Source organism: Methylocella sp. (genome assembly GCF_041905455.1).
In the GTDB taxonomy this organism is placed as follows: domain Bacteria; phylum Pseudomonadota; class Alphaproteobacteria; order Rhizobiales; family Beijerinckiaceae; genus Methylocapsa.
This window is the reverse complement of the sequence record NZ_JAYRLA010000010.1, coordinates 1-55,917: the sequence shown is the minus strand read 5'-3', so window position 1 is coordinate 55,917 and position 55,917 is coordinate 1. Positions and strand designations below refer to the sequence as shown.

The window sequence follows — 55,917 nt, the reverse complement described above, 5'->3', positions numbered from 1 at the left end:
GGGATTGGAGCCCGACGAAGGTCGGGTGATGGAGGGAAGGACGGCCGAGCGCGTAAGGGCGGCCCCGAGCCCTCGGGCATGGGCGGCCTGCTCGCCTCTGGTCTGTGCGGCGCGTTCGAGCAGGCGTTTTGCGAGCTGCGGGTCGAGCAATGCCTGCTTCACAACATCGTCGACGCGCTGAAGTCCTGCATGCCGGAACGAAGCCACGACGCTCGCCGCGATGGCGGGCGCGCCGAAGGCATGACCAAGCATCGTCGCCGCGATCATTCCGCCGGGGGCGTCCTTGGCCGCAAGCAGCGTCTCGAGGATCGAGGGCCTACCGCGGCTGACGGCGAGCAAGTCCTGGCTGGTGTTCGACTGGTTCGGAATGCGCACGGCGTTGAGCGAGCGGCTCGCCCTGCGCATGTCGCTCGCGACCGCGGTCATGCTTTCCAGCTCGGCGTCGTTGAAGACGTGGCGCATCGCCTGTCGGTTCTGCTTCAGGAAGGCGCTGAACTTGTCGGCCGAGAGCTGGTCGCGCCCGCTCGTCGCCGCCTCGCCGGTCAGACTCGCCTTCGAGACGATGATGTCGGCGACGGCCTTGCGCAGGCCTTGGCGCGCCTCGACCTTGCCGGCGGTCAGCTCGGCAAGGTGGCGCATCTGCTTCGCCGCGTCCTGACGCGTGAACACGCCGCCGATGACGCGCTGAACGTCCGCCGGATCGTCGATCCCAAGCAGCTTGCCGACCGCGCCGAAGCTGAACGCGTCGGCCGCCTGACGCTGGCGCACGGCGACGTCGCCGATCGCCTCGGCGGCCTTCTGCGCGTCGGCGAACTTCGCGTCGAGGCCCGGCAGCGCGCGCAGGGCGTCCTGATGCTTGTCGCGCCATGTTGCGACCTTCGCCGGATCGAGCACGCCGTCAACGCGCTCCGCCGCGCGACGCAAGCTCATGGCGGCGTAGTCGGCGAGCCCGGCCGTCGCAGTCTCGTCGCCGACCGCGCGCCTGTAGGCGCTCGCGCTCTCGAAGCCCTTCGGCCCCGACTGGAAGATCTTGCCCGGAACCACGGCGTCGGGCGTGCTGAACGGGCCGGACTGGCCGGAACGGCGCGTGATGTCGCGCAGCGCGCCGAAGGTCTGCGCGCGGTCCTTCGTCGCCGCCGACGCCGCCTGAAGGCGCGAAGCAGCTTCGGGGTCGAAATGCGGCGCATCAGCCGCGCCGGTGATGTCGTCCTCGATCGCCCCGCGCAGCCGCGCCAGACGGGCGTAGCTCGGCGTCTGGCCGCTGGTCGAAAGCTCGTCGCGCATCGCCGTCGAGACGCGCGAGCGCAGCGCCGTCAGCTCGCGGAAGGGCGTCTGCTCACCATAAGACCGCGCAACATCGAAGATCGCAGCTTCCTCACCCTGCATCGGCTTGGCCGACTTCGGCATGTCGCCGACGATCTTCGCGGCCGCGCCCGTCGTCGAGGCGGCGGGAAGGGTGAGCGTCCCATTGGGGTCGACGGCCGACCAAAGCTGGCGCTCGTTGTCGCGCGCGGCGCGCTCGGCGGCGAGGGCTTCGGCGCGCATGGCCTGCCCGGCGGCTTCGGGCGGGAGGTCGCCGCCCAGGGTGCGCGTCGCCTCCGCCGCCTTGCCTGTCGCCGCGTCGAGGGCGCGCGTGGCCTCCGCATCCATGTCGGCGCGGGACTGGCGCAGATGCGCAGGAACGGCCTCCGGCGAGCCCTCGGGGGCGATGGCTTCGAGGGCGTCGAGGCGGGCGGCGTTTTGATCAGCGCGCCTTTGCTGGAACGACACCGGGTCTTTCGTCGCCGCCGCGCGCTCAAGCGAGCCGAGCTCCATATTGCCGGAAGCCTGAAAGGCTGTCGGCTCCGAACCGGGAACAAGAGTTTCGGCGTATCGAAGATCGTCGGCGACGCCCTTCGCGGCTTGCTCGCCGCCAACAGCCCGTTCGAGCTTCCGCGCGGCGGCGTCGTAGATCAGCCCGCCCTCGACGGCGGAACCCGTCTCTCCGGCGCGACGCGCCTTCCTGCGCGCGATGTAGCCGCCGGCCTCCTCCGCCGCCTTGCCGACTGCGGAGGTCGCGACGCCCGCGGCGAGGCCGCCGGCCAACCCTCCGACCGCGCCCGCGATCGCCTGCCCGCCCGGACCATAGCCGCTCTCCTGCGCCGCGTCGCCCGCCAGAGAGCCGCCGCCGCCGGACGCCGCGCCGATCGTCACATCAGCCGCGGCCTGGCCCAACGTCGCCGGCTGGCCGATGATCGAGCCGAACGCTTCCATCGCCGCCGGCGTCAAAGCCCCGGCTTTGGCCAGCGCGCCGAGCATGGCCTGCGGCGCGACGGTTGCCCCGACGCCGGCGCCTGCTGCGCGCGCGGCGCGCTCCATCGGGCCATTCGAGACGACATCCGCGCCGGTCCGGACGCCGAAGAAGCGCGCCAGATTAGCGAGGTTCTCGCTGCCGCCGTAAGGATGCTGGATGATGTCGCGATCGAAGCCGAGCGCGCGAGCGCCTTTGTTGGCGGCCCACGTCACCGCGTCGACGGGCGCGCCGAGCGTAGCCGCGAGCCCCTCGTTCACACCGGCGGCGACGTTCGCGGCGACGCCAGAGGGCTTCTGCGGAGCGAGATCGGCAAAGAGCGCGTCGGCCTCATGGTCGCTCATGGGGCGATAGGACTCATCCTGCGCAGCCTGCGCTGGCAACTGATCCGAACCGCCCCCCATTGGCTGCTCCGCCTCGGGAGCGCGGCGCGCCGGAGCGAGATCGGCAAAGAGCGCGTCGGCTTCCTCGTCGCTCGTGGGGCGATCGTCGGTCATTGCTGAAGCTCCTTCGGATCGAAGCCCATGCCGCGCAGGCGCTCGGCGACGACATCGGGATTTGCGCCGCCCGCAATCGACCGCCGCGCAGCGGCCAGCACGCTCGCGCGCTGCGCCGCACCCGTGGGAGCCCTGAAACCTCCGACGCCAGAAGCAGCTTTCGGAGCGGCAGGCGCCAGCGCGCTTCCGCCTGCCTCGTCGGGATTTTCCCAACCCCTTGGCGGCCGGTACGACGGCCCGGCCTCGCGCATCAGCCCCTTGATCGCCGCCACGCGGTTGGCGCGCTTCTGCAAGATCGTGTCGGAATTGTCGCCCGGCTGCGGCAGGAACTGTTGCCTGTAGTTCGCAAACTCGCTATCGGAGATCGCCGCGCCGGATTCGCGCCGGAGAAGCGCGTTGATGAAGCCGCGCGCCGCCTGATTGAACTTCTGACGCTCGGGCGACGCGATGATGTTCCCAACAGCGTCGGGAGCCACATCGTTGATCAAGCCGCCGGAGCCGCCCGAGACGCCGCGGTTCACGCCCTCTGTCTCGCGCAGGATGTTTTCGGCCTCAGCCGCGCGATCGCCGAAGCTCGCCGCCTTGCCCTGCGTCTCATTGAACGAGCCGCTGGCATATGGGTTGCCGGAGCCCTGCTCCTCGCGCTTCAGCGCCATCTCGGCGCGCTTTTTGGCGACGTCGAGCGCCAGCGCGCGGCGATCATTCGCGTCGGCCGCGGTGGCTTCCTGCTCGGCCTGAATGCGCTGAAGCCCGAACTTCACGACCTGATCGGGCGCGAGCGTATTGACGGCGTTGTTAAGGAAATCGTTCATCGTCACGCCAGTCTTGGCGTAGTGTTCTCCGGTCGCGTCGTTCTTGAATACGATGTCTACCGAAGCTGGCTTGCCGTCCTGATCACTGTTGATTTTGACGACACGCGACGAGTACCCGTTTTGCAGATAGTTCGGATCGTTATAGGCCGAGCTGAAATCGTCTACAGCGCCGGCGAGGTCGCCTTGATGCCATTTTGCGACGCCAGACGAGAAATGCTTCACGCCGTCCTGAACCTGCTTTTCCTGAAGCCACCTCGAATAAATTTCGGCGAACTGACGATCGCCCGCGTCAGCGGCCGCCTTTACGACGCGATCGACATGCGGCCCAGTGATGAAGCTGTAGATCGAGCCCGCATGTTTCTCGGCCTCCTCGCGCGCCTGTTCCTTCGTGTCATAGTATTTTGAGCCGACGCGATAACCGTCCGGCAATGGCGCGCCGTCTTGCGTCGGACCCAGCGTCGGCGCCGGGAAGATCGAGCGGCCGATCGTCTTCTCACGCTCGGCGCTGCCTGCGTTGTAGGCAGCGTCCTGCGCCTGCCGAAGGGCGTCTTCCCGCCCCCATTGCCCTTGCTGGCGAGCACGCTCGTTCGCGAGCCATCCCGCGTTGGCGCGCTCGTTTGCGAGCCGCGTCGCGCGATCCTCATCGGCCTGCGACCACGCCTTCTCCTGTTGCGCGCGCGCTTTCTCATTCCACGCTTTGTTTGCAGCCCGATCCTCGTCGGCCTGCCGCTGCTCGACTTCCTGCCGAGCGCGCGCCTTCTCCTGCCACGCCGCGTCGTCGAAATCCTGCCGCAGCTTCGCGCCATTGGCGAAGCCGGTCAGAAACGAGCCGATGCCAATCCCGAGCCCTGCGGCCATTACGAATTCCTCCATTTCTTGGCGTCGCTCGGCCAAAGCCGCTTGAGCGTCGGAATGATGCAGTCGGCCTCGCTAGCAGGCGGGTCGCCGGCCTCCGACCAAGGATCGTCATTGCTGTTCAGAATTTTGCGAAGCTCGCGCCACGTCTCGCCATCGCCAACAGGCCCCGGCGCAGGGCGTGGCCCGCGTTCCATCTCGACTTCGCGCCGAAGGCGGCGAATGGTTTCGCGCTCGACACGCTCCGAAATCAGGCCGAGCGCGCGGGCTTCGGCCGTGCTGTCACGCTGAAGGAAATCCAGCATGGCGCGCCGCTCAATGTTGCGAATGAGGCGCTTTTGCTCCTTCGCCGTGAGGGTCGCCTGCATCGCTTCGTGAAGGCCGAAGGCGATCAACTCGACGCGCACCGCGATCATCGGCCCCTTCAAGGCGAGGCGACGCAGAGACGAGTATTTCACGTCATAAAATCGTGAAATAGCCGATAGATTGGCAAGCTCGCCGGCGGCGAGCACGGTCGCCTGCGACGGCAAGAAGCTGAAATCGACGGGCAAGCGCATCGCCTCGCGCTCGTCGGCGATGTGTTGACGGGCGATAGCCAAGGGCGTGTGGATTTTGCGCGGACCGAGTTGGGCGAACATCGCCTCGAAGCCGCTTCGCCGCCCTTCGAGGATGCTCGCCATCCGAGCATTGAAGGCGTCTAGAATGGTCAGCGCCGCCGCGCGCACGGCAATTGTCATGCTGGCGAATTGCGCGTCGAGTTGGGCGATGATCTCCGCGCGCGGGTCGCGGGCGTCGGGATCGATGTTGAGGCGATGCTTGACGACTTCCAAGGCCGCCTGAAGCTTGGGATTGTCGGCGATCGCCGATGTCAGCGCGGCGTTCATTACTCGCCACCACGAGCGAGGCGGGCGATTTCGGCCGCGGAGACGTAGGTCCGGCCGTTGATTTTCGTCAGCCTGAGGCGGCCCTCCAGTGCGTCGCGATAGAGCGACGCAAGGCTTCGCCCACCAAGAAGGTAGCGCGCTTCCTTGAGCGGATAGAGCGCACGATTGGGAACCGCGGCGGGTGATTGCTCGTGACTCGACAAGATCATGGGACGGCTCGCTTGATCGACTACGATGCGATCAAGCTAGCGCCACGTTTTGGGACACTGGCTGGCAGTGTCCCGATTATTTTTGCCGGGCGAGCAACTTTTTATTGGCATCGAATGACGGGCCGAAGCCGCGATTGAACGCAATTCTCGCCGCCTGGCCCTTACTACGTCCCTCGGCGATTAGCCGGCGCATCTCGGCGACGGTCTCGCTCGTCCGATGCTTCATCATCCTCGCGCGGGCCTTCCCGCCTTCCGACGCCGCCGCGAGACTCTTGCGCCCGCGAACAGCGTCAAACTCGACCGGCTTCCCAAGCGCCGCCTGCATATGACGGCCCGCCGTGAAAACTTCTACGGCGACGGCGGCGATTGTTTCCGCCAACCAGTCGCGGTCGTCGTCGCTGTCCATCTCGCGCCCTGCCCATGCAACAAGAAGGTTGAACCTTTCGAGCGCGCCAACGGCTTTCTCGGCGTGCCATTCCTCTGACAACTCTTTCAATTTCCTGCGCCGAGGCCGCGCGGCAAACGGCGTCTCGGCGTCTATCCGGGCGTGAAGGAGCGCGTCGGCCTCGGCGCGCAAGTCGTCCCATCTCGCGTTCGCCGGTGGTGGGTCGCCCTCTACGGCCGCCTCAAGCTCGCCAAGGGCGACGATTTTCGCCGCGCCCTGCCATTCCTTTTCGCCGTCGCCTAGCTCCCGAGGAAGCGCATGGCGCTCCACGCGCTCAACGCCATCCTCGACGACGACTTTCGGCACGTCGCGGCGCAGCGCATCGAGCAGATCGCGCTGATCCCCGACCGGAAGGTGCCGCCATAGCCCTTCGAGCGCTTCCCATCTGCGGGACGTGAAAAGCGCGCGCCAATCGCCGGCCGATGCGCCGTCTTGAATGCGCCCGGTCATTTTCCGCCTCCGCAGAGTGTGGCCCATGCGTCCATGAGGGCGCGCCGCTTCTCGATCGCGTCGCCACGGCGATAGGCTTGCTCGGCCGCGTCGCCGACGACATGGGCCAGCGCCGCCTCGGCGAGCTCGCGCGCAAAGTCGGTTTCCTCACCGCACCAGTCGCGGAACGTCGAGCGGAAGCCGTGCGGCGTGGCGTCGCCAACCTTCAGGCTTTGCATGGCGTCGCGGATCGCCGTGGCGCCAAGCGGCTGGCCCGACCGCCGGCCCGGAAAGACGAAATCGCCGCTTCGGACCTTCGCCATCGCCTCAAGGATCGCCAGCGCCGGTGCAGACAACGGGACGCGATGCTCGCGCCCGGCCTTCATGCGGGCGGCGGGGATCGTCCAGACCTTGGCCTTTAGGTCGATCTCGTTCCACATCGCGCCCAGCACTTCACCGGAGCGGGCCGCCGTCAGGACCGCGAACTCAAGCGCCCGGGCGCCGAAGCCATCCGCCTGCCGCAGGCGGGTGAGGAAGGCCGGAAGCTGCGCATAGGGCAGCGCCGCATGATGGCCGCGCGAGAGCTTGGCGCGCCTCGGCAAGAGCGCCTGAAGGTGACCGCGCCAGCGCGCAGGATTGGCAGCGCCGGTGGAGATATGCCCGCGCGCCCGCGCTGCGTCGATCACGGCCTCTATCCGTCCCCGCAGGCGCGAAGCCGTCTCGGGCTTCGTCGTCCAGACCGGCTGCAGGACGGAAAGAACCGCCCCTGTGTCGATCTCGTCGACGTGCTTCGACCATATCGTGGCGCAGTAGGTTTCGAGCGTCGACGTCCATTGCGCCCGATGCTTGGCATTGCGCCACTCGCCCGACTTGGACGCGATAAGGTCCGCAGCCGCCTCGCCGAACGTCGGCTTTTTGGCCAGCGCCAGACGGTCATCGTCGCGCGCGGCGATCGGGTCGCGGCCTTCGCGGACGAGACGCTCGGCCTCGTCGCGCGCCTTGCGGGCGTCGGCGAGCGAGACGGCCGGAAAGGCTCCAAGGCCCATCTCGCGCCGCCTGCCGCGCCACTGGAAGAAGAAGGACCATCTCCGGCGCGACCCCTCAACGGCGAGATAGAGCCCTCCACCATCCGAATGTCGGCCCGGCTCGGAGAGCGCCGCCACTTGCCGCGCCGACAGTTTGTTCCTCGCCCTCGTCATCGCCAGCCCCATGTGCCCCCACTTCAGGCCCCACTTCAGGATTGCGATTATATGAGACGGTCTGATTCTTGGCTAGACGGTATGCTGGAGAAAACTCCATAAAATCATGGGTGTCCACATAGGCTATGCGTTTCCATGAAATGACGTGAAAAACCACAATGGCGGATGAGCCGTCCGCCGGGGTGGTCGTGAGCGGCTTACCTCGACTGTCCCTGCCCCGTCAGCCGGCCGGACGTCGTAAGCTGCTCCGCCGCTTCCTGCGACGACGGCGCGGGCGCGGCGCTGGCGGGAAGCAAATCCCCTTGAATATAAAGGCGAGAGCCGCCCTTGCCGGAGTAAATAAAGGAAAGCGCTCCTGACGCGACAAGAATTCCGGGAGCGAAACTGGCCGTCTGGCTTTCGGCCACGTGAAGTCCTTCAAAATTGAATTTTACATTCGATTTTACATCATATAAATATGCATAACTGTTGTTTCCTTCCGTATCGCTATAGTAGCTCCACGATATAGACCTGATCAACAAGGTCTTGCCGTTCGGAACTGTGTATATCGGGTGAAATCCGCTCGCGTTTGTGGAGAAATCAGCAATATTGACGATGTTGCCTGGATCGTTCGTATAGCCCGCGACCGGATCGACGACGAACAGCCTTCGGGCGCCGTCGACGTGGGACTGTTTGCCCGTTCCCGGGTCGACGATGGCGACGGGCTGGAACGTCACGGCGGCCCCGAGCGCGCCCGGGACCAGGATCGCCGCCAGCGCGACAGCCGTAAGCTGCCGGCCGGAAAATTTATCCAGAAGCTCGCGAAACATGGTTCTTCTCGCCGGTTGAATTCTGTTTCGGGCGGACGCCACAGCCGCGAGAACGGGCTTTGCGCCGCTCGCGCAGATCATCGCATGATTTCGCGTCAGGCGGGAGACGCGACGGCGCAGCTCGCACTGGCTCCAGCGCTCATATCGCAATCGACATGTGAGATTTTTTGAGTTCAAACCGCCGTGAAGCAGGCGACCAAAGGGCGCGCCGAGTTGTTTTCCGCAAGGCCGCGCCGTCGCCGCGGGATCACGCGCCGACGATCGTCAAATTCGGCGCCGCCCGGCGGCCTCGGGCGGCGACGCGCCCTCCCCGCCTAGAACAACGTCTCGCGGCCCATCAACCCCAGCACGAGGAACACGAGGAAGACGACGAGCACGATGTAGAACAGGATGCGCGCGATGTCCGCCGTCGCCGCGGACACGCCGGAGAAGCCGAAGAAGCCGGCTATGATCGAAATCACCAGAAATATAAGCGCCCACCTCAGCATCGCGCCCTCCCTCGGCTCGCCGCCGGCGGCGGCTCTACGAATTTTCGCGCGGGAAACGGCGCGGCCGCGCTCTTCGTTCCAGATACGGATTCGTCCGCGTGACGACGCGACGATTTCGCCGCGCGCGGCGTTAAGGGCTTATTAGGATTGATCGACGTCGAGGCTAGCCTTTCGCCCGCATTGGCTTAAGTCACCTCGCAAAGAGCTCGCAAAGAGAGAGTGCGCCCGTCTTTACTCTATAAAAATTATCAACTATTCTGGCCATAAATTCGCAGCGCGACGGTCAGGTTGGAAACGCCCTCGTCTGCGTAATTTTGTTGCAAAATTGGCGTAAAATCGCCTTCTTCAAAGCAATCCGCCCGAACCAACGGATCGAGATCATGGCGCCTTCAACGCACAGCGAGCCCAGAGGAAGCGACAGTTGGAGCGACGAAGGCTGGGGCCAATCCTGGCGCGACGCGTCAGGCAGCGGGCTGCCGGCCGTCGTCACCGTCTCGTCTCGCGTCAGGATCGAGGAGCGGCGCGCGCGCGCCGGGGCCGGGGCGGAAGGCGCGACGCCTCGCGACGCCGCGACGCTCGTCCGCGGCGCGGCCAAGTTCTAGAGCGCTCGCACGTCGCGGACGGAGCGATCAGGCGCGCGACGGATTTTCTGCGGCGCCGTTTCAACCGGAGATATGTATGGCGGAAGGTTTGAAGCCGGAGACTCTGGCGTTGCATGCGGGCTGGCGCGCCGACCCCGCGACCGGCGCGGTGGCGGTGCCGATCTATCAGACCACCTCCTACCAGTTCCATGACACGCGGCACGCCGCCGACCTCTTCGCCCTCAACGAGCTTGGCAACATCTACACCCGCATCGGCAATCCGACGACCGACGTGCTGGAGCAGCGCGTCGCCGCGTTCGAAGGCGGCGTCGCCGCGCTCGCCCTGGCCTCGGGCCAGGCCGCCTCGGCCTTCGCCGTGCAGAACGTCGCCCGCGTGGGCGACAACATCGTCAGCGGCACAGACCTTTACGGCGGCACCTGGAATCTCTTCGCCAACACGCTGAAGGATCAGGGGCTCGAGGTCCGCTTCGTCGATCCGAGCGACCCCGCCGCCTTCCGCGCCGCAAGCGACGAGCGCACGCGCGCCTATTACATTGAGACGCTGCCCAACCCGAAGCTGATCGTGCCGCCGATCGCCGAGATCGCGGCGGCGGGACGCGAGATCGGCGTTCCGCTCATCGTCGACAACACCTCCGCTCCCCTGCTCTGCCGCCCGCTGAAGCACGGCGCGGCGATCATCGTCTATTCGGCCACGAAATATCTCGGCGGCCATGGCAATTCGATCGGCGGCCTGATCGTCGACGGCGGCGATTTCGACTGGGAGGCGCACGCCGCGCGCCAGCCGGCGCTGAACACGCCCGACCCGAGCTATCATGGCGCGGTGTGGACGCAGGCGGCGAAGCCGATCGGCCCCGTAGCCTACATCATCAAGGCGCGCACCACGCTGCTGCGCGACGTCGGCGCGGCGATCTCGCCTTTCAACGCCTTCCTGCTGCTGCAAGGGATCGAGACGGTCGCGCTGCGGATCGAGCGCCATTCGCGCAGCGCCGAAGCCGTCGCCGGCTGGCTTTCGCGGCGCTCCGGCGTCAGGGCGGTCATCCATCCATCGCTGCAGTCGGGCGCCGCTCGCCAGCGCGCCGACCGCTATCTCGCGGGCGGCTACGGCGGCCTCGTCGGCTTCGAGCTGGCGAATGTTGAAGAGGGGCGCGCCTTCATCGACGCGCTGAAGCTGTTCTATCACGTCGCCAACATCGGTGACGCGCGAAGCCTCGCGATCCATCCGGCGACGACGACCCATTCGCAGCTTTCCGCGCAGGACCAGTTCCTGAGCGGCGTCACGCCGGGCTACGTTCGGCTATCCATCGGGCTGGAGCATGTCGACGACATTCTGGCCGACCTCGATCAGGCGCTTGTCGCCGCGACCGGCCTCGCGGCGCGAACGGGCGACGCAGCATGAGCTTCACAATTATTGACAAATTTCCTAGGCTTTATAGATTGCGCCGATGGCCACGCGTTTCGCGCGGCGGCTGGCCTGACGCGCGCACGCAGCCTGAGCGGCCGACGGTCCGCGTCACGTCAGGCTTCCTCACCCAGAAGATCATGACGCCGGCGGTCCGCAAGGACAGGCCGGCGCGCAACAACGGCATGGAGTAAAGATCATGGCGCAGAGCGCTGCCCGGCAGGCCGACGCCCCCGAGCACATCCCGGGACGCGGCCGCATCTATAACTCGATCACGGAGACGATCGGCGACACGCCGCTCGTGCGCCTCGCCAAGCTCGAGAACGAGAAGGGGCTCAAGGCGAAGATCCTCGCCAAGCTCGAGTTTTTCAATCCGCTCGCCAGCGTCAAGGACCGCATCGGCGAGCACATGATCTCGACGCTCGAGGCCGAGGGCAAGATCAGGCGCGGCGAGACCACCCTGATCGAGCCGACCTCCGGCAACACCGGCATCGCCCTCGCCTTCACGGCGGCGGCGCGCGGCTACAAGCTCATCCTCGTCATGCCGGAGTCGATGTCGATCGAGCGGCGCAAGATGCTCGCCCTGCTCGGCGCCGAGCTGGTGCTGACGCCCGCGGCGCAAGGCATGAAGGGCGCGATCGCCAAGGCGGAGGAGCTCGCCGAGGCGACCCCCGACTCCTGGATTCCGCGCCAGTTCGACAACCCCGCCAACGTCGAGATCCACAAGAAGACGACGGCCGAGGAGATCTGGAACGACACGAACGGCGAGATCGACTATTTCGTCTCGGGCGTCGGCACCGGCGGAACGATCACCGGCGTCGGCGAGGTGCTGAAGCCGCGCCGGCCTGGCCTCACGGTCGTGGCGGTCGAGCCCGAGGATTCGCCCGTGCTCTCCGGCGGACAGCCAGGGCCTCACAAAATCCAGGGCATCGGCGCCGGATTCGTGCCGTCGATCCTCAACACGTCAGTGATCGACGAAGTCGTCACGACGGGCAACCAGACGGCGTTCGACACCGCCCGGCTCGTCGCCCGCCTCGAGGGCGTGCCCGTCGGCATCTCGTCCGGCGCGGCGCTCGCCGCGGCGATCGAAATCGGCCAGCGCCCGGAAGCCGAGGGCAAGACGATCGTGGTCGTCATCCCCTCCTTCGCCGAGCGCTACCTGTCGACCGCGCTGTTCGAAGGGCTCTGAAAACCGGCGGCGTCCGCCGCGGGCTCTCCGCGGCGGGGCTCCGGAACTGCGCGCCTGCGTGACGAGTTGGTCGCGCGGGCACCGCGAACGCGCGGCGCAGCCAAACGCAGGATTCCGGAATGCGCAGTCTCGTTCTTTTCGCCGCCGCGCTCGTCTCGCTCAAACTGATTTCCAATCTGATCTATAATTGGCGGTTCATGGCCCAGCCCGAAGCTACGCGTAAATTGACCAGGCGATGGCTGTGATTTTTTTGTCGCACCTAAGCAAAAACGCTTAGATTGGATGCGTTGCACAGCAGGCGCGGCCGTTTGTGCAAGCTACGCGCGTATATCGGATGGCGACGCCGATCTAGCGAAGCATTCGCCTAATAAACTGAACGAAAAAGAATTTTCGCCAAAAAGGCGTGGGCCCCCGAGCCTGCGCCTTTCGCGTGCGTGCTTCGTCGGCGCTGCAAAACAGCGCCCCTGTGCGCGAGGCGCGGCTTTGAATGCGCTTTTCTTGCCGCGACGCAGCATCGAATGCGGGTTGCTATGACGGATAAAGCAGTTCTATTGTGATGAAGTATGAAGTTTAACACTTCAGCAATGGTCTGGCGTCGCCGCGAAACGGAGGGTCCGCCCGTCCGGCGAGCGTTGAAATGACGTAAAAAGAGGCTTTCGAATCCGCGTAGGCTGAAGCAAGTTGCCGCTGAAGCAAGCGTCTTGCGATTGGCGATCAACGATAAAAAGACTCGCCGGGAGACATCGAGATGATCAACCTGCTTTTGGTCGGACTATTACTGGGGATGGCGCTCGGCCGGTTCTTCCGCGTCTACGTCCTTATTCCAGGCTGCGCGCTGGCCGTTGTGCTCGCGCTGTCCGGCCCGACCGTCTTCTCCACGTCGCTCCTTCAGGCGGCCGCAGAACTGGCCGTCGTTCTGGCTTCCGTGCAGGTCGGTTACGTGGCTTCGCTGGTCATGGGGCGCGGACCGGCGCTGCTGCCGAGCCGTCGCCTGAAAGCGCGGCATATTTGATCTTTAAAGACCCGTCAGCGCAAGAGCGGACGCCTGCGAACAAGAAAACTTGATTCGCGCGCCATGCGGTCGACGTCCGCGCGGGGCTTTCTCACTGGCCGACTTCCTCCTCGACACGAGCGCCGGTCCGACTATGATCGCGCGCCGAAACGCTCGTTAGAGTTACGGGAGGAAAAATGAAGCGCTTGATCCTGACGGCCCTCGCCGCCGGCGTCCTCTACGCCGGGCCGGCGAGCGCCGACCCGACCGGGGAGTGGCGGGTCGCCGACGGAAGCGCGACCGTGCGCATCAGGAAATGCGGAGCGGCCCTGTGCGGCTCGGTCGCCTCGACGCGCGGCGCGCCCGGCAAGGACGAGCGCAATCCCGATCCGAGCAAGCGCAACCGGTCGGTGCTCGGGATCGAGGTCCTCATCAACCTGCGCCCGAACGGCGAGAACGCCTGGACCGGCACGACCTACAACGCCGAGGACGGCCTGTTCTACAACGCCACCCTGACGCAATCCAACGAACGTAGCATCGTCATCAAGGGCTGCGGGCCGAACGGCGGCATTTGCGGCTCCGAGACCTGGACCCGCGTCAGGTAGCAAGACCTGGACCCGCGTCGAGCAGGCGGGGCGCGCCGCTTGCGGAAAAGTCAGCTTCGCCATTGCCTCTCCGGCCGTCGTGCGGTTAAGAGGATGCCGCCGTCCGGCCGGTGAGAGTTGAATTGATGAAGATTCTTGCGGGGAACTCCAACCGTCCCCTAACGGAGGCGATCGCCGCCTATCTCGGCCTGCCGATGACGAAATGTCAGGTGCGCCGTTTCGCCGACATGGAGATCTTCGTCGAAATCCAGGAGAACGTGCGCGGCCAGGACGCGTTTATCGTCCAGTCGACGTCCTATCCGGCGAACGACCATCTGATGGAGATGCTGATCATGACCGACGCGCTGCGGCGCGCGTCGGCGCGGCGCATCACCGCGGTCATTCCCTATTTCGGCTATGCGCGGCAGGACCGCAAGCCGGGCCCGCGCACCCCGATCTCGGCCAAGCTCGTCGCCAATCTCATCACGAGGGCCGGCGCCGACCGTGTGCTGACGGTCGACCTTCACGCCGGACAGATCCAGGGCTTCTTCGACATACCGACCGACAATCTGTTCGCGGCGCCGGTCCTCGTGCGCGACATCCGCGAGCGGCTGCGCGGCGACGACGTCATGGTCGTGTCGCCCGACGTCGGCGGCGTCGTGCGCGCCAGAGCGCTGGCCAAGCGCATCGACGCGCCGCTCGCAATCGTCGACAAGCGGCGCGAGCGCGCCGGCGAATCGGAAGTGATGAACATCATCGGCGAGGTCGGCGGCAAGACCTGCATCCTGATCGACGACATCGTCGATTCCGGCGGCACCTTGTGCAACGCCGCCGACGCGCTGCTCGCGCAAGGCGCGCGCGAGGTCTACGCCTACATCACGCATGGCGTGCTGTCGGGCGGCGCCGCGGCCCGCATCACCGCTTCGAGCCTCAAGGAGCTGGTGCTGACCGACACCATCCAGACGACGGAGGCGATCCGCGTCTCGAAGAACATCCGCGTCGTGTCGATCGCGCCGCTGATCGGCGAGGCCATCGCCCGCATCGCCAAGGAAGAAAGCGTCTCGAGCCTGTTCCTCGACTGACGACCTTCCGCCAGCCGAAGGGCGGCTTTTCCCAAAATTTCTTCGCGCGGGCGTCGCGCAAAAGACGTGAGCCTCGCGCAAGTGTGCGTCGGCATACGGACGTCGCGCGCGGATCCTTCCACGTTCGTCGGAATTGTCATTACGCGCGAAGGATGGCGGACGGCCCTTCGCGCGGCTTGATCGAAAGCAAGCCATTTTGTCGCAGGTCATGTAAGATGCCGGAGACATTTGAAAGATCGCCTTGGAAAGGCGCGAAACATGCTTGGTGCGCAGCGCCGGTAAGGCTGTTTAAAAGTATATAAATTTTGTGTACTATTGGTCGTTCAGCGCGTGAGGACGCTGTTTCAAAATGCGCAACGCCTATGTCATCCAGATCGGCGGACGCACCGCAGGAATCGTCGCCCGCGACGGCGCCGACCGATCGTATAATTTCTTCGCCGCCTCGCACGCCTTCAACGCGATGGAAGGCCTGCATTTCGACGATCCGGCGGCGGCCGAAAGAATGGCCCGCCACCTCGCCCGCCACGGCGGCCTGCCGCGGCGGACCACAGCCGAGCCGCCGGCGGCTCCCCGGCGCGACGCTGCGGCGGCCGCCGTCTGACGCGCCGGCCTGCCGTCACGCCGCCGCCTGCGTCTTGCGCGCCAGTCGCGGCCGGCCCGACGCGCGCGGCGCCGCAGCTCGGGCGAGCCGCGCGAAAGTCAGGAGGCCGCCGACCGCCAGCACGAACCAGGCCGGGCGGACCATGTAGGAGAAGTCGAGATTGGAGGCCAGCGCCCGGTCGAAGGGCGCGCCGGCCGACCATGCGAACCAGCCTGCCTCGAAAAGCGCCGTCGTGGCGGCGCAGGCCGCGCCGACGAGCGCGATCATCCCGGCCGAAAGATCGCCGAAGGCGCCGGCGGCGAGCCGGAACGCGAGCAGCAGGGCGAAAATCCCGGACATCATGATCGCTTGGCTGACGTCGAGCTTCGATTGCATGAAGAAATGGACGCAGCCGAGAACGGCGATGGCGTACACGGCGCGATGCAGCCTTCTCCAGCGCGCGGAGCCGAGCCGCGCGATCATCGCGTCGGTCGAGGTGACGGCGAGCGCGCTCAGCATGAGGAAGGCGCAGACGCCGATCGCCAGATAGACGCGCCGGACGATCTCGTCGCCAACGCGCCAGAGGTCGAAATGCTGGCTCGCGACATAGAAGGCGACATGGGCGAGGCCATAGGCGAAAGCCCAGACTCCGAAGATGCGCCGCGTCGAGACGAGGTTGGGGCGGCGGAGCGCGAGGCGCAGCGGCGTGACGGCGAGCGTCAGCGCGACGAGCCGCAGCGTGGCGAGCCCCGCCTCATGCGTCGCCGCCGACAGCGGCCGCGGCCCGAGGCCGGGCCCGGCGACGAGCGCGACGAACCAGAGCGTCGGCGCCGCCGCCAGCGCGAAGGCGCCGGTCTTGAGCGGAGAGAACCGACCGGCGCGGTCGGCGAACGGGCGCAGAAAGGGCGACATGCGTCTGGCGTTGTCCTTAACTTCTCGCGGTCTATTCGTTTCAGCCGGCCTTTGGGTTTCGCCGGGGCTGTCGCCGAGGTCGTCACATTGTGTTGACGGGCGCTCCTGCGCCCTTTCGCATGGAGCCTTGCTTGCGCCACGCTCGCTTGCTACCGAGCGATCCGCCCCGGTTCCGCTTCCCTGCGCATCGCGCCCTGGGGCACGGCGCCAAGGATGAACGAGGCCAGGTGCCGATCCCGCCGTCGATTTCGCCTGTTCGGCGCGCTCTCGCCGCCCTCGCGCCCTGCGTCGCGCTCGTCGGCTGCGCCGTCGGCCCCGATTATGTGAAGCCCCCCGCGCCGACGCCCGTCGCCTATAAGGAGATGAAGGGGTGGAAGCGGGCGACGCCGCTCGACGACATGCCGCGCGGGGAATGGTGGCGCCCGTTCAAGGATCAAACCCTCTCCGGGCTGATCTCGCAAGTCGCGGTCTCGAACCAGAACGTCGCCGCCTCGGACGCCGCCTATCGCTCGGCCAAGGCGCTGGTGCGCGAGGCGCAGTCGAGCCTCTATCCGACCGTGTCCGTCGCCTACACGGGAACCGGCGCGCATAACGGGTCGCGCACGAGCGGCTTCTCGACCGGAACCGCGACGACGCTTTACACTTTCGACGCCGGGCCGCAGGCCGCCTTCACGCCGGACATCTGGGGCAAGGTGCGCCGCGCGGTGGAGAGCGACGTCGCCGGGGCTCAGCTTTCGGCCGCCGACGTCGCCGAAGCGACGCTTTCGGCGCAGGCGCTCCTCGCCGTCGCCTATTACAACCTGCGCGCGTCCGACGCGCTGAAAGATCTCTACGACCGCACGGCGCGCGACTACCAGCGCACGCTGGAGATCACCGAGCGCCAGTACGCCGCCGGCGTCGTGTCCAAGGCCGACGTCGCCACGGCGCGCACGCAGCTCCTCAACACGCAGGCGCAGGCGATCAACGTGGGGGTCAGCCGGGCGCAATACGAGCACGCCATCGCGGTCCTGATCGGCCGCCCGCCCGCCGAGCTCGACGTCAAGCGCGCCGCCTTCGCCGTGACGCCGCCGGGCGTTCCCGTCGCCCTGCCCTCGACGCTCCTCGAACGGCGGCCGGACATCGCCGCCGCCGAACGCGCGATGCAGCAGCAGAACGCGCTCATCGGCGTCGCCATCGCCGCCTATTATCCCGACATCAGCCTTTCCGCCGCCTATGGCTTCGCCGGGCGCGGGCCGCTCGCCGTCAGCGCCGCCAACGAGCTGTGGAGCGTCGCCTTCAGCGCGGCGCAGACCGTGTTCGACGGAGGGCTGCGCAGCGCGACGGTCGACGCCGCGCGCGCGACCTACGACCAGGCCGTGGCCACTTACCGCCAGACGGTGCTCTCCGCCTTCCAGGGCGTCGAGGACCAGCTCGCGGCGATCCGCATCCTGGCGCAGCAGCAGAAGGTGCAGGACGAGGCGGTGAAGGCGGCGCAGGAGCAGGTCGACGTGCTGCTCAACCAGTACACGGCGGGCACCGTCGCCTTCACCGCCGTCGTCGTCGCGCAGGCGCAGCTCCTGTCCAACCAGATTTCGTCGCTGACCGTGCGCCAGAACCGCTTTCTCGCCACGGTTCAGCTGATCGAGGCGCTCGGCGGCGGATGGAGCGCAGACGATCTCCCGAGCGCGCAGGCGCTCGAGGCCGCCGGCGGCCTCGTCCCGCGCCTGTGACGCCGCGGTACGAAGAATTGATTCGGTCGGAACGACGCCTATGTTTCACTGGCGCGGCCGCGCAACCCCTGGATACGCCTGATGGATGACCGCTCGCGACCCGCCGCTCAGGAGACGACCGACACGGTCTACATGCGCGCTGAAGACGCCGAACACGGCCTGAAGGAGGCCGAGCGCACGCGCGAGGCGCCGGGCGCGCCGCCCGCTGCGCCCGGCCCGACCGAGCCGAAGAAGTCGCCGCTGAAGCGGGCGATCCTGATTTTGCTGGCCGGCGTCATCGCCTTCGGCGCCTATCGCTTCATCACGCGCGAGCGCTCCGCCTCCGAGCAGCCGCCCGAGCGCATATCCGTCTCGCAGCCGGTCGGCGCGGCGACCGTCGGGCGCGGCGACGTCAGGGTGATCGTGAACGGGCTGGGCGCCGTCAATCCGCTCGCCACGGCGACGGTCAAGACGCAGGTCAACGGTCAGCTGACCGAGGTCGCCTTCAAGGAAGGCCAGATCGTCAAGAAAGGCGATTTCCTCGCGCAGGTCGATCCGCGCCCCTTCGAGATCGCCAAGGCCCAGTATGAAGGCCAGCTCGCGCGCGACCAGGGCCTGCTCGACCAGGCGCGCAACAACATGCAGCGCTTCCAGAGCCTCCTGAAGCAGGATTCGATCGCGCGCCAGACCGCCGAAGACCAAGTCTACCTCGTCAAGCAGTACGAGGGCGCGCTGAAGGCCGACCAGGCGCTGATCGACGCGCAGGCGCTGAATCTCGTCTACGCCCACATCGTCTCGCCGATCGACGGGCGGATCGGGCTGCGCCTCGTCGACGTCGGCAATTACGTTCAGACGAGCGATTCCTCCGGCATCGCCGTGGTGACCCAGCTCGATCCCATCTCGGTGATCTTCACCGTGGCCGAAGACGAGCTGCCGGCGATCCTCGAGAAGCGCGCCGCCGGCGCGCAGATGGAGGTGTCGCTGTTCGACCGCGCCAATGTGCGAAGGCTCGCCGTGGGCAAGCTCGACACGCTCGACAACCAGATCGACGCGACGACGGGCACGCTCAAGCTGCGCGCGATCTTCGACAATCCCGACGGGCGGCTCTACCCGAACCAGTTCGTCAACGCGCAGCTCCTCGTCGACCTTCTGAAAGACGCGGTCACCGTCCCGACCACGGCGATCCAGCGCGGCGCGCCCGGCGCCTATGTCTATCTCATCGGGGCCGACGGCAAGGTCTCCATCCGCAAGGTGAAGCTCGGGCCGCAGGACTCCGGCCGCTTCGCGGTGCTGGAGGGCCTTTCGCCCGGCGACAGGGTCGTCGTCGACGGCGTCGACCGCCTGCGCGACGGAGCCGAGATCTCCATCGCCGCGCTCGACGGCAAACCGGTCGACGCGCCGAGGCCCGCGGGCGCCGCCGCGGGCCAGCATCGCCGGCGCGCGGCCTCGCCGCCGCCATGAGCCGGATCATGAGCCCGCCGACGCGGAGAACGCTCCCTTGAATCCGTCGCGGCTTTTCATCCTGCGCCCGGTGGCGACGACGCTGCTGATGGCGGCGATCCTCATCGCCGGCGCGGTCGCCTACCGCTTCCTGCCGGTCGCGGCGCTGCCGGAGGTCGACTATCCGACCATCGAGGTGCGCACCTTCCTGCCCGGCGCGAGCCCCGAGGTGATGACCTCTTCGGTGACCGCGCCGCTCGAGCGCCAGCTCGGCCAGATGCCGGGCCTCAACCAGATGACCTCGGCGAGCTCGGCGGGCGCTTCGGTCATCACCCTCCAGTTCAACCTCGACCTGTCGCTCGACGTCGCCGAGCAGCAGGTGCAGGCGGCGATCAACGCGTCGAGCAGCCTTCTGCCCGCCGACCTGCCGGCGCCGCCGATCTACTCCAAGGTCAACCCCGCCGACGCGCCGATCCTCACCCTCGCCGTCACGTCGAAGAGCCTGTCGCTGATCGACCTGCAGGACGTGACGCAGACGCGCATCGCGCAGAAGATCGCGCAGCTTCCGGGGGTCGGCCAGGTGAGCGTCGCCGGCGGCCAGCGGCCGGCGATCCGCGTGCAGTTCAACCCGCGCGCGCTCGCCGCCTACGGGCTCAACATCGACGACCTGCGCACCATCATTGGCAACGCCAACGTCAATTCGCCCAAGGGCGGATTCGACGGGCCGGCGCAGTCCGCGACCATCACCGCCAACGACCAGCTGTCGACCCTCGCCGATTTCCGCCAGATCGTCGTCGCCTACCGCGACGGCGCGCCGGTGCGGCTGTCCGACGTCGGGCAAGTCGTGCGCGGGCCGGAGAACACGCAGCTGCGGGCCTGGGCCGACGGCGAGCCGGCGATCATCGTCAACGTGCGCCGCCAGCCCGGCGCCAACGTCATCTCCGTCGCCGACTCCGTGCGCGCCCTGCTCCCGACGCTGCGCGCGAGCCTGCCGGCGGCGCTCGACATCAAGATCCTCTCCGACCGCACGACGACGATCAGGGCTTCCGTCGCCGACGTGCAGTTCGAGCTCGGCCTCGCCGTCGCGCTGGTGGTGGCGGTGATCTTCATTTTCCTGCGCAACCTGCCGGCGACATTGATCCCCAGCCTTTCCGTGCCGGTCTCGCTCGTCGGCGCGCTGGCGGCGATGTATCTGCTCGGCTTCAGCCTCGACAACCTTTCCCTGATGGCGCTCGTGATCTCGACCGGCTTCGTCGTCGACGACGCGATCGTGATGATCGAGAACATCGCCCGCTACGTCGAGGACGGCGAGGAGCCGCTGGAGGCGGCGCTCAAGGGCTCGGGACAGATCGGCTTCACCATCATTTCGCTGACGGTCTCGCTCATCGCCGTGCTGATCCCGCTCCTGTTCATGGGCGACGTGATCGGCCGGCTGTTCCATGAGTTCGCGGTGACGCTCGCCGTCACCATCGTCATCTCCGCGGCGGTGTCGCTGACCCTCGTGCCGATGATGTGCGCGCGGCTCATCCGCCTGCGCCCGCGCGCGCGGCGCGCCCGGCTCGACCTCTTCGCCGAGCGCGCCTTCGACGCCGTGGTGTCGGGCTACGGCCGCACCCTGCGCGTCGTGCTGCGCCACCAGCCGCTGACGCTCGCGCTCGCGATCGGCGTGCTCGCCCTCACCGTCGCGCTTTACGCCGCGATCCCGAAAGGCTTCTTCCCGACGCAGGATTCAGGGCTGATCCAGGGCGTGTCCCAGGGGCCGCAAGGCATATCGTTCGAAGGCATGGCGCAGCTGCAGACCCGCCTCGCCGAGCTTATCGCGCAGGACGAGGCGGTCGAGAGCGTCAGCTCGTTCATCGGCGTCGACGGCGACAATTCGACGCTCAACAGCGGCCGCTTCCTCATCAACCTCAAACCGCGCGCGCAGCGCGCCGGCTCGCGCGAGATCATCGCGCGGCTTCAGGCCGAGGCCGCGCGCATCCCCGGCGCGCAGCTCTTCCTGCAGCCGGTGCAGGACCTCACGGTCGATTCGACGATCGGCCGCGCCCAGTACAGCTTCATCCTGCAGGACGCCGACCCGGACCAGCTCGCCCGGTGGCTCCCCCGCCTCGTCGAGAAGCTGAGGGAGAAGCCGGCGCTCGCCGACGTCGACAGCGACGAGCAGGCGAAAGGCCGGGCGATCGACCTCGTCGTCGACCGCGCCAGCGCCGCGCGCTTCGGCGTGACGCTGGCGAGCGTCAACAACGCGCTCTACGACGCGTTCGGGCAGCGCATCGTCTCGACCATCTTCACCCAAGCGAACCAGTACCGTGTGATCCTCGAGGTCGACCCGAAGCTGCAGCGCGGGCTCGCCGACCTCTCGGCGATCTATCTGCCCTCCTCCGCCGCGGCCAACGCGCAGACGCCGCTCTCCGCGGTGGCGCATTTCGAGGAGACCGAGAAGCCGCTTCTCGTCACCCATCTCAACCAGTTCCCCGCGGCGTCGATCTCCTTCAACACGGCGCCCGGACGCTCGCTCGGCGAGGCGCTGGCCGCCGTCGACGAGGCGCAGGCCGAGCTCGACATGCCGCGCGGCCTGCGCGTGTCGATGCAGGGCGCCGCGGCGGCCTTCGGCTCATCGTCGACGAACGAGCTCTACCTCATCGTCGCCGCGATCGTGACGATGTACATCGTCCTCGGCGCGCTCTACGAGAGCTTCATCCATCCGATCACCATCCTCTCGACCCTGCCGTCCGCGGCGGTCGGCGCGCTGGTCGGCCTGATGATCGGCGGCTACGACCTCGACGTCGTGGCGGTGATCGGCATCATCCTGCTGATCGGCATCGTCAAGAAGAACGCGATCATGATGATCGACTTCGCGCTCGAGGCGGAGCGCGAGCGCGGCCTCGATCCGCAGAGCGCGATCTTCGAAGCCTGCATGCTGCGTTTCCGGCCGATCCTGATGACGACGCTCGCCGCGCTGTTCGGCGCCCTGCCCCTCATGCTCGGCCAGGGCGTCGGCTCGGAGCTGCGCCAGCCGCTCGGCGTCGCGATCGTCGGCGGCCTTCTCGTCAGCCAGCTGCTCACGCTCTACACGACGCCGGTGATCTACCTCTACTTCGACCGGCTCGCCGTGCGCCTGCGCGGACGCGCCGCCCCCGAGCCCTACGTCGGGCCGGCGCAGTGAACATCTCGGCGCCCTTCATCCGGCGCCCGGTGGCGACGACGCTGGTCGCCCTCGGCGTGGCGCTCGCCGGGATTCTCGGCTTCCTCAACCTGCCGGTGGCGCCGCTGCCGCGGGTCGATTTCCCGACCATCATGGTGCAGGCGACGCTGCCCGGAGCCAATCCCGACACGATCGCCGCGACGGTGGCGAGCCCGCTCGAGCGCACGCTCGGCCAGATCGCCTCGGTCACCGAGATGACCTCGAAAAGCTCGATCGGGCAGACTTCGGTCACGCTGCAGTTCGACCTCTCCCGCGACATCGACGGCGCCTCGCGCGACGTGCAGGCGGCGATCGTCGCCGCGCGCGCCGACCTGCCGTCGAGCCTGCGGTCCAATCCGACCTACCGCAAGGTGAACCCGGCCGACGCGCCGATCCTCATCCTCGGGCTCACCTCGAAGACGCGCACGCCCGGCCAGCTCTACGACGCGGCCTCCAACATCCTGCAGCAGCGCCTGTCGCAGATCGACGGCATCGGCCAGGTCACGCTCGCCGGCTCGACGCTTCCGGCGGTGCGCGTCGAGATCAATCCCAACGCCCTGTCGAAATACGGCGTCGGGCTCGAGAACGTGCGCGCGGCGGTCGCCGCCGCCAACGCCAACAGCCCCAAGGGCGCGCTCGGCGGCGACGCGCGCAACCTGCAAATCTACACGAACGACCAGGCGCTCGTCGCCGCCGAGTACAAGTCGCTCGTCGTCGCCTGGCGCGACGGCGCGCCGGTGCGCCTCACCGACGTCGCCGAAGTGGTCGATTCGGTCGAAGATCTGCGCAATGAGGGCTTCGTCAACGGCGAGAGCGGCGTCATCGTGCTGATCAACGCCCAGCCGGGCGCGAACATCATCCGCGTGACCGACGCGGTGAAGGCCGAGCTGCCGTATCTGCGCGCCTCGCTGCCGGCCGACGTCGACATGATCATGGCGGGCGACCGAAGCACCACGATCCGCGCGAGCGTCGCCGACACCGAACGCACGCTGACCTTTTCGATCGTCCTCGTCACCCTCATCGTCTTCCTGTTCCTTCGCGACCTGCGCGCCGCCGCGGTGCCGGCGATCGTGACGCCGCTGTCCATCGTCGGCTCGTTCGGCGCAATGTATCTCGCCGGCTTCAGCCTCAACATCCTGTCGCTGATGGCGCTCACCGTCGCCACCGGCTTCGTCGTCGACGACGCCGTCGTCGTGCTCGAGAACATCAAGCGCCGGATCGAGGAGGGCGAGAGCCCGCGCGCGGCCGCCTTCGCAGGCGCCCGCGAGGTCGGCTTCACGGTGATCTCGATCAGCGTCTCGCTCGTCGCCGTTTTCATTCCGATCATGTTCATGGGCGGCATCGTCGGCCGCCTGTTCCGCGAATTCGCGCTGACGCTGACCTTCGCCATCGCCATCTCGCTGGTTCTTTCCCTGACGCTGACGCCGATGATGTGCGCGCTCATCCTGAAGGCGCGTCCGCGCGAGGCGCGCCCGCCCCGCTTCGATCCGTTCGCGGCGCTGGCGCGCGGCTACGCCCGCTCCCTCGCCTTCGCCCTGCGGCATGGCGGAGCGGTGATGCTGATCCTGTTCGCCGTGGTGTGCCTCAACGTCTGCCTGTTCACGGCGGTCCCCAAGGGGTTTTTCCCGCAGGTCGACGCCGGCCGGATCATCGGCTTCATCCAGGCCGACCAGAGCACCTCCTTCCAGGCGATGCGCGAGAAGTCGCGCCGGCTGTTCGAGATCGTGCAGGCCGACCCGGCCGTCGAGTCGGTCATCGGCGTCACCGGCGGCGGCGAGACCAACACCGGCCGGACGTTCGTCGCGCTGAAGCCGCTCGCGCAGCGCGACGCGAGCGCGCAGGAGGTCATCGACCGGCTTCGTCCGAAGATCGCGACGGTGCCCGGGGTCACGCTGTTCATGTTCCCCGCGCAGGACCTGCGCATGGGCGGGCGCATGGCCAACGCCCAGTTCCAGTACACGCTGCAGGGCGACGACGCGGCCGCGATCTACGCCTTCACGCCGAAGCTCGTCGACGCCCTGCGGGAAAGCCCGCTGCTGACGGACGTCAACGCCGACCAGCTGCAGGCCGGCCTCGCCGCGAAGGTGGTGATCGACCGCGACGCGGCGGCCCGCTTCGGGCTCGACATGAACGTGATCGCGCAGACCCTCTACGACGCCTTCGGCCAGCGGCAGGTCTCGACGATCTATTCTGCGGTCAACCAGTACCGTGTGGTGATGGAGGTCGCGCCGCAATACTGGCAGGATCCCGAGATCCTGAAGAGCCTTTACGTCAGCCCGGCGGGAGCGGCCGCCGGCGGCGCGGCGACGACCAACCTGCCGTCGGGAACGGTCGTCACGCGCGCGAACTCGTCCTCGACCCAGGCGGAAGACGCGGCGCGCGACGCGGCGACCAACGCCATCGCCGCCAAGGGCTCGTCCTCGGCCTCGGCGGCCGGGGCGGTCGCCACCACCAACGAGCTCATGATCCCGCTGTCGGCGATCGCCAGCTTCGAGCCGAGCAAAACGTCGCTCAACGTGAACCATCAGGGGCTTTTCGTCGCGAGCACGATCTCCTTCAATCTGCCGCCGGGCGTCTCGCTCGACCAGGCGCTCGCGGAGGTGAACCGGACGGCCGCGCGCATCGGCATGCCCTCGACGATCCGCGGCGTGGCGCAGGGCACGGCGAAGGCCTTCCAGGATTCGCTCGCCAACCAGGGCTTGCTGATCCTCGCCGCCCTGGCGACCGTCTACATCGTGCTCGGCATGCTCTACGAGAGCTTCGTGCATCCGATCACCATCCTTTCGACCCTGCCGTCGGCGGGCGTCGGGGCGGTGCTGGCGCTGATGGGCTTCGGCCTCGAATTCTCGGTGATCGCGATGATCGGGGTGATCCTGCTCATCGGCATCGTCAAGAAGAACGCGATCATGATGATCGACTTCGCGCTCGTCGCCGAGCGCGAGCGCGGCCTTTCCCCGCGCGAGGCGATCTTCGAGGCCTGCCGCCTGCGCTTCCGGCCGATCATGATGACGACGGCGGCGGCCATCCTCGGCGCCGTGCCGCTGGCCCTGAGCCAAGGCGACGGGGCGGAGCTGCGCCACCCGCTCGGCGTCGCCATCGTCGGCGGGCTTATCGTCAGCCAGCTGCTCACGCTCTACACGACGCCGGTGCTCTACCTCTACATGGACGGCTTCCGCCTCGCCGCCAAGGCGCGCTTCGCCCGCGCCTTCCCGAGGTTCTCGGGCCTGCGCGAGAGGCGCGCAGGATAGGCGTCGGCGTCACGGCGAAGCTCGACGAGCGCAAGCGCACGGCCACCCTGATCAAATCCGTCAAGCAGCCCGAGCGGTTGATCGCGCCCTCGCAAGGCGACGCCCAGACGATCGCGAGCGGCCATCTCGTCGTCGGCCGGGGCTCGCAGCCCTATTTCTCGGAATTCAACGCGGTGGGCCATCTTCTGTTCAACGCGCAGTTTGCAGCCGGCGTGAACACCTACCGCGTCTATCCGTCATCATGGCGGCCCGGCCAGGATTGATCCGCCCCTCGCTCCTTCGAGGGCGCGCGAACTCCGTCCAGGCATGACCCGCCTTGCGAGCGCAAACGCTCGCGAGGCGGGTTCAGGCGTCGCGCGATCACGGTCTTTTCCGCAAGGGCGTCCGGAGAGCGGGCGCGATTTTAAGCCGTTTCTTGACTTGGGCAGGCAAAATCGCCAGTTTCCGCGCTTTCCGGCGTCCAACCCGCAGATCATGACCTTCCCCGTCTCCGCAAACGACTCCGCCGCGCCGCGCGCGCCCGCGACGAGAAGCTATCTCGACTTCGAAAAGCCCGTCGCCGAGCTCGAAGCGAAGGTGCAGGAATTGCGCGCGCTCGCCGTGAACGGCGACGCGGTGCAGATCAACGAAGAGCTCGCCCGCCTCGAAGGCAAGTCTGAGAAGGCGCTCGCGGACATTTACGCGGCCCTGACGCCCTGGCAGAAGACGCAGGTCGCGCGCCACCCGCAGCGTCCGCATTTCGTCGACTATGTGAAGGGCCTCGTCACCGACTTCGAGCCCCTTTCGGGCGACCGCCATTTCGGCGAGGACGCCGCCCTCGTGTGCGGGCTCGGCTGGTTCCGCGGCTACGCCGTCTGCGTCATGGGCCAGGAGAAGGGCGCCGACACCGCCTCGCGCATCAAGCACAATTTCGGCATGGCGCGGCCGGAGGGCTACCGCAAGGCGGTGCGGCTGATGCAGCTCGCCGACCGCTTCAATCTGCCGGTCGTCTCCTTCGTCGACACGCCGGGCGCGTTTCCCGGCGTCGACGCCGAGGAGCGCGGCCAGGCGGAGGCGATCGCCCGCGCCACCGAGGCCTCGCTGGCGCTGGGCGTCCCGAACGTCGCGGCGATCGTCGGCGAGGGCGGCTCGGGCGGCGCCGTCGCCATCGCCACCTGCAATCGCGTCGTGATGCTGGAGCATGCGATCTACACCGTCGCCTCGCCGGAGGCCTCCGCCTCGATCCTGTGGCGCGACGCCGCCAAGGCCGAGGACGCGGCGACGACGATGAAGATCACCGCCCAGGACCTCCTGCGCTTCGGCGTCGTCGACGCCGTCGTCCCCGAGCCGGTGGGCGGCGCCCACCGCGACCCGGCCGCCGCCGTGCGCAGCGTCGGCGACGCGGTGCAACGGGCGCTCCAGGACCTGCTGCCGCTATCGCACGCGCAGATTCGCGAGGCGCGCGCCGACAAGTTTCTGGCCATGGGCCGCACGCTCTGACCCGACGCCCCCGCGCCTGAAGTCCGGTTCGAGCCCTTCCCTCGACGCGAGCGAGCGCCGCCGCCGGCTGTTGCCGAAGCGCCACGGCGCGGCGATTTCGCCTGAGGCGCGGCGCAACGTCTCACCCGACGCCAAGTCGAGCGGCGGCGTGGGACAAGTTTCGCGCAAGTCGAGCGAAGGCCCGATGGGAATCGCGCGACGACGAACAGTCGTGAATTCCGGCGCAAGCTCCGGTCTTGCGGGCCCGCCGCGCCTTGCGCCAAGCTCTCCGCGCCCTGCGGCCGGCGGCCCGGCCGCGCCTCAATCCCGCCGCTTTGGCGATCGAATGTCCGCGCGCGCCGCGTTCGGCGAAGATTTCGAGTCTTTCCAAGTCGATCCCGGCCGCCTCATCGCGCCCGGCGTCCCGCTTCGATTGCGGACGGGCGGTTCGCGCGCTGACGATTACTGGCGATTTTAATGATCTGTTTACCTATTTGCTTAAAATTGTCGCGTCTTGACTGTCTTGCCATCAAGAAGACGCGGCTGTAGATTGCTGTAAAGTTAAGAAGCCGGGCTTGGTTTAACGCGCGAGACGTCCATGAGGTTAAGCCACATCTCCTCCCTTCGGGTCGGCCTCCTTTCCATGTCCGCGGTCGCCGCCCTCGGCGTCGCCGGATGCGAGGGGCCGGGCGCGGACGACGTCAGCGCCAGGGCGAACGCGCCGATCTCGAAGGAGACGCTCGCCCTGATGCAGGAGAAGGGCACGAGCCCGAGCGCCCCCGTCCTCATCCGCACTTACAAGAAGGAGGCGGAGTTCGAGGTCTGGAAGATGAAGTCGGACGGACGCTACGCGCTCCTCAAGACCTATCCGATCTGCCGTTGGTCCGGCCAGCTCGGGCCCAAGGCGCGCGAGGGCGACCGGCAGGTTCCCGAAGGCTTCTATTCCGTGACGCCGGCGCAGATGAAGCCGAACTCGGCCTATTACCTCGCCTTCAACGTCGGCTACCCCAACGCCTACGACCGCGCGCTCGGCCATGACGGCGGCTCGATCATGGTGCATGGCGTGTGCTCGTCGCGCGGCTGCTTCTCCATGACCGACGACCAGATGCGCGAGATCTACGCCGTCGTGCGCGAGAGCTTCGCCGGCGGCCAGCGCGACCTGCAGCTGCAGTCCTATCCGTTCCACATGACCGCCGAGAACATGGCGAAATACCGCGCCGACCCGAACATCGCCTTCTGGCGCCAGCTCAAGGACGGCTCGGACAATTTCGAGACGACGAAGAAGGAGGTCGCCGTCGCCGCCTGCGGCGGGCGCTACGTCTTCAACGCGACGCCCGTGGACGGACGCTTCGACGCCTATAGCCCCTGCCCGCAGTTCCGCCAGAATGAGGAGGCGCGCTCGCTCGTCGCCGCCAAGCAGGCCGAGGATGACGCGAAGATCGCCGAGCTCACGGCGCAAGGCGTCAAACCCATCCGCACCATCTACGCCGACGGCGGACAGCATCCGAAGTTCGCGGCGCTCGCCGTCGCGTCGAGCCGTCCGGACACGCTGGCCATGGCGCCGACCGACGTGCCCGTCGAGGAGAAGCGCGTCAGGGTCGCGCTCGACGACAAGAAGGGCAAGAGCCGCGTTTCGCCGGTCGCGCAGATGGCGACCGCCGCGCCGGCCAGGGCCGCCGACGCCGAACCGATGATCGGCGTCGCGGCGCCGGCGGGCGAGGTCAAGCCCACCCCTTTGACCGGATGGTTCGGCGGACTGAAGCCGGCCGAGGGCGCGATCTCCGTCGCCGCCAAGCAGTCGGCGCAGCAGGTGGCGCAATAATAATCGCTCCTGCGCCCGCGCCGCCGCTTGACGAGGCGCGGCGCTCGCCCATCTCGCCCTCATGAGCAAGGCTTTCACCCGCGAGAGCGACGCCGACGACCTCGACGACGAGATCGAGGCGCCCGCCTCGCCCGTCGGCGCGAAGAATTACATCACGCCAGACGGCTATTGTCGGCTGCAGGCCGAGTTCGACGCGCTGATGCGCGACGAGCGGCCGAAAGTCGTCGAGACGGTCGCATGGGCCGCCGGCAACGGCGACCGCTCCGAGAACGGCGACTACATCTACGGCAAGCGCCGCCTGCGCGAGATCGACCGGCGCGTGCGTTTCCTGCGCAAGCGCATGGAGGCGGCCGAGATCGTCGACCCCGCCCGCCAGACCAACCGCTCCAGAATCTTCTTCGGCGCCACGGTCGACTACGCCGCGGCCGACGGCGAGGAGAAGCGCCTGCGCATCGTCGGCGTCGACGAGGCGCGCTCAGAGCTTGGCGAGGTGAGCTGGCTCTCCCCCATCGCCCAGGCTCTGCTCAAGGCCGAGGAAGGCGACGAGGTCGAGGTGCGCACGCCCAGGGGCGTCGAGCGGATCGAGGTGCTCAAGATCAGCTATTGAGCGGGCGCGGCGTCGATGCGGACCGGCGCGCGGCTTGGGCGCCACAGCAGGCGCCGTTCGCGTCGTCGGCCTTCGTCGAAAGCGCGACGCGCATTGACCGCAATATTTTTCGGCGCCGCGGTCAAATGGATGGCTCCCCTTCGGGGATGAAAAGGAACTCCGGTGCGGCCGCTTGCGCCAAGGCCGGGGCCGCCCCCGCAACTGTAAGCGGCGAGCCGCGCGCCATGACGCCGCTGGGCAACCGGGAAGGCGGCGCAAGACGAAGACCCGCGAGCCAGGAGACCCGCCATCGACCGTGGTCACGCACGGGCGCGTCGGGCGGGGTGTCGCGATGGAAGCTGGCCTGACCGCCTGACGGCGTCGGTTCGCTTTGGCTCGCAGTGACGCGCCACGTCGTCGCGGGCCTCATGATCGTCAATCGCCTCGGCGCCGCGGATCGCGCTCGCCCGTTGAGAGGAGCGCCGGTCGCCCGGCGCCGCCCGGCTCTCACCCGAGATTGAGCGTCTTGAAGAAATCCTCGCCCTTGTCGTCGACGACGATGAAGGCGGGGAAATTCTCGACCTCGATGCGCCAGACCGCCTCCATGCCGAGCTCGGGATATTCGAGCGTCTCGACCTTCCTGATGCAGTCCTGCGCGAGGCGCGCCGCCGCGCCGCCGATCGAGCCGAGATAGAAGCCGCCGTGCCTGGCGCAGGCCGCGCGCACGGCCGGCGAGCGGTTGCCCTTGGCGAGCATCACCATCGAGCCGCCGGCCGCCTGAAACTGCTCGACGTAGGAATCCATGCGTCCCGCCGTGGTCGGGCCGAAGGAGCCCGACGCCGCGCCCTGCGGCGTCTTGGCGGGGCCGGCGTAATAGACCGGATGGTTCCTGAAATAGTCCGGCATCGGCTCGCCGCGCTCCAGCCGCTCGCGAATCTTGGCGTGGGCGAGGTCGCGCGCGACGATCATCGGGCCGGTCAGCGAGAGCCGCGTCCTGATCGGATATTTCGACAGCGTCGCGAGGATTTCCGGCATCGGCCGAGTGAGGTCGATCTCAACCACCTGCCCGCCGAGCGCGTCGCCGTCGACGGCCGGCAGGAAGCGCGCCGGATCGTGCTCCAGCTCCTCGAGGAAGACGCCGTGGCGGTTGATCTCGCCGAGCGCCTGCCGGTCGGCCGAGCAGGAGACGCCGATGCCGATGGGCAGCGAAGCGCCATGGCGCGGCAGCCGCACGACGCGCACGTCGTGGCAGAAATACTTGCCGCCGAACTGCGCGCCGACGCCCGAGGCCTGCGTCATAGCGAGGATTTCCGCCTCCATCTCGAGGTCGCGGAACGCGTGGCCGTCGTCGCCGCCCTGCGTCGGCAGCTTGTCGAGGTAGTGGGTCGAGGCGAGCTTGACCGTCTTGAGGTTGATCTCCGCCGAGGTGCCGCCGACGACCACGGCGAGATGGTAGGGCGGACAGGCGGCGGTGCCGAGCGTCAGGATCTTCTCGGCGATGAAAGCTTTCAGCCGGTCGGGCGTCAGCAGCGAGGGCGTGCCCTGGAACAGGAACGTCTTGTTGGCCGAGCCGCCGCCCTTGGCGATGAACAGGAATTTGTAGGAGTCCTCGCCCTCGGCGAAGATGTCGATCTGCGCCGGCAGGTTGGTCTTCGTGTTCACCTCGTCGAACATGGTGAGCGGGGCGAGCTGCGAATAGCGCAGGTTCTTCTTCTCGTAGGCGTCTCTGATCCCTTCGGCGAGCGCGCTCGCGTCGTCGCCGTCGGTGAAGATGAAACGCCCCTTCTTGCCCATGACGATCGCCGTGCCGGTGTCCTGGCACATCGGCAGCACGCCGCCGGCGGCGATGTTGGCGTTCTTCAGGAGGTCGTAGGCGACGAACTTGTCATTGTCGCTGGCCTCCTTGTCGTCGAGGATCTTCGCGAGCTGGGCGAGATGGGCGGGGCGCAGCAGGTGATTGACGTCGATCATCGCCGCCTCGGCGAGCGCCCGCATCGCCTCCCGCTTGACGACGACGAACTCATGCGGCCCGAAACGCTCCACGCTCACGCCGCCGCAGTCGAGCTTGCGGAACGGAGTCTCGTCCTTGCGGAGCGGAAAAGGCGGATGATATTGAAACGTCATGAGGAAAGCCTCGTGTTTGGAGCTCGCCCTATTTTAAGTCAGGCGCGCGCGAAGGTCAGCGCTTTCCAAGTCCTCTACGACATCTTTACGAGCTTCGACATAAGCGCGAGCCTTGGAACCTGCGCGGCGCTCGAGGTTTAACCGGAAGCCTCCGCCCGCGCGCAGGAGAAGGAGCCGCCCTTGGATTTTCCGTTTCCGCTCGTCCTGTGCGACATCGGCGGCACCAACGCGCGCTTCGCGCTGAAGTCCGCGCCCGACGCGCCCCTCCTGCCCGGGCCTCCCGTCAAGACGGCGGATTATGGAACCTTCGAGGCGGCGCTCGCGGCCGCCGTCGCCGCCTTCGGCGCCAGGCCCCGCTCGGTCATCGCCTGCGCCGCCGGCCCCGTCGAGGGCCGCTCCGTCAAGCTCACCAACGCCGGCTGGAGCGTCGACGGCGAGGCGGTCGCACGCGAACTCGCGCTCGACCAGGGGCTGCTGCTGAATGATTTCGAGGCGCAGGCGCTGTCGCTGCCGGCGCTACGCGAGGACTGGACGAAGCCGGTCGGCGCCTCCCCGCCCCACGCGCGCGGGACGCGACTCGTGATCGGCGTCGGCACCGGGCTCGGCGCCGCGGCGCTCGTCGAGGTGGAAGGCCGCTGGCTCGCCTTGCCGACGGAGGCCGGCCATGTCGATTTCGCGCCCGTCGGCGTGGACGAGGCGGCGATCTGGCCGCATCTGTCGATCGGCGCGCTCGGCCGGATCAGCGCGGAGACGGTGCTCTCGGGTTCGGGGATAGCGCGCCTGCACCAGGCGCGCTGCGCCGCGCTGGGCCACGGGCCCTCCCCGCTCGACGAGATCGGGGTGGTCGCCGAAGCTCTGGCGACGCCGGGCGGAGAGGCGGCGCGCACGCTCGCCATGTTCTGGAGCCTCGTCGCGCGCTGCGCCGGCGATCTCGCCCTCGATTTCCTCGCCAAGGGCGGCGTCGTCTTCTCGGGCGGCGTCCTGCCGAAGATCGCGCCTTTCCTCGACGAGACGAAGTTCCGCGCGCGCTTCGAGGACAAGGCGCCGTTCGGCGAGTTGATGACGACGATCGCGACGAGGCTCGTCGTCGCCGGCGACGTGGCGCTGCCGGGAATGGCGGCGATCGCCGTCGCGCCGTCCGCCTACGTCATCGACTATGCGGCGCGCGCCTGGCGATGACGCCGGCGGTCACGCGGCGTGCGAGGTCGTCTCCTCATTCAACACGGCGTAGAGCGCGTCGCGGTCATGCGCCGCGCGCAGCTTGGTCTTGACGGCCGGGTCGCGCAGCATGCGCGCGAGGCGGGCGAGCGCCTTGAGATGGTCGGCGCCGGCCGTCTCCGGCGCGATGAGCGCGAAGATCAGGTCGACCGGCTCGTTGTCGATCGATTCGAACTCGATCGGCCGCGCGGCGCGCGCGAACAGGGCGAACATGCCGCTGGCGCGCGCGAGCTTGGCGTGGGGAATGGCGACGCCCTCGCCCGTTCCCGTCGAGCCGAGCCGCTCGCGCTGCAGGAGCGCGTCATAGATCTCGCGCGCGGAGAGGCCGGTCAGGAACGCGGCTCTCTCGCTAATCTCCTGCAACGCCTGCTTCTTTCCGGCCGCCTTCAAGGCCGGGATGATCGCTTCGGACGAGATCAAACTGCTCAATTGCTTTGTCCAGACTGCGCCCGGCCGCTCATGCGCGCCTTCGGCGTGAAAATTGTCGGGCGGCCGTCGTTCATCCGCGTGGGCCGCGGCGGCGCCTCCCGACGCCCCGACGAGGGCTCCGGCGGGCGCGCGAGCTCGAACCTGCATCGCTGCGGAAGATGGCCCGTCCAAGGCCGATTTGAAGAGACGCTCTGTCGCAGCCCCGCCTCGCGCATGCGTCCGGCCGAAACCTGAAGCCGGCGCGCGAATCGCAGACGCGCGCCGCCGTCGCGATGGCGCATGTTCACCGCCAGTCTCCTCCCCACGCCGTCACCGGCGCGCTGTTTTCCGCAGGGTTAAGCGGCGGCGCCGGCGAAGTCAAGGCCGCCCGACGCGCGCTCAGGAGACCGCAAGCTGAACATTGCTCACCGCCGCAGCGGAACAGCGAGCGCCGCGAATCGAGATGGACGCATTAGAAGACAAAAAGCTGTTTGACCTATTCTAATCAGGGAGGCGTCGTCGCATCCTGCAGTTGCGCTGAATTCTTGAAACGCGCGGCGCTGTGCGGCGCCGGCGCGATTCAATACATTTGCGCCATATGCGCCTTCTCGCGCCGCCGCTCGACCGATGAGCGGATCTTAAGGCTTTCGCGATATTTGGCGACCGTCCTGCGGGCGATGTCGATATTGATTTCCTTGAGCCTCGCCACGATGGCGTCGTCGGACAGGATGTCGTCGGGGCGCTCCTGGTCGATCATGTGGCGGATGCGGAAGCGCACCGACTCGGCGGAATGGGCGTCGCCGCCGTCGTTCGAGGCGATCGAGGCCGTGAAGAAATACTTGAGCTCGAACAGGCCGCGCGGCGTCGACATATATTTGTTCGAGGTCACGCGCGAGACTGTCGATTCGTGCATGCCGATCGCCTCGGCGATGGTCTTCAGGTTGAGCGGGCGAAGATGCTCGACGCCGTGGCGGAAGAAGCCGTCCTGCTGGCGCACGATCTCGCTCGACACCCTGAGGATCGTCTTGGCCCTCTGTTCGAGGCTCTTGGTCAGCCAGTTCGCGGTCTGCAGGCACGACGACATGAAGCTCTTGTCGACGTCGGCGCCTTGCGCCTTGCCGACCCGCGCGGCGTAGCTGTTGTTGACGAGGACGCGCGGCAGCACGTCCGTATTGAGCTCGACGTGCCAGGTCGCGCCGGGCGCCGCGCGCACGATCACGTCCGGGACAAGGGGCTGGACCGCGCCGCCGCCGAAGGCGCGGCCGGGCTTTGGATCGAGACGCCGGATTTCCGCGGCCATGTCGGCGAGGTCTTCGTCGTCGACGCCGCAGATCCTGCGCAGCGCGGCGAAGTCGCGCCTGGCGAGCAACGGAAGGTTGGCGACGAGCGCCTGCATCGCCGGATCGAAGCGGTCCTTCTCGCGCAGCTGGATGGCGAGGCACTCGGCGAGGTCGCGCGCGCCGACGCCGGACGGCTCGAAGGTCTGGATCACGGCGAGCGACCGTTCGACGCGCGCGAGCGGCGCCTTCAGCCGCGCCGCCATGTCCGCGAGGTCGTCGACGAAATAGCCGGCGTCGTCGACCGAATCGATGATCGCGAGGCCGATCAGGCGATCGACGGGATCGGCGACGGCGAGGCTCAGCTGCGCCTCGAGGTGATCCTTGAGATTGGTCGGGGCCGCGGCGTAGGCTTCGAGATTGGGCGCCTCGCCGTCGGCGGGACCGCCGGCCGAGCCTGTCCAGGAGGTCGCGGAAAGTCCGGCCGCCGCCTCGCTGAAGCCGGCGCCAGGCTCGAGCGCCGGCGCCGACCGGTCGTCGTCGAAAGCGTTGGCGAGCTCAGTGCCGAGGCTCGCCTCGAGCGCGCCGCAGTCGACGGCGAGAGCGCTGGAGCTCCAGTCCGCCTCGTCCGCCTCGTTGAAGCTGCGCCCGAGAAGATCCTCGGGGCCTGCGGGGTCTGACAGCGGAAAATCCATGTCCGCCGACGCGAGCGGCGCCTCCGGAACGTCGTCGCCGCGCTCAAGCAGAGGATTGCGCTCGAGCTCCTCCTCGACGAAGGCGGTGAGCTCCATGTTGGAGAATTGCAGAAGCTTGATCGCCTGCAGCAGCTGCGGAGTCATCACCAGGGACTGTCCCTGACGCATCACGAGCTTCGCGCTGAGAGCCATGCGGAGAAGACCTTTAGCGACGCCGGGCGGAACGGCCCGTTTCTTGCTTGGTGATTATTGACGCCTTCGTCAGCTTGGCAAGAGGATAATTCTCGCAGTCGGCGCACGCCCGCGTGAAACTTCGTCGCACGCTCGAAGGCGCGCCTTCCCTCACGGAAAACGCAGGTCCGCGACGCAAGCGGACGCGCTGCGTAAATTGGCGGCGCCCCGCCCAAGACGCGGTCGGCCGCCGGCGGCTCAGAGCTCGAAGGAATCGCCGAGATAGAAGCGTCGCGCTTGCGCGTCGGCGACGATCGTCTCCGGCGCGCCCTGCGTCAGCACCTTGCCGGCGTGGATGATATAGGCGCGGTCGATGAGGCCGAGCGTTTCGCGCACGTTGTGGTCGGTGATGAGCACGCCGATCCCGCGCGTCTTGAGATGCTGCACCAGAAGCTGGATGTCGGCGACGGCGATCGGATCGATGCCGGCGAAAGGCTCGTCGAGCAGGATGAACGCCGGCCGGCAGGCGAGCGCGCGGGCGATCTCGCAGCGCCGCCGCTCGCCGCCCGACAGGGCGATCGAGGGCGAATGGCGCAGCGCCTCGATGTCGAACTCCTTGAGCAGCGCGTCGAGCTCTCGCTCGCGCTGGTCCTTGTCCTTCTGGGTGATCTCGAGGACGGCGCGGATGTTGTCCTCGACGGAAAGACCGCGGAAGATCGAGGGCTCCTGCGGCAGATAGCCGATGCCAAGGCGGGCGCGCCGGTACATCGGCAGCCGCGTCACATCGTGGCCGTCGAGCTCGATGCGGCCCGCGTCGGGCCGGACCAGCCCGGAGATCATGTAGAAGAGCGTCGTCTTGCCGGCGCCGTTGGGGCCGAGCAGCCCGACCGCCTCGCCGCGGCGGACGGTCATGCTGACGTCCTCGATGATGCGGCGCAGTTTGTAGGCCTTGCGCAGCCGGGTCACCGAGAGCACCCCGGCGCGCGGCGCGACGGCCGCGCTCTCGCGCGCGGGGGCGCGCTCGGAGGCGCCGGCGATCGGCGGACGCGACGCCGGCGGCTCGGGAACGCCTCCAGCGGCCCCGCCGTCAATGATGGCGCGCGGCGGAACGTTCATGAAATCAGGGAGGAGGCGCAGCGGCAATCGCGACAAATCCCGTGGCCTCGCCAGTCGGCCGCCCGCGGCGGGCCTTCAGCCGGTCGGACGGAAATGCGCTTGAGCCGAGCGCCGCCATGACGCGGCGCGCTCGTTCTGACACAGGCGCGGGACGAGGTCCAACGCCGCGGCGCCTTGCGCAAAGCTCAGTCAGTTCTTCGGCTTCTGCTTCTTGTCGTCGTCCTTCGGCTGGAACATGCTCTTGACGCGCCCGACGATGACCGCCTTCTTGGTGGTGAGGTCATAGGCGAGCTTGTCGCCCTTGGTGACGTTGGTTCCCTGCGTCACCGTGACGTTTCCATAGAGATAGAGCGTGTCCTCGCCCTTCTCGTAGACGCCGCGGTCGCCGGTCGAGACCTGATCCTTGGTGATCAGCGTCACCGGCCCCGTCGCCTCCATGCGCTTCACGTCGCTCGTCGAGGACGGCGTCGACTCCGCGCCCTCCGGCTTGGGGGCAAGGTAGAGAACGAGGACGCTCGACTTCAACGTGCTGCCGCCCTGCCGCGCGACGACGTCGCCGGTGTAAACGAGCTTCTGCTCCTTGTCGTAATAGTCGAGCTTGGCCGCGTCGATCTGGATCGGCTCCTTGTCGTCGCCGCCCGGCAAAGCCGCGCCCGAGTCTTTCGCCTTTCCCTGCGCCAGCGCGCCGGAGGCGAGGACGCTCCCCGCGATAACGAGGGCCGCGAGGCCGCGCGCGCAGGCGGGCAAGGTCACGGCAGCTTCTCCTGCGCGAGGCTCGCGCCGGCCGGCGCCGGCGCGTCGACGTCGGCTTCGCCAGGCGGCAGCGCGAGCGGAAGCTCCTTTTCCTCCTTGCTGGAGTCGAAGGTCGAGCGCACGCCGCCGACGAAGGAGACCATGCCATCGCCGCCGATGTCCATCCGGTCCGCGGCGATGAGGCCGCCTTTGAGCAGCACCTTGACCGGCGTCGGCGACACCAGCCCGCCGGTCTTGAAGTCCATCTGCGCGGACTTCATGAAGATCGCGTAGCCCGCCTTCTCGTTGCGGATCTGCGGGGCGCCGTCGAGGGTCAGGCTGTCGGTCAGATTATCGTAGGCGCCGTGGCGCGCCGTGACCTTCAACGCCGTCTGGTCGCGCATCCCGATCAGCGCGTCGATGCCGGCGAGCTCGACCCGATCCGGCGTCGTCGTATCCTGATGGCCGGAGGCGGCGGTGATCTCGTACGGCCGGCCGTCCTTCTGGAAGCCCTTGATCTTCGGCGCGTCGACGGTGATCTGCGTGCCGTCGAGCTTCACCTGGCCGATGGTGATGTTGCGCGGAATGCGACGGAACGGATCGAACACGGCGTAGACCGCCGCCGATCCGGCGGCCGCCAGGCAGAACGCGACGATGGACCAGCGCAGAATCCGCACGCGCAGGGAATGGCGGCGCGCCGCGCTGAAAGCGCCTCGCCATGGCGAATGCGACAGTTCGAGCACATCGCCAAGGCGCTGGCGCTCGGCGCGACGCGGGGCGTCGTCGGACCGGGCCGCGTCGTGGGAGATCCGCCGGCCCCATGGGGCGTCGCTTGGGACGTCCGTCATCAATGGTTCTTTCAGGTTCAAGACCGGCGCGCGGGGGAAGCCCCGTCCCTCGGTTTCAGACAGCAAGCGAGCGCGGCGAAGTCAAGGCGCGCCGCAGCGAGCCGCGGCGACGCTTGAGCGGGGCGTTACGCCTGAAAATGGCGACGGCCGCTCCAAAATCCAGCCGGCCCCGGCGAAAATAGCCCTCGCCGCGGCGCTTCGTCACATCGACGTCAGGCGGACCCGCCGCGCGGCGCGCGTCGATAATTTCTCATTGATGGGAAAAAATGTCTGAATCTCCCCATCCCAGCAGGTCGAGCTTCGCGCGCGTCGGCAGAAAGGCGAAGCTCGCGGCGGCGAACTCCTGCCTGCCCTCTCGCGCGAGCATCGCGTCGAGCCGAGCGCGCAACGCATGCAAGTGAAGCACGTCGGACGCCGCATAGGCAAGCTGGGCGTCGGTGAGGACGTCGGCTCCCCAGTCCGACGACTGCTGCTGCTTCGAAAGATCGACGCCCAAAAGCTCGCGCGAAAGATCCTTGAGGCCGTGCCGGTCGGTGTAGGTGCGCGTGAGCTTCGAGGCGATCTTGGTGCAATAGACCGGGCCCGGCATCACGCCGAACGTCTTGTAGAGGATGGCGAGGTCGAAACGGGCGAAGTGGAACAGCTTGACGACGGAAGGGTCGGCGAGCAGCCGTTCGAGATTGGGCGCGCGCGCCTGGCCGCGCGCGATCTGCACGAGATCGGCCGAGCCGTCGCCGCGCGAAAGCTGCACGAGGCACAGCCGGTCGCGTTGCGGCAGGAGGCCGAGCGTCTCGGTGTCGACGGCGACCGCGGCGCCGAAATCGGCGTCCGCCGGCAGGTCGCCCTTGTGAAGCCGAATGGTCACGACGTCGAGGCGGGAGAGCGCGCTATGGTCATGGCGCGCGCCTAGCACCGCGCGCGACTTCAGGCAAGACGAAAACGGGAACCGTCGCGAGGCGGCGACATTATATAGAAAGCTTCTAGGAAACGCGCATGAACAGAAGGCTCGGCGTAGCCGTCCTCGCCGCCCTCATCGCTCCCGTAAGCGCCGCCAAGGCCCAAGCGCCCGCCCCCGACGCGAAGGCGCGCCCGGGTCAGGTTCTGACGCCTGAAAGCGGACCGCCGCGCAGACCTGTCGAAGGCGCGCCGGCCGCCGGGGTCCTCGGCGCGGATCAGGCGCCAGCCTTCCGGCAGCGCGCGTTGCAGGATCATCGCTCGAACGCGCATGTCGACCGGGAGCTCGCCGTCGGCGGGCGGCTTCCCCCGGCCGGGATCACCTACCTGCCCATCCCGCCGGAATTCGGAGTCCCGCCGCGTTACCGCTACGCGGTCGTGAACGGCCAGCCGGTGATCGTCGATCCGACGACGCGCGAGATCGTCCAGATCGTCCGGTGACGCCGCGCCGCGCTCATTGCGGACATGAAGCGGCTTCCCCCGTGGGAGGGACGTAGCCGCGCGGCCCCCATCCGCGCGGGGGCGCGGCGTAGCCCGCGCGAAAAGCCGGAGAGCGCTCCGAAATGCGATACAGCGATCCGCCCGAGCAGAGCGGATCGCGCAGCATCGGCGCCGAGTCGCCCTGCATCACGACGCCAGCCGTGTTCATGATTCCGCCGGCGTAGTTCCAGTAGACGTTCGAGACGACCTTGGGATAGGCAGGCTGGACGTCCCCGGAGTAGAAGCTTTGCGCGCCGGCGGCGCCGGCCCACTCCGTCCGTTGCGCGCCGCGAAAGCCGCCTATGACGATGTTGCCAGCGAAAGCGTTGCCGGTCATGGCGCTTTTGCGCGCCGGAGGATCGCATCCGCCGTATTGATAGGTGATCACCTTGCCGGAAGAGCCGAGGTCGAACACGTTCTGCGTCACCAGATTGTCCGCGCCGCACAGGAAGATCACGCTAGCGTCGCCGGCGACGTCCCGCGATCCCGGGTTCGCGCAGATGTTCTGGCGGAATATGACGTTCGACGTCGCCGCGTCCCCATAGAAGCAGCGGTTGTTGCTCCCTGCCCCGTTGCCATAGTCCTTGACGTAATTGTTCTCGATCACGATGTCGGTCGAGGTTGACAGATAATCCTGCATATAGATCGCGCCGCCGTCGCCGTTGCGCTTCATGCAGCGCAGAAAGACGCTGTTCAAAACCCTGAAGCCGGAGATGTCGTCGCGCCCGCCATGCGCCGATGCGCGCACGCACATGCCGTTCGAATCGGCGACGAGGACGTTCGACACGACGGTGCCGCGCACCTCGCCCTCCGCAAGCACGCCGCCGGTGTCGGAATAGCGCGCGGCGTCGGGCACGATAATGTTGACGACCTCGACCTCTCGGACGACGTTGCCCGAAGCCGGCCGCGTCGTCGCGCCGCGCGTGCAGTCGTTCGGCCCGAACCCCGCGCCGCCATGGATCATGACGCCGCCATATTCGACGTCGCGGATCTTGAGGTTTTCGATCGTGACGTTCGAGGCGCCGCGCAGGCAAATGGCGCTTTCGAGCCGTCCGCCGGCGTCGATCACCGCCGCGTCCCAGCGCTGATCGGGCGCTCCGCTGAGCCTCGCGCCGTCGTCGGCCGGGCCGAGCTCGACGACCGACTTGAGCGCATAGGTTCCCGGCAGCAGATAGACGGTCTTGACCTTCGAGGCGCGCATTCTGTCGCGGGCCTTTTCAAGGCTCGCGCAAGGATCCGCGCGCGAGCAGCCTGCGGCGTCGGAGCCGTCCGGCGAGAGGTAGTAGGCCGACGGCGCTTCGCCGGCGGGCGCGGCGCGGCTCGCGGCGAAGACTCCGCACGCTGCGGCGACGATCGCCGTCAGAACGCGGACTACGCCGCGCCGAAGAGGAGGTTCATACGCGTCGCGGCGCATCGACAGGCGAACGGAGGGCGGCGTGAAAAGGGCCGGCGATAAAAGGCCTCATCGCAATCGTCCAAATCTGGCTTGAAGCGAGACTAAGCTGCGCCGTTGCTGCGGCGCAAAAAAATACGCAGCGACGATAAAATAAGCCTACCGCGGCCGTCAAGGCGCGCCTCGGTTTCCACCGCTCGGCGGCGGCCTTTTTAGGCCGGCCGCGATTTAGCGCTCGAAATGCCGCAGCGCCCGCTCGAACGGCGCTTTAGAGACCTTGACCAGTCCGGACGCCGGCGTGTCCATGTCGAGGATGAGATAGAGCGCTGCGGAGATGAGAAGGGTCGACAGGACGAAGGACGCGGCCACGGCCTTGCTGCGCGGCGCCTGGTAGCCGTAGCTGGCGACGATCATGGCGAGCCAGACGATCAGCATGACGATGAGCGGCGCGGGGATGGTTCCCCCGGCGTCGTCGACGGTGATCCAGCGGTCGCGCACGGCCCGGCGATAAAGCTCGCGCGCGTCGTTCCACAGCGAAAGCTGCTGCTCGTCGGCGAGCTTCATCGCCCTCAGACGCGCGCCGGCGGCGTCCAGAATCGCCTCCGCCGCGGGATCTTCCTCGACGATGTCGGGCTCGGCGATCGAGGCGCGCAGATAATCCGCGAGCAGGCGTCGCGTCTCGTCGGCGGGCGGACCCGGCGCCTTGAGGGTCCGGTCCAGAAGAATGAGGTCCGTCGCGAGCTCGTGGAGATGGCGGGTGTCGGCCTCGAACGTATTTTTCGCCGAATTGAGCATAAGACTCAAGGCGATCGTCGTCATCACGACGAGGATGCTCGCGACGAGCCGGACCGTCGCGTTGACCTCGCTTTGCGCGGGTCCGTTGTCGGCCCTCGCGGCGAAACGGCCGGCGAGGGCCGCCGCGCTCATGCAGACGAAGGCGGCGAGCGTGGCGAGGACGATCGCAAGCTGGCTCAGGGCGACGCGCTCCCGACGGGTTTCGGTCTCTGCGCCTTTCTTACTCCGCCACCATTAACGGGGCTTTTTCGTCGCGTGGTCGCCTGCGCGACCGCGCTTGCCGTCCCCCGCCCCGGATGGCAAAGCGAAGGCGCGCCATGAGCGCAGGCGGGGCGACGGCAATGGGCGTAACGATCGAATTCGCTGCGGCGGCGCTTTCCCTCCTGCTCGTTCCCGGCCCAACCAACACTCTGCTCGCCGCCTCCGGCGCGCTGCGCGGCTTTCGCGCCTCGCTGCCGCTCATAGCCGCCGAGGTCGGCGGGTACATGGCCTCGATCTGCGCTCTTCTCGCCGTGTTCGGCTCAGGCGCGGCGCAGCGTCCCACCCTCACGCTCACGCTCAAGGCGGCCGCCGCGCTCTGGCTCTGCTCTTGCGCCCTCAAGCTCTGGCGCGAAGCGCGTCAAGACCTCGCCATCGCGGACGAACCCGCCGGCTTCGGCCGTCTGTTCGTCGCGACGCTGCTCAATCCCAAGGCGCTCATTTTCGCCTTCGTCATCGCGCCGACCGCGGGGCTCGCCGGCGCCGCGCCCTGGCTCGCCGCGCTCTGCGCCATGATCGCGGCGGCCGGCCTGTGCTGGATCGCGCTCGGCGCATGGCTTGGCTCATCTTCCGGCCCAGGGCTCGCGCCCGGCCTCATTCGCCGCGCCGCGGCGCTCGTCCTACTCGCCTTCGCCGGCGCTCTCGCGAGCTCCGCGGTGGCGGCGCTGTGAGCGTCCGCCGCCTCGACGCCGCCGCGTCCGGCTAGGCGGGGTGAAACAGCGCCGAGAGGACATAGCCTTTCGGCAAGGCCAGCGTCGGCGGCGCGTCGAACCCTTGCGCGACGAGGCCGGGCAGAAGATGGGTGTACGGGCCCTCGGGCGAGGCGCCGTCGGGCGGCGGGATCGCGGCGTCGACTTCGGCGCGAAGGCGCGGCGCTTCGACGACCCGCACCGGGCTCTCCTCCACCACCGCCGCACGAATGCGCTCGAGACATTCCGGCCACGGCGCGCCGCAATGCGCGCCGATCCGCGCCGCGAGCGACGCGGAACAGCGGATCGAGAAGCGCGCCGCGCTACGGCCGAGGCCGACGTCGAAGCGCGCTCCTCCCGCGTCGCGGGCGAGGAGCGCGTCGTGGTCCGGGCCGAGCGCCGTCAGCGCGCCCGGGCCGGGCGGACCGACGCGCCCGGCGGGCGCGGCCAGCGCGACGAGCGGCGGCCCGGACGGGCGCGTCATCTCGAAGGCGGTCAGATAGTCAGGCGCCTCGACGCGGAGCGCCGCGCGGCGCGTGCGCAGCGTCAGGAAAAGCCCGCGGCGACGGGCTTCATAGGCCTCGCCGGGTTCGCGCAGGACCTCCGCCACCGCGCCGTAGACGCCGACCACAAAGACGCCGGAGGCGTCTGAAAAGCGCCGCTCGACTTCGTCGAGCAGTTCGGCGCCGCGCCAGCTCAGACGTCGCGCGGCGAGCCCCGACGCCGCGGCGCGCGACGCCAGCGCGGCCCAGACGCGCCTGCGAAAAGCCTCGTCGGCGCCGCCCCAGGCGGCGATCTCGTCGCGCGTGCGGGCGCAGCCGACGCAAAGCCCGCTGGCCTCGTCGATGGCGCAGGTTCCGACGCAGGGGCTCGCCGGCCGGGAACGCTCGACAAGGACTGGCTGACGTGGATCGACGCTCAAACGACGCTCCGCTCTGAACTCGCGCCCGCGCCCCGGCGCGCGTCCTTGCGCGGCGGCGTGGTCGACGAGGACGGCTTCGCGCACTTCGCCAATCGCCGTAGAGATGTCAATGAAGAACTGCGCCGGGACGGCTGGGCCGCGTCGATCAAAACGACAAGCGACCAAAAGCATTCGCGGAGCCTGAGCGCCCGAAAATCGCTTTATCGTCAAACTTTCTGGCTACTGTACGTCAGTATCTGGCTTCGATATCTTCGCTCCATTACAAATAGAAAAACTAAGAATGTTCGCGGAGGAAACGATGACCAGCGCCTACGCCGCCGTTTACAAGGAATGGCGGGACGATCCGGAATTATTCTGGCGAAAGGCCGCGAAGGCCATCGACTGGATCAAGGCGCCGCAAAAAATCTTTGACACAGGCGCAGGAGTTTACGGCCTGTGGTTTCCCGACGCGGTCTGCAACGCCTGCGCCAACGCCGTCGACCGCCATGTCGAGGCCGGGCGCGGCGATCAAGCGGCGGTCATCTACGACAGCCCGGTCACCGGGACGAAGCGCACGCTGACCTACGCGCAGCTTCAGGAGGAGGTCGGAACGCTCGCGGCCGTCCTGCGCAAGCACGGGGTCGAAAAGGGCGACCGCGTCGTCATCTACATGGCGATGATTCCCGAGGCGGTGATCGGGATGCTCGCCTGCGCGCGCATCGGCGCGATTCATTCCGTCGTGTTCGGCGGCTTCGCGGCGCAGGAGCTCGCCAAGCGCATCGACGATTGCGCGCCCAAGCTCGTGCTCGCGGCCTCCTGCGGCGTCGAGCCGAACCGCGTCGTGCATTACAAGCCGCTGCTCGACGAGGCGATCGAGCTCGCCGCGCGCAAGCCCGCCGCCGTGCTGATGCTGCGGCGTCCGCAGGAGCCGGCGACGCTGACGCAGGGCCGCGACTTCGACTGGACGGCCGAGGTCGAAGCGGCGCGCGCGCAGGGCCTCTTCGCCGACTGCGTCCCCGTCGCCGCAATCGATCCGCTCTACATCCTCTACACTTCGGGGACCACCGGCGCGCCCAAGGGCGTCGTGCGCGATACGGGCGGCTATCTCGTCGCGCTCGAATGGACGATGAGCAACGTCTACGACGTCAAGCCGGGCGAAGTGTTCTGGGCCGCCTCCGACGTCGGCTGGGTCGTCGGCCACAGCTACATCGTTTATGGTCCTCTGATCCATGGCGCGACGACGATCATCTATGAAGGCAAGCCGGTCGGCACGCCCGATCCCGGCGCCTTCTGGCGGGTGATCGAGGAGCATGGCGTCGCCAGCCTGTTCACGGCGCCCACCGCCCTGAGGGCGATCAAGAAGGAAGATCCCGCGGGGACCTGGCTCCAGCGCTACGACGTCTCGCGCCTGCGCGCGCTGTTCCTCGCCGGCGAGCGCGCGGACCCGGACACGATCCAGTGGGCGGAGAAGATCCTGAACGTTCCCGTCGTCGACCACTGGTGGCAGACGGAGACGGGCTGGGCGATCGCCGCCAATCCGCTCGGCCTCGGCATGGCGCCCGTAAAATACGGATCGCCCACCTTTCCGATGCCGGGCTACGACCTCAGCGTCGTCGACGACCTCGGCCATGACGCCGGCCGCAACGAGATGGGGACGATCCTTCTCAGGTTGCCGCTGCCGCCCGGCAATCTCGTCGCGCTGTGGAACCAGGAGGCGCGCATGCGCGCCGGCTACCTCGACGACTTCCCCGGATTCTACAAGACCGGCGACGGCGGCTATGTCGACGACGACGGCTATGTGTTCGTGATGGGCCGCATCGACGACGTCATCAACGTCGCGGGCCACCGCCTGTCGACGGGAGGCATGGAGGAGGTGATCGCCTCTCACCCCGACGTCGCAGAATGCGCGGTGATCGGGATGAACGACGCGATCAAGGGCGAGCAGCCGTGCGGCTTCATCGTGCTGAAGGCCGGGACCTCCGGAACGCATGAGCGCATCGAGAAGGAGCTTGTCCAGCTCGTGCGCGACAAGGTCGGTCCCGTCGCCGCCTTCAAGACGGCGATCGTCGTCGACCGCCTGCCCAAGACGCGGTCCGGCAAGATTCTGCGCGGCGCGATGAAGAAGATCGCCGACCACGATCCGTGGACGACGCCGGCGACGATCGACGATCCCGCCGTCCTCGACGACATCGCCGACGCCCTCAAGGCGAAGGGGATATAGCCGCGCGGGCCTCGGCCATCCGTTCCATTTGCGGGTGTGCCGCGGCGCGCCCGACGCTTTACGCCGGCCAGAGCCACGCCGCGCCGCGCACGCCGCTCGAATCGCCATGCGCCGCCTTGCGCACCTGCGTCGCCAGCGCGTCGGTGAAGGCGTAGCGCGCGATGAGGTCGGTCAGGCCGTCATAGAGCGCTTCGATGTTGGAGACGCCGCCGCCGAGCACGATCACATCCGGGTCGACGATGTTGACGATCGTCGCGAGGCCGCGGGCGAGCCGGTCCCTGTAGCGCGCGAGCGTGTCGCGCGCCGCCGCGTCCGCGGGCGACGCCGCGGCGATCTGCGCCGCGCTCAGCCGCGCTCCGGTCGCCTCGAAATGATCGCGCGACAGGCTCGGCCCGGCGAGGAACGTCTCGACGCAGCCGCGCCTGCCGCAATAACAGGCAGGCCCCGGACGTTCGGCGTCGGTCGGCCACGGCAGCGGATTGTGGCCCCATTCGCCGGCGATCGCGTTGCGCCCCTCGACGATCCGTCCCCCCACCGCAAGGCCGCCGCCGACGCCGGTGCCCAGAATGACGCCGAACACAACCTCCGCGCCGACGCCCGCCCCGTCCGTCGCCTCCGACAGGGCGAAGCAATTGGCGTCGTTGGCGATCCGCGCCGGCCGGCCGAGCGCGGCGGAAAGATCGCGGTCGAGAGGCTCGCCGATCAGCACGGTGCTGTTGGCGTTCTTCATGCGTCCCGTCGCGCGCGACAGCGCGCCCGGCGTCGCGACGCCGACGGTGGCGGGCGCGCCAATCTGCGCCTCGACGCCGGCTACGAGCGCGGCGACGGTTTCGATCGTGCCTCGATAGTCGCCGGCGGGCGTGCGCACGCGCCGACGAACCAGCTCCACGCCCCGTTCGTCGAGCGCGATCGCCTCGATCTTGGTGCCGCCGAGATCCACGCCGATGCGCATCGCGCCGCCTCATCTCAAATCCGGCTAAGAACGCAAAAGGCCGGCGCGAGGCCGGCCTTCCAGCTGCGACAAGACGCGCCTCAGCGGCTTGCGCCGCGGCTCGTCTCGAACAGGAACCAGGTGCGCCGCTCGGACTCGTCGATGAAGTTCTCGAGCAGGCTCGCGGTCGCGACGTCATTATGCTCGTCGCACACTTCGTGCGCCTTGCGCATCGCCGCGGTGTTCGCCTTGTTGTCGGCGATCAGCTCGGCGATCATGTCCTGCGGCGACACGAAAGCCTTGTCATTATCCTTGACGCTGGAGAGCTTGGCGATCTCGCCGATCGAGCGCAGGGTCGTCTGGCCGAGCTTGCGCACGCGCTCGGCGAGCGGATCGATGCTGGCGAAGATTTCCGCCGCCTGCTCGTCGAGCAGCAGGTGATAGTCGCGAAAATGCGGTCCGCTGACGTGCCAGTGGAAGTTCTTCGTCTTGACGTAGAGCGCGAAGGCGTCCGCGACGAGCTTGTTGATCTCGGTGGCGATCGCCGCGGCGGCATTGCCGCCAAGATCGTTCGGCGTGCGCAGCGGGGCCACGCTGGCGTCTTCGGCGCGAGCCGCCTTGGTGTTCGTGGACATTCCTTAAACGCTCCTTTCGGCAGGTCGCCGCTCATCCTGCGGCGCGTATGGCCTCAACGCGGCGCGTCGCGCTCGTGCGCGCCGCAGTCGAAAAAATGCGTCAGGCGGCGGGCGGCGTGAGCGAAGCGGCGGTCGCGTCGATGTGGGCGACGAGCTGCGGATCGAGCGCCAGCGCCTGCGCGAGCCTCGCCAGAAACGCTTTTTCCGGCGCCGAGTCGGCGACGAGATGGGCGGCGGCGTAGACCTGGAGGGCGAGCTCCTTCGACGATCCGACTTCCCTCGCGATCTCCTGCGCGCTCGCCGGCGACCTGATCTCCGCGTCGATGAACTGCGCCGCCTCCTCCTCCATGCCGGCGGCCTTGAGCTGGCCGACGATCTGGGCGCGCTCGGCTTGATCGACCGTTCCGTCGGCGGCGGCGACAGCGACGAGGGTGCGCAGGAGCAAGGTCGCGGTCTCGTTGGTGTGCGCGTCAGCGGAGAAAGGCGATTCCGCCGGCGGCGCGCCGAGCTGATCGAGGCCGGGCACGCCCGCCGTCAGGGGCTTGCCCTCCTGATAGTTGCGGAAAGCCTTGTAGGCCAGTCCGCCGATCGCAGCGAGGCCGCCGACCTGAATGAGGCCGCCCGTCGTCTTGCGCCCGCCCGGGGTGCCGAGCAGAAGCGCTGCGAGGCCGCCGAGCGTCGCCAGCGTGCCGCCGGGGTTCTGCTCGACGAGCTCCTTGGCCTTGGCGATATATTCGCTCGCGGCGGTGTCCTTGAACTGGTCCTGCGCCTTTCCGAGAACGTCGGAGATCGCCGACGCCGTCTGGTCGGCGACGCCCGAGGTCGCCTGCTGCACCGAAGCGCCGGCCTGCTCGGCGGCGGCCCGGCCGCGCTGCAGAGCGTCATTGGCGTTGGCGGCGAGGGCGTCGCCGCCCGCGCCGAACTGACCGCTCGTGATAAGATCCAGAATTCGCTTTGCGTCGAACATGCGGTTTCCTCCAGCGGCCCGCGTGCGGCTCGGGCTAAACGCGCGGCCGGACGAGCGTCTCCGATCCGGCGCCCGTTTCCGGCCGAATCGTCAAGCTAGATGTAGCGCGCGGCCCTGCTCCGTCAATGCGCCGGAGGCGTCGCGATCGGCCGCCCTCGCGGCGCCGAATATGCTAATCTCGAAGGAAGGGCGCAGCCGTCCAGCGGATTCCCATCCTTGAGGAGATTTTCATGCAGGAGCTGACCCCAGAGGGCCGAAAGCTTGTCGAAGAGGCCGCCGCGCGGCGCGGCTTCAGCGGCGAGGCCGCGGCCGAGCTGTTTCGGGCGCTCGCGCTCGGCGATGGAGCCCAGGCGCAGTTCAACAACCCCGAATTCGGCGGCATGGGCCAGTGGTCGCACGGCGGGATGATCATGATCGGGGACATGTTCAACGGTGAGCTCAAGCAGCGGGTCGCCGCCCTGTGCGATGATCTCGCGCCGCTGACCCGGCGCGGAGAGCTGTTCGCGCCGTCGCCCGCCGCGCCCTCCTCAGGCCAATGGCAAGACCAGAGCTACGATGTGTCGGGGGCGAGCGTCAGCGTGTTCGCTCAAGGGTTCGGCCGCGACTGGTGGCCGCAGGAGCTCGGATCGCCGTCGTCTTCGGGAGGCCAGAACGACCTGCAATACGCCTGTTTCCCGCAGGCGCGCCGCCTCGCGGTCAAATCGGGCGGCCATGTCCGCATCTATGATTCCGGCGACCACCGGATTTCCGGCGTGTCGCAGCAACAGGGCCACGGCCAGAGCCTGATCTTCACAAGCCAGCTCGGCGTCGTCGACGTCGCCTCCCTGCCGCTCGTCGCGGACAGCGCCGCCGCGTCGGCGCCGCAGGCTGCGCCGGCTCCGGAGACGGCGCCCGCCGCGCAAGCTGAGCCTTCGGGCCAGAAGTCCGCCGAAGTGTTCTCGACGCTCGAAAAGCTCGCCGACCTGCGTCAGAAGAACATCATCACCGACGCCGAATTCGCCGCCAAGAAATCGGAGCTGCTCGCCCGGATCTGAAGTCCCGCAAGGCGCCCCCCGCGGCGCGCATCGCCCGCCATCCATCAGGCCGCGGCGCCAGCGCCGGCGCAATTTTCGGCGCGTCCCTCTCTGATGGCGACGAAGATACGTCATCACATTGCGGGGCTAAACACCCTAGGGGAAGAGCGGGCGACGGAGCGCAGGCTCCGCCGAAGCCGCCGCATGTTTGACCGCGGACAACTTCAAAGTCCCCGACCCTGATAAAAGAGGCGCGCGATCCTTCCCCAGGAGCGATTTTTGCTGCTTGTAGCCACAACCTTCTCAGACTTCACAGCAGGCCGCCCAAAATCCCAAGGGGTCTTGAGAACTTTATCTCAGGCCCGCCGCTCGGAAAGCCAACTGCTTACGGCTTGACGAATATGTACAGGGCTCCGCCCATCAGCCGAAACGGCTCAGCAGATCGAGCAGAAGTGGCTTTAGCCGGCGGATTTCTTCCCGATGCGAGGCGGACAGCTCTGCGAGAAGCGCGTTGGCGTGATCGCTGAGAACGAGGATAGTCTTGCGCCGATCCCCTGCAGCCGCCTTGCGCATGACAAGGCCCATCGCGTCAAGCCGGTCAACCAGTTCAGACGCGCTGTGCGGTTTCAGAATCAGCCGGTCGGCGACATAGCCGATCGTCGCCTGTCCAGACGTCTCACCCCGGATCGCAAGCAGGGCCTGATGCTGTCGCGGCGTCAGCCCGACTTCGGCCGCCTTGGTTTCGCTGAAGGCGGTGAAACCTCGCAGCGCCGCCCGAAAATCGGCGAGCGCGGCATAGTCGCTGTCGTGCAGGACCGCAGATTTTCTTGACATCGCCACATCCGTGGTTGAGATTTATCGTAATGCGATATAATTGGAGCGGTCCATTCGGAAACGACCAAGATGAGCCTCTTAGCCCTGCGCCCCGCCGAAATCTATCGCCTCTCCGACTACAGCGCCGATTGGCGCATGATTTTGCTAGCCGCGACGGCCTTCGCTGTGGGCACGGGCGGCGCCTGTGGCAGGAGTCAGAGCGGCGCCGCCGAATATAGAGGCGAGAGATGAAAGAGATCATTCGAACGCTCACCGTAGGAGAGCGGCAGGCGGCTCTCGCGATCGCGATAGGCGTCACTGTCGCCGGGCTGGCGATGGCTGCATTGGGAAACGGCGATCCCTTCGGCGTCCACGGCTACGTAGTCGCGGCATATGGACTCGTCGCAACGATATTCCTGATCCGGTGCTACAATTTGTCGCCGTCGAATGTGGATCGCGCCGACTCGTATTACGACGAGCCAATCAAAGTCGCGGTTGTCTTTTCGCTCGCTTGGGCCGTCGTTGGCATGCTCTTCGGCCTCTGGGCGGCGCTTCAACTCGCGTGGCCGAGTCTCAGTTTCGATCTGCCTTGGTCCTCCTTTGGTAGAATCCGGCCCGACCACACGACTGGCGTCATCTTCGGCTTTGGCGGCAACGCTCTTATCGGGACGTCCTTCTACGTCGTTCAACGAAGCTCGCGCGCGCGTATGCCGGATCAGGTGGCGCCGCTGTTCGTGATTCTAGGATACAACCTCTTCTGCGTCCTCGGCGCCACCGGTTATTTGATGGGGGTCACAAAGTCCAAAGAATATGCGGAGCCGGAATGGTACGCTGGCCTTTGGTTGGTGACGGTCTGGATCGTTTATCTCATCGTCTATTTGAGGACGCTCGCAAGACGAAAAGAACCGCATATCTATGTTGCTAACTGGTATTATATTGCTTTCATCGTTATCGTCGCAATACTGTACATCGTCAACAACCTCGCCGTTCCAGTCGCTTTCACGCGCGCTAAAAGTTACTCTTTATTCGGGGGCGTTCAGGACGCGATGACGCAATGGTGGTACGGCCACAACGCGGTGGCGTTCTTCCTGACAGCCGGCTTCCTCGGCATGCTCTATTACTTCATGCCGAAACGGGCGGGGCGGCCGATTTACTCCTATCGAATCTCCATCATCAGCTTCTGGGGAATCACGTTCTTCTACATCTGGGTGGGTTCGCACCATCTCCACTACACGGCTTTGCCGGAATGGGTGCAGATCCTGGGGATGTCGTTCTCCCTGATGCTCCTCGTGCCCTCGTGGGCGTCCGCGGGGAACGCGCTGATGACCCTCAATGGCGCGTGGGACAAGGTTCGCGACGATGCGACCTTGCGCTTCATGATGGTTGCGGCGGTATTTTACGGCCTTACGACGTTCGAGGGATCGTTCATGGCGATCCGGCCCGTGAACTCGCTCTCGCACTACACCGATTGGACGATCGCCCACGTGCACGCCGGAGCACTCGGCTGGGTGGCGATGATCACGTTCGGGTCGCTATACGCGATGGTGCCTTGGGTTTGGAAAAAGCCGTCGATGTACTCGCCGCGCCTCGTCGAAGTACACTTCTGGTGCGCGCTGAGCGGCGCCCTGATCTATGTGCTCGCGATGTGGAATTCCGGCATCCTGCAAGGGCTTATGTGGCGAACCTACAATGAGCACGGCACGCTCGCCTATTCCTTCGTCGACAGCGTCGTCGCGATGCATCCCTATTACATCGCTCGCGCCCTCGGGGGCCTCATTTTCCTGGTCGGAGTTTTGGTCTGCTGCTTCAACGTTTTCATGACAACACGCACGCCTGTTGACGCCTTCGCGCCGGCACGCCACAAAGTAGATGATGCGCTCGGCCCCGTCCCGTTACCCCGGCCTGCGGAGTGATCCGAGATGTTGTTCAACGTCCACTATCGCCTTGAGCGTAGAACGACAACGCTTCTCATCGGCATCGTCGTCGCCGGAAGCATCGGCGGTTTGGTCGAAATCGCGCCTTTGTTCACGATCGAGGGCACGGTCGAGGCGGCGCCGAATATGCGACTCCTGACGCCTCTCGAGGTGGCCGGCCGCGATATTTACATCCGCGAAGGTTGCTATCTCTGCCATTCGCAAATGATCCGAACGCTCCAGGACGAGGTCGATCGCTACGGTCATTATTCGCTTGCGGTGGAGTCGAAATACGACCATCCGATGCTTTGGGGCTCAAAGCGCATCGGGCCCGACCTGGCGCGGATCGGCGGAAAATATTCCGACGAGTGGCATGTTCGGCATTTGATCGACCCACGCGCGGTCGTCCCTCAGTCGATCATGCCGCGCTATGCTTTTTTGACGCAAAGGGACTTGAAGACAGCCGAGTTGGGCGAAAATCTCGCCGCCCTGCGCGCGGTCGGCGTGCCCTATACGCGAGAGATGATCGACAACGCGTCCGCCGACGCGATCTCCCAGGTCGCCGCCGATTCCTCGGCCGCCGCCGCGCTCCTCAAGCGATATGGCGAGGCGACAAACGTCCGCGAATTCGCCGGTTCGACGTCGAGGGTGACCGAAATGGACGCGCTCGTCGCCTATCTGCAGATGGTCGGCAAACAGATCAACATCGAGGATCACGCCGGCGCAAATAAAAAGCCGCCAGACAATGACTAACCTTTACGCAATGCTGGCGATATTCGCCAGAGCCTACGGACTTTTCCTCTTCATCGGCTTGTCCATCGCCGTGGTCGCGTACGTTTATTGGCCGACCAACCGCGAACGGTTCCGAAAGGCGGCGAAGGCCGTCCTCGACGAAGGAGAGGAGGACAAGCCGTGGCGGTAGAACAAGAACGAGATCCGTTCACCGGCCATCTAACGACCGGTCACGAATGGAATGGCATCATTGAATTGAACACAGCCGTTCCGAAAGTGATCTACATCATTTTCGCAATCTTCTTCGCTGTCGCGGTTGTACTTTGGATTCTGCTGCCCGCTTGGCCAACAGGCAAGAGCTTCACCAAGGGATTGCTCGGCGAGGACCAAAAGACCGATGTCGAGGCCGCCTTGGCGAAGGCGGCCGCGAGGCGGCGCGACTGGGCGGAGCAGATCGCGCAAAAGCCTTTCGCCGAGATTCAGAAGGATGCGGCGCTCATGAGCGCGGTGCGCGACGTCGGGCCGGCGCTGTTCAATGACAATTGCGCCGCTTGTCATCGGCGGGATCTCAAGGGTCAGAAGGGATTTCCGAACCTCACGACGGATCATTGGCTGTGGGGCGGTTCGCCCGATGCGATTTTCGATACGATCAGTTACGGCGTCAACTCGGCGAATCCGAAATCGCGAACGTCGCAAATGCCGGCCTGGGGCCGGGACAAGATGATCACCGAAGCTGACGTCAATGATGTCGTCGCCTATGTCGCGAGCCTCTCCAGCCGCGCTCCTGACGGCTCCTCTTCAGCGGTTACGGCAGGGAAAGCTGTCTTCGCGGCCAATTGCGCCGCCTGTCACGGGGAAAATGCCGAAGGCAATCCCGACATGGGCGCGCCGACGCTTCGCGACCACGCGTGGCTCTACGGAGGAGACTTGGCGACCTTGCACGAAACGGTCTGGGGCGGACGCCAGGGTCATATGCCAACGTGGGAGAGTCGGCTCTCTGTGACGCAACGGAAGATTTTGGCGCTGTACATCGTCGACATGCGAGGCAAAGCGCCGTGAAAGCCAAGGTCTCGGCTCTTCGGGGGCACGCTGTGACATGGATCCTTGTGGTCGGCGCGACATTGTTGTTCGCCGCCGCCAATTGGAGAATGATCCACGTCGCGTTCGCGACCAATCCACATTGTATCCCTCATAAACAGCTCGGCGACGGCTCTCTCCGCGATGGCGTCTTCAGCGCGGCGGAATCAGCCTGCGCGCCATAGGGTGAGATTCAGCCGGGAATGGAGTGAAACGTGTCGATCAGCCTTCCTCCCGTCTCTCCGCCGTTGCCGCACGTACAACGATGGAAGCGCGACGTCTCCGCAAAGTCGGCCCTCGACTGGTTGGCGGCCGGCTGGCGGGACTTCACCGTCTATCCAGGCCAAAGCCTGGCGTACGGCGTCCTCGTTTTTTTTATTTCAGACGCCGTTGTGTTCGGTCTATTCCGCTTCGGCGCGGATTACATCCTGCTCCCTGCTGTGTCGGGCTTCATGGTCGTCGGACCGCTGCTTGCGCTCGGGCTTTACGAGAAGAGCCGTCGTCTCGAGGCCGGCGCACGGCCGACTTTCAAGTCGATGATTTTCGTGAGGCCGGCGTCGGGCGGACAGGTTCTTTTTACCGGCGCGCTTCTCTCTCTCTTGATGCTGACATGGCTTCGCGCGGCCGTGATCATTTACGCGCTTTTCTTCGGAGTGCGGCCTTTTCCTGGTTTTCAAAACATTTCGCAGATCTTGTTCACAACTGAGGTTGGCTGGACGATCTTGATCGTGGGAGCGTTCGTCGGCGCAATTTTTGCCGCTTTCTCCTTCGCGATCAGCGCCTTCTCGCTGCCCATGCTGCTCGACGAGCGGGTCGACGCGTTCACGGCGATGGGTTCGAGCATGGCGTTGGTGTGGAATAACCTCGGCGCAGCGCTCGCGTGGGGGGCGATCGTCTTGGCGTTGATGCTGATTTCCCTGGCGATGGGCTTCGTCGGACTGATCGTTCTTTTCCCGATAGTCGGCCACGGCGCGTGGCACGCCTATCGAGCTATGAACGCCCCGCCGGTGGGCGTCGCATCGGCTTCGGATATTGGGCGAACGATTGCGTGAGCGCGACATGCTGCTCTTGATAATTGTCTCGTTGTTCATGGGCGTGATCGGACTAGCCGCCTTCTTTTGGTCGCTTGACGATGGCCAGTACGATGACTTGCAAGGGGCGGCGGAGCGTATTCTCCATGATGACGATCGGCCGCTTTAGGTCTGGACCGATGGTTCGGGAGACGAAGCGATGAGTCTAGCGCGGGTTCTGTTTAAACCGGTTCATATCCTGCGTTGGCGAAGAGGTTTGCGTATTCGGCTGGAGTGAAGAGATCGATTAGGCGTCCGGTGGCGCGCCAGAGTTCCTCGACGGTTCGCTCGGCGGCCTTGCGCAGATGCGCCTTGAGTTTCGAGAAGGCGTTCTCGATCGGATTGAAGTCGGGGGCTATAGGGCGGCAGATAGAGGAGGCTGGCTCCGGCCGCCTCGATCGCCCTGCGCACGCCGGCGCCCTTGTGGCTGCCGAGATTGTCCATGATCACGACGTCGCCGGGCTTGAGTTCGGGGACGAGGACCTGATCGACATAGGCCTGGAGCCAGCGGCCGTTAACCGGCCCGTCGAGAACCATGGGCGCCGCCATTCCTGTCCGCCGCAGCGCGCCGACGAAAGTGGTGGTTTTCCAGTGGCCATGCGCGATGAGCTTCTCAACGAAAGCCTGTTCCTTGGCCTCGATCATGCCCGGGCGAAGATCGCGACATGGGCCGACGACTATCCGGTTGCGGCGGTGGCGGCCCGGCTTGGGATCAGCAAATACTCGCTCTACGAGTGGAAGAAGCGGTACGCGAAGCCTGCCTCGGCCCATTATGACGATCAGGCTGCCGAAGTCCGCCGGCTG

General features: G+C 67.1%; 49 protein-coding genes, 2 pseudogenes and 1 riboswitch (1 of these 52 only partly in view). Of the genes and pseudogenes, 27 read left to right on the top strand and 24 right to left on the bottom strand.

The genetic code is table 11. The features are described from left to right. The 8 genes from ACE3OG_RS10220 to ACE3OG_RS10185 form a co-directional block, all read right to left on the bottom strand. Positions 1 to 2,787 carry the 5' portion of a hypothetical protein gene (locus ACE3OG_RS10220; protein ID WP_374308229.1) on the bottom strand. It extends 3 nt beyond the left edge of the window, so only the first 2,787 of its 2,790 coding nucleotides appear in the window; it begins with the start codon at positions 2,785 to 2,787; its stop codon lies beyond the left edge, outside the window. Further along, positions 2,784 to 4,457 carry a hypothetical protein gene (locus tag ACE3OG_RS10215; protein ID WP_374308228.1) on the bottom strand — a complete coding sequence of 558 codons (1,674 nt, stop codon included), beginning with the start codon at positions 4,455 to 4,457 and terminating at the stop codon, positions 2,784 to 2,786. The genes ACE3OG_RS10220 and ACE3OG_RS10215 overlap by 4 nt, the downstream gene beginning before the upstream one ends. After that, on the bottom strand, positions 4,457 to 5,338 hold the full coding sequence (locus tag ACE3OG_RS10210) for a hypothetical protein (protein ID WP_374308226.1): 882 nt from the start codon (positions 5,336 to 5,338) through the stop codon (positions 4,457 to 4,459). The genes ACE3OG_RS10215 and ACE3OG_RS10210 overlap by 1 nt, the downstream gene beginning before the upstream one ends. Further along, positions 5,338 to 5,547: a hypothetical protein gene (locus ACE3OG_RS10205; RefSeq protein ID WP_374308224.1), complete on the bottom strand. Its 210-nt coding sequence runs from the start codon at positions 5,545 to 5,547 to the stop codon at positions 5,338 to 5,340. The genes ACE3OG_RS10210 and ACE3OG_RS10205 overlap by 1 nt, the downstream gene beginning before the upstream one ends. Positions 5,548 to 5,623: 76 nt before the next feature. Beyond that, on the bottom strand, positions 5,624 to 6,442 hold the full coding sequence (locus ACE3OG_RS10200; RefSeq protein WP_374308222.1) for a hypothetical protein: 819 nt from the start codon (positions 6,440 to 6,442) through the stop codon (positions 5,624 to 5,626). After that, positions 6,439 to 7,620: a tyrosine-type recombinase/integrase gene (locus ACE3OG_RS10195; RefSeq protein ID WP_374308220.1), complete on the bottom strand. Its 1,182-nt coding sequence runs from the start codon at positions 7,618 to 7,620 to the stop codon at positions 6,439 to 6,441. Before ACE3OG_RS10195 ends, ACE3OG_RS10200 begins: the two co-directional genes overlap by 4 nt. Before the next feature lie 197 nt (positions 7,621 to 7,817). Further along, complete coding sequence (locus ACE3OG_RS10190; RefSeq protein WP_374308219.1) at positions 7,818 to 8,429, bottom strand: hypothetical protein; 612 nt, start codon at positions 8,427 to 8,429, stop codon at positions 7,818 to 7,820. 314 nt (positions 8,430 to 8,743) lie between these two features. Continuing rightward, on the bottom strand, positions 8,744 to 8,917 hold the full coding sequence (locus ACE3OG_RS10185; protein ID WP_374308217.1) for a DUF1328 domain-containing protein: 174 nt from the start codon (positions 8,915 to 8,917) through the stop codon (positions 8,744 to 8,746). A 314-nt stretch (positions 8,918 to 9,231) separates the two neighbouring features. On the opposite strand from ACE3OG_RS10185, the gene ACE3OG_RS10180 reads away from it, so the two are divergent. The 7 genes from ACE3OG_RS10180 (at position 9,232) to ACE3OG_RS10150 (ending at position 15,365) form a co-directional block, all read left to right on the top strand. Further along, positions 9,232 to 9,519, top strand: a complete 288-nt coding sequence (locus ACE3OG_RS10180) for a hypothetical protein (protein WP_374308215.1) — start codon at positions 9,232 to 9,234, stop codon at positions 9,517 to 9,519. 76 nt (positions 9,520 to 9,595) lie between these two features. Further along, positions 9,596 to 10,915, top strand: coding sequence for an O-acetylhomoserine aminocarboxypropyltransferase/cysteine synthase family protein (locus ACE3OG_RS10175; RefSeq protein WP_374308213.1), 1,320 nt, complete (start codon positions 9,596 to 9,598; stop codon positions 10,913 to 10,915). Between the two features lie 202 nt (positions 10,916 to 11,117). Next, on the top strand, positions 11,118 to 12,107 hold the full coding sequence (gene cysK, locus ACE3OG_RS10170) for a cysteine synthase A (RefSeq protein WP_374308211.1): 990 nt from the start codon (positions 11,118 to 11,120) through the stop codon (positions 12,105 to 12,107). Positions 12,108 to 12,855: 748 nt separating this feature from the next. After that, complete coding sequence (locus ACE3OG_RS10165) at positions 12,856 to 13,119, top strand: hypothetical protein (protein WP_374308209.1); 264 nt, start codon at positions 12,856 to 12,858, stop codon at positions 13,117 to 13,119. Positions 13,120 to 13,295: 176 nt separating this feature from the next. After that, positions 13,296 to 13,703 (top strand): DUF2147 domain-containing protein, encoded by a 408-nt coding sequence (locus ACE3OG_RS10160; RefSeq protein ID WP_374308207.1) that lies wholly within the window; start codon positions 13,296 to 13,298, stop codon positions 13,701 to 13,703. Between the two features lie 125 nt (positions 13,704 to 13,828). Then, the gene (locus ACE3OG_RS10155) at positions 13,829 to 14,764 is read left to right on the top strand and encodes a ribose-phosphate pyrophosphokinase (protein WP_374308205.1); all 936 of its coding nucleotides are present in this window, start codon (positions 13,829 to 13,831) and stop codon (positions 14,762 to 14,764) included. Between the two features lie 349 nt (positions 14,765 to 15,113). Continuing rightward, positions 15,114 to 15,365, top strand: a complete 252-nt coding sequence (locus ACE3OG_RS10150; protein ID WP_374308203.1) for a hypothetical protein — start codon at positions 15,114 to 15,116, stop codon at positions 15,363 to 15,365. Between the two features lie 15 nt (positions 15,366 to 15,380). Here the strand turns inward: ACE3OG_RS10150 and ACE3OG_RS10145 are convergent, their stop codons facing one another. Further along, on the bottom strand, positions 15,381 to 16,256 hold the full coding sequence (locus tag ACE3OG_RS10145; protein ID WP_374308201.1) for a sulfite oxidase heme-binding subunit YedZ: 876 nt from the start codon (positions 16,254 to 16,256) through the stop codon (positions 15,381 to 15,383). A 227-nt stretch (positions 16,257 to 16,483) separates the two neighbouring features. Here ACE3OG_RS10145 and ACE3OG_RS10140 point away from each other — a divergent pair, with 227 nt between their 5' ends. The 8 genes from ACE3OG_RS10140 to greB all read left to right on the top strand — a co-directional run bounded on the left by ACE3OG_RS10140 (position 16,484) and on the right by greB (position 29,703). Beyond that, entirely contained in the window at positions 16,484 to 17,965 is a 1,482-nt protein-coding gene (locus ACE3OG_RS10140) for an efflux transporter outer membrane subunit (protein WP_374308199.1), read from the top strand. 81 nt (positions 17,966 to 18,046) lie between these two features. After that, the gene (locus ACE3OG_RS10135; RefSeq protein WP_374308198.1) at positions 18,047 to 19,405 is read left to right on the top strand and encodes an efflux RND transporter periplasmic adaptor subunit; all 1,359 of its coding nucleotides are present in this window, start codon (positions 18,047 to 18,049) and stop codon (positions 19,403 to 19,405) included. Between the two features lie 37 nt (positions 19,406 to 19,442). After that, a complete protein-coding gene (locus ACE3OG_RS10130) occupies positions 19,443 to 22,550 on the top strand; it encodes a multidrug efflux RND transporter permease subunit (RefSeq protein WP_374308196.1) in 3,108 nt (1,035 codons plus the stop codon). Then, entirely contained in the window at positions 22,547 to 25,816 is a 3,270-nt protein-coding gene (locus ACE3OG_RS10125) for an efflux RND transporter permease subunit (protein ID WP_374308193.1), read from the top strand. Before ACE3OG_RS10130 ends, ACE3OG_RS10125 begins: the two co-directional genes overlap by 4 nt. A 77-nt stretch (positions 25,817 to 25,893) precedes the next feature. Then, positions 25,894 to 26,079 carry a hypothetical protein gene (locus tag ACE3OG_RS10120; protein ID WP_374308191.1) on the top strand — a complete coding sequence of 62 codons (186 nt, stop codon included), beginning with the start codon at positions 25,894 to 25,896 and terminating at the stop codon, positions 26,077 to 26,079. A gap of 211 nt (positions 26,080 to 26,290) precedes the next feature. Then, positions 26,291 to 27,295, top strand: a complete 1,005-nt coding sequence (locus tag ACE3OG_RS10115) for an acetyl-CoA carboxylase carboxyltransferase subunit alpha (RefSeq protein WP_374308190.1) — start codon at positions 26,291 to 26,293, stop codon at positions 27,293 to 27,295. Positions 27,296 to 27,872: 577 nt separating this feature from the next. Beyond that, on the top strand, positions 27,873 to 29,096 hold the full coding sequence (locus tag ACE3OG_RS10110) for a L,D-transpeptidase family protein (RefSeq protein WP_374308188.1): 1,224 nt from the start codon (positions 27,873 to 27,875) through the stop codon (positions 29,094 to 29,096). 61 nt (positions 29,097 to 29,157) lie between these two features. Further along, positions 29,158 to 29,703 carry a transcription elongation factor GreB gene (gene greB, locus ACE3OG_RS10105; RefSeq protein ID WP_374308186.1) on the top strand — a complete coding sequence of 182 codons (546 nt, stop codon included), beginning with the start codon at positions 29,158 to 29,160 and terminating at the stop codon, positions 29,701 to 29,703. Between the two features lie 113 nt (positions 29,704 to 29,816). Next, positions 29,817 to 30,009, top strand: a riboswitch (cobalamin riboswitch). Positions 30,010 to 30,189: 180 nt separating this feature from the next. Here the strand turns inward: greB and ACE3OG_RS10100 are convergent. After that, a complete protein-coding gene (locus ACE3OG_RS10100) occupies positions 30,190 to 31,806 on the bottom strand; it encodes a fumarate hydratase (protein ID WP_374308184.1) in 1,617 nt (538 codons plus the stop codon). A gap of 180 nt (positions 31,807 to 31,986) precedes the next feature. Here ACE3OG_RS10100 and ACE3OG_RS10095 point away from each other — a divergent pair, with 180 nt between their 5' ends. Then, a complete protein-coding gene (locus ACE3OG_RS10095) occupies positions 31,987 to 32,985 on the top strand; it encodes a glucokinase (RefSeq protein WP_374308182.1) in 999 nt (332 codons plus the stop codon). Between the two features lie 9 nt (positions 32,986 to 32,994). On the opposite strand, the gene ACE3OG_RS10090 is transcribed toward ACE3OG_RS10095, so the two are convergent. From ACE3OG_RS10090 to ACE3OG_RS10065, 6 genes are all read right to left on the bottom strand, one after another. Beyond that, entirely contained in the window at positions 32,995 to 33,453 is a 459-nt protein-coding gene (locus ACE3OG_RS10090) for a PTS sugar transporter subunit IIA (RefSeq protein WP_374308180.1), read from the bottom strand. A 559-nt stretch (positions 33,454 to 34,012) separates the two neighbouring features. Beyond that, positions 34,013 to 35,596 (bottom strand): RNA polymerase factor sigma-54, encoded by a 1,584-nt coding sequence (gene rpoN, locus ACE3OG_RS10085; protein ID WP_374308178.1) that lies wholly within the window; start codon positions 35,594 to 35,596, stop codon positions 34,013 to 34,015. Positions 35,597 to 35,833: 237 nt separating this feature from the next. Next, a complete protein-coding gene (gene lptB, locus ACE3OG_RS10080; RefSeq protein ID WP_374308176.1) occupies positions 35,834 to 36,691 on the bottom strand; it encodes an LPS export ABC transporter ATP-binding protein in 858 nt (285 codons plus the stop codon). A gap of 189 nt (positions 36,692 to 36,880) precedes the next feature. Further along, positions 36,881 to 37,444, bottom strand: coding sequence for an LptA/OstA family protein (locus ACE3OG_RS10075; protein ID WP_374308174.1), 564 nt, complete (start codon positions 37,442 to 37,444; stop codon positions 36,881 to 36,883). After that, positions 37,441 to 38,271, bottom strand: a complete 831-nt coding sequence (locus ACE3OG_RS10070) for a hypothetical protein (protein ID WP_374308172.1) — start codon at positions 38,269 to 38,271, stop codon at positions 37,441 to 37,443. The genes ACE3OG_RS10075 and ACE3OG_RS10070 overlap by 4 nt, the downstream gene beginning before the upstream one ends. 250 nt (positions 38,272 to 38,521) lie before the next feature. Then, positions 38,522 to 39,136: a ribonuclease D gene (locus ACE3OG_RS10065; protein WP_374308171.1), complete on the bottom strand. Its 615-nt coding sequence runs from the start codon at positions 39,134 to 39,136 to the stop codon at positions 38,522 to 38,524. A gap of 128 nt (positions 39,137 to 39,264) precedes the next feature. Between ACE3OG_RS10065 and ACE3OG_RS10060 the strand changes: the two genes are divergently transcribed. Then, positions 39,265 to 39,666, top strand: a complete 402-nt coding sequence (locus ACE3OG_RS10060; RefSeq protein ID WP_374308169.1) for a DUF1236 domain-containing protein — start codon at positions 39,265 to 39,267, stop codon at positions 39,664 to 39,666. A 13-nt stretch (positions 39,667 to 39,679) separates the two neighbouring features. On the opposite strand, the gene ACE3OG_RS10055 is transcribed toward ACE3OG_RS10060, so the two are convergent. Together ACE3OG_RS10055 and ACE3OG_RS10050 are read right to left on the bottom strand one after the other, a co-directional pair. Further along, positions 39,680 to 40,906: a hypothetical protein gene (locus ACE3OG_RS10055; RefSeq protein WP_374308167.1), complete on the bottom strand. Its 1,227-nt coding sequence runs from the start codon at positions 40,904 to 40,906 to the stop codon at positions 39,680 to 39,682. A 420-nt stretch (positions 40,907 to 41,326) separates the two neighbouring features. Beyond that, positions 41,327 to 42,025 (bottom strand): hypothetical protein, encoded by a 699-nt coding sequence (locus tag ACE3OG_RS10050; protein WP_374308166.1) that lies wholly within the window; start codon positions 42,023 to 42,025, stop codon positions 41,327 to 41,329. A 209-nt stretch (positions 42,026 to 42,234) separates the two neighbouring features. Here ACE3OG_RS10050 and ACE3OG_RS10045 point away from each other — a divergent pair, with 209 nt between their 5' ends. Further along, entirely contained in the window at positions 42,235 to 42,822 is a 588-nt protein-coding gene (locus tag ACE3OG_RS10045) for a LysE family translocator (RefSeq protein WP_374308164.1), read from the top strand. A 31-nt stretch (positions 42,823 to 42,853) separates the two neighbouring features. On the opposite strand, the gene ACE3OG_RS10040 is transcribed toward ACE3OG_RS10045, so the two are convergent. After that, entirely contained in the window at positions 42,854 to 43,846 is a 993-nt protein-coding gene (locus tag ACE3OG_RS10040) for a DUF1289 domain-containing protein (protein WP_374308161.1), read from the bottom strand. Positions 43,847 to 44,060: 214 nt separating this feature from the next. Between ACE3OG_RS10040 and ACE3OG_RS10035 the strand changes: the two genes are divergently transcribed. Continuing rightward, complete coding sequence (locus tag ACE3OG_RS10035; RefSeq protein ID WP_374308159.1) at positions 44,061 to 45,962, top strand: AMP-binding protein; 1,902 nt, start codon at positions 44,061 to 44,063, stop codon at positions 45,960 to 45,962. A 58-nt stretch (positions 45,963 to 46,020) separates the two neighbouring features. On the opposite strand, the gene ACE3OG_RS10030 is transcribed toward ACE3OG_RS10035, so the two are convergent. From ACE3OG_RS10030 to ACE3OG_RS10020, 3 genes are all read right to left on the bottom strand, one after another. Continuing rightward, on the bottom strand, positions 46,021 to 46,914 hold the full coding sequence (locus tag ACE3OG_RS10030; protein WP_374308157.1) for an ROK family protein: 894 nt from the start codon (positions 46,912 to 46,914) through the stop codon (positions 46,021 to 46,023). Positions 46,915 to 46,994: 80 nt separating this feature from the next. Continuing rightward, positions 46,995 to 47,528, bottom strand: a complete 534-nt coding sequence (locus tag ACE3OG_RS10025) for a Dps family protein (RefSeq protein ID WP_374308155.1) — start codon at positions 47,526 to 47,528, stop codon at positions 46,995 to 46,997. Between the two features lie 100 nt (positions 47,529 to 47,628). Beyond that, positions 47,629 to 48,495 (bottom strand): tellurite resistance TerB family protein, encoded by an 867-nt coding sequence (locus ACE3OG_RS10020; RefSeq protein WP_374308154.1) that lies wholly within the window; start codon positions 48,493 to 48,495, stop codon positions 47,629 to 47,631. Positions 48,496 to 48,725: 230 nt separating this feature from the next. On the opposite strand from ACE3OG_RS10020, the gene ACE3OG_RS10015 reads away from it, so the two are divergent. Next, positions 48,726 to 49,529 carry an SHOCT domain-containing protein gene (locus ACE3OG_RS10015; RefSeq protein WP_374308152.1) on the top strand — a complete coding sequence of 268 codons (804 nt, stop codon included), beginning with the start codon at positions 48,726 to 48,728 and terminating at the stop codon, positions 49,527 to 49,529. 399 nt (positions 49,530 to 49,928) lie between these two features. Here the strand turns inward: ACE3OG_RS10015 and ACE3OG_RS10010 are convergent, their stop codons facing one another. Beyond that, complete coding sequence (locus ACE3OG_RS10010; RefSeq protein WP_374308150.1) at positions 49,929 to 50,342, bottom strand: MarR family winged helix-turn-helix transcriptional regulator; 414 nt, start codon at positions 50,340 to 50,342, stop codon at positions 49,929 to 49,931. A 227-nt stretch (positions 50,343 to 50,569) separates the two neighbouring features. On the opposite strand from ACE3OG_RS10010, the gene ccoN reads away from it, so the two are divergent. The 6 genes from ccoN (at position 50,570) to ccoS (ending at position 55,243) form a co-directional block, all read left to right on the top strand. After that, a complete protein-coding gene (ccoN, locus tag ACE3OG_RS10005) occupies positions 50,570 to 52,234 on the top strand; it encodes a cytochrome-c oxidase, cbb3-type subunit I (RefSeq protein WP_374308148.1) in 1,665 nt (554 codons plus the stop codon). 9 nt (positions 52,235 to 52,243) lie between these two features. Then, positions 52,244 to 52,987: a cytochrome-c oxidase, cbb3-type subunit II gene (gene ccoO / locus ACE3OG_RS10000; protein ID WP_374308355.1), complete on the top strand. Its 744-nt coding sequence runs from the start codon at positions 52,244 to 52,246 to the stop codon at positions 52,985 to 52,987. Then, positions 52,980 to 53,156, top strand: a complete 177-nt coding sequence (locus tag ACE3OG_RS09995; protein WP_374308146.1) for a cbb3-type cytochrome oxidase subunit 3 — start codon at positions 52,980 to 52,982, stop codon at positions 53,154 to 53,156. Before ccoO ends, ACE3OG_RS09995 begins: the two co-directional genes overlap by 8 nt. Beyond that, the gene (gene ccoP, locus ACE3OG_RS09990) at positions 53,147 to 54,025 is read left to right on the top strand and encodes a cytochrome-c oxidase, cbb3-type subunit III (protein ID WP_374308144.1); all 879 of its coding nucleotides are present in this window, start codon (positions 53,147 to 53,149) and stop codon (positions 54,023 to 54,025) included. The genes ACE3OG_RS09995 and ccoP overlap by 10 nt, the downstream gene beginning before the upstream one ends. A 233-nt stretch (positions 54,026 to 54,258) precedes the next feature. Beyond that, entirely contained in the window at positions 54,259 to 55,095 is an 837-nt protein-coding gene (locus ACE3OG_RS09985) for a DUF2189 domain-containing protein (RefSeq protein WP_374308142.1), read from the top strand. Between the two features lie 7 nt (positions 55,096 to 55,102). Then, a complete protein-coding gene (gene ccoS, locus ACE3OG_RS09980; RefSeq protein WP_374308140.1) occupies positions 55,103 to 55,243 on the top strand; it encodes a cbb3-type cytochrome oxidase assembly protein CcoS in 141 nt (46 codons plus the stop codon). 52 nt (positions 55,244 to 55,295) lie between these two features. On the opposite strand, the pseudogene ACE3OG_RS09975 reads toward ccoS, so the two are convergent. Next, positions 55,296 to 55,719, bottom strand: a pseudogene (locus tag ACE3OG_RS09975) (IS630 family transposase); the annotation flags it as partial. Here ACE3OG_RS09975 and ACE3OG_RS09970 point away from each other — a divergent pair. Continuing rightward, positions 55,660 to 55,917 (top strand): annotated as a pseudogene (locus ACE3OG_RS09970) (helix-turn-helix domain-containing protein); the annotation flags it as partial. The pseudogenes ACE3OG_RS09975 and ACE3OG_RS09970 overlap by 60 nt on opposite strands.

Bases quoted from the DNA above. Each gene is read 5' to 3' on its own strand.
- ACE3OG_RS10020 (WP_374308154.1), bottom strand. From the start codon at position 48,495: ATGTTCGACGCAAAGCGAATTCTGGATCTTATCACGAGCGGTCAGTTC.
- ACE3OG_RS10185 (WP_374308217.1), bottom strand. From the start codon at position 8,917: ATGCTGAGGTGGGCGCTTATATTTCTGGTGATTTCGATCATAGCCGGC.
- greB (WP_374308186.1), top strand. From the start codon at position 29,158: ATGAGCAAGGCTTTCACCCGCGAGAGCGACGCCGACGACCTCGACGAC.
- ACE3OG_RS10190 (WP_374308219.1), bottom strand. From the start codon at position 8,429: ATGTTTCGCGAGCTTCTGGATAAATTTTCCGGCCGGCAGCTTACGGCT.
- ACE3OG_RS10115 (WP_374308190.1), top strand. From the start codon at position 26,291: ATGACCTTCCCCGTCTCCGCAAACGACTCCGCCGCGCCGCGCGCGCCC.
- ACE3OG_RS10195 (WP_374308220.1), bottom strand. From the start codon at position 7,620: ATGACGAGGGCGAGGAACAAACTGTCGGCGCGGCAAGTGGCGGCGCTC.
- ACE3OG_RS10165 (WP_374308209.1), top strand. From the start codon at position 12,856: ATGATCAACCTGCTTTTGGTCGGACTATTACTGGGGATGGCGCTCGGC.
- cysK (WP_374308211.1), top strand. From the start codon at position 11,118: ATGGCGCAGAGCGCTGCCCGGCAGGCCGACGCCCCCGAGCACATCCCG.
- ACE3OG_RS10050 (WP_374308166.1), bottom strand. From the start codon at position 42,025: ATGAGCGCGGCGGCCCTCGCCGGCCGTTTCGCCGCGAGGGCCGACAAC.
- ACE3OG_RS10045 (WP_374308164.1), top strand. From the start codon at position 42,235: ATGGGCGTAACGATCGAATTCGCTGCGGCGGCGCTTTCCCTCCTGCTC.
- ccoN (WP_374308148.1), top strand. From the start codon at position 50,570: ATGAAAGAGATCATTCGAACGCTCACCGTAGGAGAGCGGCAGGCGGCT.
- ACE3OG_RS10155 (WP_374308205.1), top strand. From the start codon at position 13,829: ATGAAGATTCTTGCGGGGAACTCCAACCGTCCCCTAACGGAGGCGATC.
- ccoS (WP_374308140.1), top strand. From the start codon at position 55,103: ATGCTGCTCTTGATAATTGTCTCGTTGTTCATGGGCGTGATCGGACTA.
- ACE3OG_RS10015 (WP_374308152.1), top strand. From the start codon at position 48,726: ATGCAGGAGCTGACCCCAGAGGGCCGAAAGCTTGTCGAAGAGGCCGCC.
- ACE3OG_RS10010 (WP_374308150.1), bottom strand. From the start codon at position 50,342: ATGTCAAGAAAATCTGCGGTCCTGCACGACAGCGACTATGCCGCGCTC.
- ACE3OG_RS10175 (WP_374308213.1), top strand. From the start codon at position 9,596: ATGGCGGAAGGTTTGAAGCCGGAGACTCTGGCGTTGCATGCGGGCTGG.
- ACE3OG_RS10145 (WP_374308201.1), bottom strand. From the start codon at position 16,256: ATGTCGCCCTTTCTGCGCCCGTTCGCCGACCGCGCCGGTCGGTTCTCT.
- ACE3OG_RS10030 (WP_374308157.1), bottom strand. From the start codon at position 46,914: ATGCGCATCGGCGTGGATCTCGGCGGCACCAAGATCGAGGCGATCGCG.
- ACE3OG_RS10100 (WP_374308184.1), bottom strand. From the start codon at position 31,806: ATGACGTTTCAATATCATCCGCCTTTTCCGCTCCGCAAGGACGAGACT.
- ACE3OG_RS10205 (WP_374308224.1), bottom strand. From the start codon at position 5,547: ATGATCTTGTCGAGTCACGAGCAATCACCCGCCGCGGTTCCCAATCGT.
- ACE3OG_RS10035 (WP_374308159.1), top strand. From the start codon at position 44,061: ATGACCAGCGCCTACGCCGCCGTTTACAAGGAATGGCGGGACGATCCG.
- ACE3OG_RS10150 (WP_374308203.1), top strand. From the start codon at position 15,114: ATGCGCAACGCCTATGTCATCCAGATCGGCGGACGCACCGCAGGAATC.
- lptB (WP_374308176.1), bottom strand. From the start codon at position 36,691: ATGAACGTTCCGCCGCGCGCCATCATTGACGGCGGGGCCGCTGGAGGC.
- ACE3OG_RS10200 (WP_374308222.1), bottom strand. From the start codon at position 6,442: ATGACCGGGCGCATTCAAGACGGCGCATCGGCCGGCGATTGGCGCGCG.
- ACE3OG_RS10070 (WP_374308172.1), bottom strand. From the start codon at position 38,271: ATGACGGACGTCCCAAGCGACGCCCCATGGGGCCGGCGGATCTCCCAC.
- ACE3OG_RS09995 (WP_374308146.1), top strand. From the start codon at position 52,980: ATGACTAACCTTTACGCAATGCTGGCGATATTCGCCAGAGCCTACGGA.
- rpoN (WP_374308178.1), bottom strand. From the start codon at position 35,596: ATGGCTCTCAGCGCGAAGCTCGTGATGCGTCAGGGACAGTCCCTGGTG.
- ACE3OG_RS10055 (WP_374308167.1), bottom strand. From the start codon at position 40,906: ATGCGCGCCTCGAAGGTCAAGACCGTCTATCTGCTGCCGGGAACCTAT.
- ACE3OG_RS10160 (WP_374308207.1), top strand. From the start codon at position 13,296: ATGAAGCGCTTGATCCTGACGGCCCTCGCCGCCGGCGTCCTCTACGCC.
- ACE3OG_RS10215 (WP_374308228.1), bottom strand. From the start codon at position 4,457: ATGGCCGCAGGGCTCGGGATTGGCATCGGCTCGTTTCTGACCGGCTTC.
- ACE3OG_RS10060 (WP_374308169.1), top strand. From the start codon at position 39,265: ATGAACAGAAGGCTCGGCGTAGCCGTCCTCGCCGCCCTCATCGCTCCC.
- ACE3OG_RS10025 (WP_374308155.1), bottom strand. From the start codon at position 47,528: ATGTCCACGAACACCAAGGCGGCTCGCGCCGAAGACGCCAGCGTGGCC.
- ACE3OG_RS10135 (WP_374308198.1), top strand. From the start codon at position 18,047: ATGGATGACCGCTCGCGACCCGCCGCTCAGGAGACGACCGACACGGTC.
- ACE3OG_RS10210 (WP_374308226.1), bottom strand. From the start codon at position 5,338: ATGAACGCCGCGCTGACATCGGCGATCGCCGACAATCCCAAGCTTCAG.
- ACE3OG_RS10110 (WP_374308188.1), top strand. From the start codon at position 27,873: ATGAGGTTAAGCCACATCTCCTCCCTTCGGGTCGGCCTCCTTTCCATG.